At 42.3% G+C, this 50067-nt stretch carries 50 protein-coding genes and 3 pseudogenes; 27 read left to right on the top strand and 26 right to left on the bottom strand.

The genetic code is table 11. The features are described 5' to 3' along the window. Both PSI22_RS14710 and PSI22_RS14715 read right to left on the bottom strand, forming a co-directional pair. On the bottom strand, positions 1-293 hold a 293-nt coding region (locus PSI22_RS14710; RefSeq protein WP_273580404.1), incomplete at its 3' end, for a type II toxin-antitoxin system RelE/ParE family toxin. Positions 294-295: 2 nt separating this feature from the next. Further along, a complete protein-coding gene (locus tag PSI22_RS14715) occupies positions 296-565 on the bottom strand; it encodes a type II toxin-antitoxin system Phd/YefM family antitoxin (RefSeq protein WP_273580405.1) in 270 nt (89 codons plus the stop codon). A 197-nt stretch (positions 566-762) separates the two neighbouring features. Here PSI22_RS14715 and PSI22_RS14720 point away from each other — a divergent pair, with 197 nt between their 5' ends. Continuing rightward, entirely contained in the window at positions 763-993 is a 231-nt protein-coding gene (locus PSI22_RS14720; protein WP_273580406.1) for a hypothetical protein, read from the top strand. A 29-nt stretch (positions 994-1022) separates the two neighbouring features. Here PSI22_RS14720 and PSI22_RS14725 read toward each other — a convergent pair whose 3' ends face one another. From PSI22_RS14725 to PSI22_RS14745, 5 genes are all read right to left on the bottom strand, one after another. After that, entirely contained in the window at positions 1023-1487 is a 465-nt protein-coding gene (locus PSI22_RS14725) for a GNAT family N-acetyltransferase (RefSeq protein ID WP_273580407.1), read from the bottom strand. Between the two features lie 137 nt (positions 1488-1624). Then, positions 1625-1780 (bottom strand): hypothetical protein, encoded by a 156-nt coding sequence (locus PSI22_RS14730; protein WP_273580408.1) that lies wholly within the window; start codon positions 1778-1780, stop codon positions 1625-1627. Between the two features lie 140 nt (positions 1781-1920). Next, positions 1921-2541, bottom strand: a complete 621-nt coding sequence (locus PSI22_RS14735; RefSeq protein WP_273580409.1) for a LysE family translocator — start codon at positions 2539-2541, stop codon at positions 1921-1923. Between the two features lie 22 nt (positions 2542-2563). Continuing rightward, positions 2564-3109, bottom strand: a complete 546-nt coding sequence (locus PSI22_RS14740) for an RNA 2'-phosphotransferase (protein ID WP_273580410.1) — start codon at positions 3107-3109, stop codon at positions 2564-2566. Between the two features lie 7 nt (positions 3110-3116). Beyond that, positions 3117-3383, bottom strand: coding sequence for a DNA polymerase beta superfamily protein (locus PSI22_RS14745; protein ID WP_273580411.1), 267 nt, complete (start codon positions 3381-3383; stop codon positions 3117-3119). 143 nt (positions 3384-3526) lie between these two features. Between PSI22_RS14745 and PSI22_RS14750 the strand changes: the two are divergent. Both PSI22_RS14750 and PSI22_RS14755 read left to right on the top strand, forming a co-directional pair. Further along, a pseudogene (locus PSI22_RS14750) lies at positions 3527-3788 on the top strand (type II toxin-antitoxin system RelB/DinJ family antitoxin). Between the two features lie 6 nt (positions 3789-3794). Further along, positions 3795-4069 (top strand): annotated as a pseudogene (locus PSI22_RS14755) (type II toxin-antitoxin system YafQ family toxin). A gap of 157 nt (positions 4070-4226) precedes the next feature. Here PSI22_RS14755 and PSI22_RS14760 read toward each other — a convergent pair. Together PSI22_RS14760 and PSI22_RS14765 are read right to left on the bottom strand one after the other, a co-directional pair. Continuing rightward, positions 4227-5648, bottom strand: coding sequence for an MFS transporter (locus PSI22_RS14760; RefSeq protein WP_273580412.1), 1422 nt, complete (start codon positions 5646-5648; stop codon positions 4227-4229). 27 nt (positions 5649-5675) lie between these two features. Then, positions 5676-6038, bottom strand: coding sequence for a DoxX family protein (locus PSI22_RS14765; RefSeq protein WP_273580413.1), 363 nt, complete (start codon positions 6036-6038; stop codon positions 5676-5678). Between the two features lie 156 nt (positions 6039-6194). Here PSI22_RS14765 and PSI22_RS14770 point away from each other — a divergent pair, with 156 nt between their 5' ends. Continuing rightward, on the top strand, positions 6195-6794 hold the full coding sequence (locus tag PSI22_RS14770) for a TetR/AcrR family transcriptional regulator (protein ID WP_273580414.1): 600 nt from the start codon (positions 6195-6197) through the stop codon (positions 6792-6794). Between the two features lie 362 nt (positions 6795-7156). Next, a complete protein-coding gene (locus PSI22_RS21530) occupies positions 7157-7405 on the top strand; it encodes a helix-turn-helix domain-containing protein (RefSeq protein WP_370689035.1) in 249 nt (82 codons plus the stop codon). Here PSI22_RS21530 and PSI22_RS14775 read toward each other — a convergent pair. The 3 genes and pseudogenes from PSI22_RS14775 to PSI22_RS21535 form a co-directional block, all read right to left on the bottom strand. Then, positions 7376-8182 carry a nucleotidyltransferase domain-containing protein gene (locus PSI22_RS14775; protein ID WP_273580415.1) on the bottom strand — a complete coding sequence of 269 codons (807 nt, stop codon included), beginning with the start codon at positions 8180-8182 and terminating at the stop codon, positions 7376-7378. The genes PSI22_RS21530 and PSI22_RS14775 overlap by 30 nt on opposite strands. Positions 8183-8198: 16 nt before the next feature. Further along, positions 8199-9425 (bottom strand): RtcB family protein, encoded by a 1227-nt coding sequence (locus PSI22_RS14780; RefSeq protein WP_273580446.1) that lies wholly within the window; start codon positions 9423-9425, stop codon positions 8199-8201. Positions 9426-9436: 11 nt separating this feature from the next. Beyond that, positions 9437-9565: pseudogene (locus PSI22_RS21535) on the bottom strand (slipin family protein); the annotation flags it as partial. Between the two features lie 183 nt (positions 9566-9748). On the opposite strand from PSI22_RS21535, the gene rtcR reads away from it, so the two are divergent. The 18 genes from rtcR (at position 9749) to PSI22_RS14870 (ending at position 34449) form a co-directional block, all read left to right on the top strand. Beyond that, positions 9749-11326: an RNA repair transcriptional activator RtcR gene (rtcR, locus tag PSI22_RS14785; RefSeq protein ID WP_273580416.1), complete on the top strand. Its 1578-nt coding sequence runs from the start codon at positions 9749-9751 to the stop codon at positions 11324-11326. Positions 11327-11338: 12 nt separating this feature from the next. Beyond that, on the top strand, positions 11339-12256 hold the full coding sequence (rnz, locus tag PSI22_RS14790; RefSeq protein ID WP_273580417.1) for a ribonuclease Z: 918 nt from the start codon (positions 11339-11341) through the stop codon (positions 12254-12256). Positions 12257-12750: 494 nt separating this feature from the next. Then, positions 12751-13971 carry an iron-containing redox enzyme family protein gene (locus PSI22_RS14795; RefSeq protein WP_273580418.1) on the top strand — a complete coding sequence of 407 codons (1221 nt, stop codon included), beginning with the start codon at positions 12751-12753 and terminating at the stop codon, positions 13969-13971. A gap of 22 nt (positions 13972-13993) precedes the next feature. Next, on the top strand, positions 13994-15604 hold the full coding sequence (locus tag PSI22_RS14800) for an AMP-binding protein (RefSeq protein WP_273580419.1): 1611 nt from the start codon (positions 13994-13996) through the stop codon (positions 15602-15604). After that, positions 15591-17102: an anthranilate synthase component I family protein gene (locus PSI22_RS14805; protein ID WP_273580420.1), complete on the top strand. Its 1512-nt coding sequence runs from the start codon at positions 15591-15593 to the stop codon at positions 17100-17102. The genes PSI22_RS14800 and PSI22_RS14805 overlap by 14 nt, the downstream gene beginning before the upstream one ends. A 10-nt stretch (positions 17103-17112) precedes the next feature. Beyond that, positions 17113-17709 (top strand): anthranilate synthase component II, encoded by a 597-nt coding sequence (locus PSI22_RS14810; RefSeq protein ID WP_273580421.1) that lies wholly within the window; start codon positions 17113-17115, stop codon positions 17707-17709. Between the two features lie 112 nt (positions 17710-17821). Further along, positions 17822-19438, top strand: a complete 1617-nt coding sequence (locus PSI22_RS14815; protein ID WP_273580422.1) for a class I adenylate-forming enzyme family protein — start codon at positions 17822-17824, stop codon at positions 19436-19438. A gap of 1 nt (position 19439) precedes the next feature. Beyond that, entirely contained in the window at positions 19440-20171 is a 732-nt protein-coding gene (locus PSI22_RS14820; protein WP_273580423.1) for an SDR family NAD(P)-dependent oxidoreductase, read from the top strand. Between the two features lie 34 nt (positions 20172-20205). Then, entirely contained in the window at positions 20206-21567 is a 1362-nt protein-coding gene (locus PSI22_RS14825; protein ID WP_273580424.1) for an aldehyde dehydrogenase family protein, read from the top strand. Between the two features lie 45 nt (positions 21568-21612). Beyond that, positions 21613-22731 (top strand): FAD-dependent monooxygenase, encoded by a 1119-nt coding sequence (locus tag PSI22_RS14830; RefSeq protein WP_273580425.1) that lies wholly within the window; start codon positions 21613-21615, stop codon positions 22729-22731. 72 nt (positions 22732-22803) lie between these two features. Then, entirely contained in the window at positions 22804-23226 is a 423-nt protein-coding gene (locus PSI22_RS14835) for a carboxymuconolactone decarboxylase family protein (RefSeq protein WP_038184744.1), read from the top strand. A 112-nt stretch (positions 23227-23338) separates the two neighbouring features. Beyond that, positions 23339-23782: a hypothetical protein gene (locus PSI22_RS14840; RefSeq protein ID WP_038184743.1), complete on the top strand. Its 444-nt coding sequence runs from the start codon at positions 23339-23341 to the stop codon at positions 23780-23782. 377 nt (positions 23783-24159) lie between these two features. Then, the gene (locus PSI22_RS14845) at positions 24160-24897 is read left to right on the top strand and encodes an ester cyclase (RefSeq protein WP_273580426.1); all 738 of its coding nucleotides are present in this window, start codon (positions 24160-24162) and stop codon (positions 24895-24897) included. 364 nt (positions 24898-25261) lie between these two features. After that, a complete protein-coding gene (pyrB, locus tag PSI22_RS14850; RefSeq protein WP_238126489.1) occupies positions 25262-26203 on the top strand; it encodes an aspartate carbamoyltransferase in 942 nt (313 codons plus the stop codon). A 614-nt stretch (positions 26204-26817) separates the two neighbouring features. Next, positions 26818-28128 (top strand): DUF4123 domain-containing protein, encoded by a 1311-nt coding sequence (locus tag PSI22_RS14855; RefSeq protein ID WP_273580427.1) that lies wholly within the window; start codon positions 26818-26820, stop codon positions 28126-28128. 56 nt (positions 28129-28184) lie between these two features. Next, positions 28185-31577, top strand: a complete 3393-nt coding sequence (locus PSI22_RS14860; protein WP_370689036.1) for a toxin VasX — start codon at positions 28185-28187, stop codon at positions 31575-31577. After that, positions 31578-32576: a hypothetical protein gene (locus PSI22_RS14865; protein WP_273580429.1), complete on the top strand. Its 999-nt coding sequence runs from the start codon at positions 31578-31580 to the stop codon at positions 32574-32576. After that, positions 32551-34449 (top strand): hypothetical protein, encoded by a 1899-nt coding sequence (locus PSI22_RS14870; protein WP_273580430.1) that lies wholly within the window; start codon positions 32551-32553, stop codon positions 34447-34449. Before PSI22_RS14865 ends, PSI22_RS14870 begins: the two co-directional genes overlap by 26 nt. A 121-nt stretch (positions 34450-34570) precedes the next feature. Here the strand turns inward: PSI22_RS14870 and PSI22_RS14875 are convergent, their stop codons facing one another. From PSI22_RS14875 to PSI22_RS14890, 4 genes are all read right to left on the bottom strand, one after another. Continuing rightward, positions 34571-36889, bottom strand: a complete 2319-nt coding sequence (locus PSI22_RS14875; RefSeq protein ID WP_273580431.1) for an FdhF/YdeP family oxidoreductase — start codon at positions 36887-36889, stop codon at positions 34571-34573. Between the two features lie 619 nt (positions 36890-37508). Then, complete coding sequence (locus PSI22_RS14880) at positions 37509-38726, bottom strand: DUF819 family protein (protein ID WP_273580432.1); 1218 nt, start codon at positions 38724-38726, stop codon at positions 37509-37511. A gap of 73 nt (positions 38727-38799) precedes the next feature. Continuing rightward, positions 38800-39531 carry a M15 family metallopeptidase gene (locus tag PSI22_RS14885; protein ID WP_273580433.1) on the bottom strand — a complete coding sequence of 244 codons (732 nt, stop codon included), beginning with the start codon at positions 39529-39531 and terminating at the stop codon, positions 38800-38802. 279 nt (positions 39532-39810) lie between these two features. Beyond that, entirely contained in the window at positions 39811-39948 is a 138-nt protein-coding gene (locus tag PSI22_RS14890) for a hypothetical protein (protein WP_273580434.1), read from the bottom strand. An 8-nt stretch (positions 39949-39956) separates the two neighbouring features. Here PSI22_RS14890 and pyrI point away from each other — a divergent pair, with 8 nt between their 5' ends. Together pyrI and ridA are read left to right on the top strand one after the other, a co-directional pair. Further along, positions 39957-40421: an aspartate carbamoyltransferase regulatory subunit gene (pyrI, locus tag PSI22_RS14895; protein ID WP_038184721.1), complete on the top strand. Its 465-nt coding sequence runs from the start codon at positions 39957-39959 to the stop codon at positions 40419-40421. Positions 40422-40564: 143 nt separating this feature from the next. After that, positions 40565-40951 (top strand): 2-iminobutanoate/2-iminopropanoate deaminase, encoded by a 387-nt coding sequence (gene ridA, locus PSI22_RS14900; RefSeq protein WP_038191701.1) that lies wholly within the window; start codon positions 40565-40567, stop codon positions 40949-40951. 124 nt (positions 40952-41075) lie between these two features. Here ridA and PSI22_RS14905 read toward each other — a convergent pair whose 3' ends face one another. Continuing rightward, entirely contained in the window at positions 41076-41507 is a 432-nt protein-coding gene (locus PSI22_RS14905; RefSeq protein ID WP_273580435.1) for a YhbP family protein, read from the bottom strand. A 116-nt stretch (positions 41508-41623) separates the two neighbouring features. After that, positions 41624-41875, bottom strand: a complete 252-nt coding sequence (gene bhsA, locus PSI22_RS14910; RefSeq protein WP_273580436.1) for a multiple stress resistance protein BhsA — start codon at positions 41873-41875, stop codon at positions 41624-41626. Between the two features lie 276 nt (positions 41876-42151). Between bhsA and PSI22_RS14915 the strand changes: the two genes are divergently transcribed. Beyond that, positions 42152-42496, top strand: a complete 345-nt coding sequence (locus tag PSI22_RS14915) for a GIY-YIG nuclease family protein (protein WP_273580447.1) — start codon at positions 42152-42154, stop codon at positions 42494-42496. Here the strand turns inward: PSI22_RS14915 and PSI22_RS14920 are convergent. The 5 genes from PSI22_RS14920 to PSI22_RS14940 all read right to left on the bottom strand — a co-directional run bounded on the left by PSI22_RS14920 (position 42465) and on the right by PSI22_RS14940 (position 46644). Beyond that, a complete protein-coding gene (locus PSI22_RS14920; RefSeq protein ID WP_273580437.1) occupies positions 42465-42968 on the bottom strand; it encodes a GNAT family N-acetyltransferase in 504 nt (167 codons plus the stop codon). The two genes, PSI22_RS14915 and PSI22_RS14920, sit on opposite strands and share 32 nt — an antisense overlap. Then, complete coding sequence (gene ubiT, locus PSI22_RS14925; protein ID WP_273580438.1) at positions 42962-43342, bottom strand: ubiquinone anaerobic biosynthesis accessory factor UbiT; 381 nt, start codon at positions 43340-43342, stop codon at positions 42962-42964. Before ubiT ends, PSI22_RS14920 begins: the two co-directional genes overlap by 7 nt. A gap of 46 nt (positions 43343-43388) precedes the next feature. Continuing rightward, entirely contained in the window at positions 43389-44561 is a 1173-nt protein-coding gene (locus PSI22_RS14930; RefSeq protein WP_273580439.1) for an MFS transporter, read from the bottom strand. A 1-nt stretch (position 44562) separates the two neighbouring features. Next, entirely contained in the window at positions 44563-44997 is a 435-nt protein-coding gene (locus PSI22_RS14935; protein WP_273580440.1) for a hypothetical protein, read from the bottom strand. A gap of 453 nt (positions 44998-45450) precedes the next feature. After that, complete coding sequence (locus PSI22_RS14940; RefSeq protein WP_273580441.1) at positions 45451-46644, bottom strand: MFS transporter; 1194 nt, start codon at positions 46642-46644, stop codon at positions 45451-45453. A 124-nt stretch (positions 46645-46768) separates the two neighbouring features. On the opposite strand from PSI22_RS14940, the gene PSI22_RS14945 reads away from it, so the two are divergent. Further along, complete coding sequence (locus PSI22_RS14945; protein ID WP_273580442.1) at positions 46769-47677, top strand: LysR family transcriptional regulator; 909 nt, start codon at positions 46769-46771, stop codon at positions 47675-47677. Between the two features lie 47 nt (positions 47678-47724). On the opposite strand, the gene PSI22_RS14950 is transcribed toward PSI22_RS14945, so the two are convergent. Genes PSI22_RS14950 through PSI22_RS14960 form a run of 3 tightly spaced genes read right to left on the bottom strand, consistent with a single transcriptional unit; the run spans position 47725 to position 49645 of the window. After that, positions 47725-48510 (bottom strand): SDR family NAD(P)-dependent oxidoreductase, encoded by a 786-nt coding sequence (locus PSI22_RS14950; RefSeq protein ID WP_273580443.1) that lies wholly within the window; start codon positions 48508-48510, stop codon positions 47725-47727. 54 nt (positions 48511-48564) lie between these two features. Continuing rightward, positions 48565-49353, bottom strand: a complete 789-nt coding sequence (locus tag PSI22_RS14955) for an SDR family NAD(P)-dependent oxidoreductase (RefSeq protein ID WP_273580444.1) — start codon at positions 49351-49353, stop codon at positions 48565-48567. Then, complete coding sequence (locus PSI22_RS14960) at positions 49343-49645, bottom strand: FG-GAP repeat protein (RefSeq protein WP_273580445.1); 303 nt, start codon at positions 49643-49645, stop codon at positions 49343-49345. The genes PSI22_RS14955 and PSI22_RS14960 overlap by 11 nt, the downstream gene beginning before the upstream one ends. Between the last annotated feature and the right edge of the window lie 422 nt (positions 49646-50067).

Consider the following 50067-nt stretch of genomic DNA (forward strand, 5'->3'; position numbering starts at 1 on the left):
TATAGATGGTTATGTAGATCTTGCGTCTGATGCAACACCGCCAACACTTCAATACCAGTCGGGACTTCCCGGTAGTAAATAATGTGGCTCTCTACGGGGAAACTTAGCACACCAAAATAAAGATCCTCACTGCGATCACGACCGGGGGATGGGTGACGATCAAGAATTTCCGTCATAGTCACACGCAACGAAGTTGCATAAGCTTCCGCGACACTCACCCCCCATCGGCGCATAGAATAGAGCTTTACTGCACGAATATGCTCTCTGGCCTTCTTAGTAAACCGGACACTCATCCCTAAGCCTTACCCTCAAGTTCATCAACCGTCAACGTGGCAAATACATCATCAATACTATGCAATTCGCCACGATCAGCTTGTGCAATAGATTCAGCCAGAACGGCTTTTAAATTCTGTAACTTGAGCTGTACGAACTGATCATACTCTTCAGGAGAGATAACCACGGCCACACGCTTACCATGCTTACTAATTTCCACAGGCTCACGCTGAACTTTCATAAGCAGATCACCAAACTGGTTCTTAGCTAGTTGTGCGGGAATAATTTCCATACATCACCTACCGTCTAAAATGGCTTGAATAGCTATTATAGCTAAAAGTGCATAGAGCTACCAGTAATCAAAATAGCCAACCGCCAACCAACTGGTCGAGTAGCCCGAGAGGATCTCACCCACAGGCTACTCGACCAGGTATTGAGTGTCATTTTCAGAAGACGATTGCACGAAATGTCAGGAGTCGGCTGCACTCGATGGCTGGAGTTGTGGAGCAAATAGCTGACCCGATTTTGGGAGGTAGGAGTTTCAGGAGCAACGGAACAGTAAAGGCGCTCATCGAACTTGATGTGATATTACAAGGACCCAAAATCGGACGTAGTCACAGTTACCGTTTAAACCCTCAGTTCGGCTGGAAAGGTACGGTAAATAATCATAAAAAAGCGCTTACCAATGGCCTGAGTGTAATTCAGGGCGGCCGTGCTTAAAAAAGTTAAAATCGCCTACTCAGGCGGCTTTAACTTAGAGTTTTAGACATATTAAACCCAGTGATATGAAAACCACTTTTTTCGTATAGTACTTTAGCAACTGGATTATTGGGAGCGACTCTCAACCCTACCTCTGTGATGCCCATAGACATGAGATTACTTTTCATTTTATCCAGAGCCGCCTTACCTAATCCCTTACGACGCCACTCGGGTAATAAGTGAAAATCGCAAACCCACGCAGCTTGCTCTTGAAGTTCTATCCATAGATAACCAATCACTGGCCGCTCATGATCTGATTTCACAATGCACCAGAATTTGTTTATCACTTTCTCTGTTGCTTGGGATTGGGTTACATCAATCAACTGAGAGGCTTTTTTAAGTGATACGTCTGCCGGATAACCTCGTGTTGAAGCTAAGTCTAATGCATGCTCATTTATAAAAAGTAAACGGAATAATTCAAACTCAGCAGTTGTCATTTCTCTTAATTCAGTCATTTTAACTCCTTAGATAAAAATAATTTTTCCAAAATATCATTAAAAAAAGCATTTACAAGACGTTAATTTATGGGGTGTTTCATCCTTGAAAACCCAAAGTCTATTACCTGCCATTACTGAATAAGTTAGGTTAAACCCTACATACTTGGCCCATAGCCAGGGCCTGATCTCTTCCGTATTTGTGCAGGCTCTGGTCGGGCTAATGCCTCTGCCTGTAATTGGAGTTTCAGCGCCTGTTCTGCCTGTAGAGATTCCCGAACTGCTGGAGCTGCCCCGACAATTCGCTTATCCAATTATCACAATCTCCAACATACAGGCCGCCATGCTTAAAACCAATACCGTATACCTGGAATCATCATAAATAAAAGAGCGGCAACGATGAATGCCACCCATAGAAACAAAAAATATACGTCAATTGAGATTTCAGATGTTATCACCGGCTCAACACCAACTTAAACGCAAAAAACAGAAATAATCCCCCTGTCGCGCGGTTCATCCATTTAATGACATTTTCACGACGTAATAGATGGGAAAGCGGGCGGGTGGCATATATCAGCAATAATGACCATATCGTGCCGAGTAATACGTGAATGCTCACTAAGCCAAATATCCATAATACGGGTGAATGTCCTTGAGGAATAAACTGGGGCAGGAAGGAGACGTAAAATACGCCCATTTTCGGGTTGAGCACATTGCCCAGCATACCTCTGATAAACCAGTTCTGCGTTTTAACAGGGGAGGAAGCGGTTTCTCCCGCAAGGCTCTGGCTGGGACGCAAAATCATCTGAATACCCAGCCAACATAAGTAAAGCGCACCACACCATTTCAGGATATTAAATGCCAGTTCGGAGACGGCAATTAATGTGCCAAGGCCAAATGCCACCATCGCGCCCCAAATAAAACATCCTGCATTAATACCTAAAGCAGCGTGCAGGGCTTTTTTGCCGCCCTCAACGGTCGCTGTCCTTAAAACCAGAGCCGTGTCCAAACCCGGAGTTAATGTGAGTAATATAGCGGCAACGATGAATGCCAGCAGAGCATCAGTAACCAACATGGTAATCTCCGAAAATAAGAATCTAATTGAAGCTTATATATTTGACCGGCACCGATTTTGTCAACCAAACGCCATTATCTGCCTGATGGAATTTAAAGCCCTGTTCATACATTAACTGGGCGTTAATTTTAAGGATACCCGGCTTGCCATGACGCTGCCCGACTTTAATGGCTGTGGCTTCATCTGCCGATAAATGCACGTAATGGCGCGAACCTGCCACCAATCCCTGCTGGAAAATCGAATCCAGAAAACGGGTGGCTGTACCGTGATACAAAACCGCCGGCGGGACTTGCGCTTGGTAACTGATATCGACCTTTTGGCTTGAATGCCCCTGTACCGCTCTGATTCGTTTTTGATCGTCTGAAATGGCAAATCGCTTTTTATCATTGGTCTCGACGATCGTTGCGATCAGCGCATGGTTCAAGCGCTTACCGTGCTTCTCCGCACATTTAATCAGTTCGCCGATATCTGCCCACCCTTCACTATCTAGCGTTAAGCCAATAGATTCAGGTTGATGACGCAACACATAACTTAAAAATTTGCTTATTTTGGTATCGAATTGAGCCATTTTTTACCTATGAATCTGAATTCTCTTGTTTAAAGGCGTAAACTCTCGGTTTACGCAGGCCATATTTTGCCTCATTCGCTGATTGTTTGATCCGCAGTAGATCACCAATTTCCGCTTTCAATTGAGGATCATCAACTGTACCTGCCACCAGCGTTTCAAAATCAATCGGCAGGACACCCTTACTCATCTCGATCCAGCGTACAGCAAGCAATGGGCGTAATACGTAAAAGTATTTTTTTAGCTTGCAGATATCAACGGGTAAATAATTCTCCAAATATCATTATCCAAGATGATGAGGACGAGGAACCGACAAAGCAGCCAAAACCCGTAGAACGCCCACGATTCTCTGCCCCACACTTGATCATGCAGCCCAGCTTGGGCTACAGCCTGATTATTAACCAACATAGGAGGTTTAACATGACTGCAAATGCTGTTGTTTGTGCTCGTGTAAGTGGGACACTAAAAAAATGAAGCTACTAAAGTACTTGCTGGCATGGGTTTAACTATATCCGACCTGATGCGTATCACTCTGACCAAAGTCGCCAAGGAAAAAACTTTACCCTTCGATATGCATATCCCAAACGAACTGACAGCTAAAACCATCACTAACAGTGAGAAAGGCGTTGATGTTCATAAAACGAAAGATGCTGATGATCTATTTGATAAACTAGGTATCTGATAGACCATGAAACAACGGGAGATTGAATATTCAGGCCAGTTTCAGAGGAATGTGAAATTGGCTCAGAAGCGCCATAAGGATATAGGCAAGCTGAAAAAGTTGATGAAATTGTTAATTAACGATGAGCTACCTCTCCAGATGTATACAAAGATCACTCTCTACAAGGAAATTACAAGGGGTATCGGGATGCTCACATAGAACCTGACTGGATTCTTATTTACAAAATGACTAATGCTCTTCTGAGATTCGAACAAACAGGAACCCATTCTGACCTGTTCTAACCAGAGTGCATCAGTGGGACCGTGGTCCCACTTTATTTTGCAGTAATTTCACCCGCACCAGAGCATTTGGAACATTACGCAACACGATCAGCGCAGGGTTCAAGCGTTTACCGTGCTTCCTAGGGGTTACACATCACTGGCGATAGCCAAGCTGCGACTACCGTCTCGTGGCAATGCCGGCAGCGAAGATGCCGAACAGGGTCAGGAGCGTGATTCCGAGTGTGACATAGCGCGCCGAATCCGCGACGGATTCCCCGCCTGCAGTCATCAGCGTGCCAGCGAGCGCGGACGTGATCGAAAAGGCGATAAGCTGAGTGATGGTGATCGCAGCAGCCGCCTTGCCGCCCTCGGCGGGATCGCTGGTGCTGCTCATCGCGGCGACACCAAGCAGAGGCCACGCGAGACCTATCCCGACGCCCGCGAGCGCGAGGACGGCGGCCCAAATGACAACCATTGACAACGTTGCACCCTCGGCCTGTAGAAAACCATAGGCGATCAATCCTGCCGTCAGCAGAAGGGGGCCGAGACGAATGGCGCGCCGGCGACCGCTTTCGTTCTTAACCGAGACGATGAACAGTTGCGCGATGACCCAAGCCAGCGACAGCACCGCGCCGAGCAGGCCGGCAATCAACGGACTCAGGCCGGCCAGTTGCTGCCCGAAAAGCGGGATGAAATTCTCCACCATCACACCCGCGCTCAAGGCAGCGACCGTCAAATAGACCCATTTCAGCGCATTGCCGCGCCGGTAAGTGATGCGCGGCAGGATTGTGTTTTGCGACCGCCGCTCAACGATGACGAACAGCCAGAGTAGGACAAGACCGATTCCGACCGCTGCCAGCGTCGGCCAGCCGATGGGCACGATGGCGCTGAGGCTGATAGCGATCGTCGCTAGAACAAGTGGAATGAGGGAGGCGACGGGAACGGGCGAGCGATGCTCGGAGCCGACCATGCGGGAAAACGCACGGCGCGCGATGATCCCGAACAGTAGCGAGACCACAGCGAGCACCCCGTAGGACCATCTCCAGAGGCCGAGTTCGGCAAAGATCCCCCCGAGCACCGGCCCGAACAGGGTGCCAAGGCCCCACATGGCCGAGACGATGCCGGTTGCTCGCGCCCAATGGCGTTCGGGGAGTGCAGCGCGGATCACGGCATAGCCGAGACCGGCCAGCAACCCGCCACCGAGACCCTGAACCACACGGCCGACGATCAACAGTTCCATCGTCGGACTCGCGGCGTTAGCTGCCGCTCCGAGTGCGAAGACGACGAAGGCCGTCACATAGGCGAGGCCGGGGCCTTTCCATTCGAGGATACGGCTGACGAACAGGGACGCGACGATGGCTGAGATGACGAAGGCCGTCGTCACCCAGGCGTAATATTGCTGGCCGCCGATATCCCCGACGATGGAAGGCATGAGCGCAGCGGTGAAATAGAGGTTCATCGCGTAGAGCAGGACGCCACTTGCCATGACGGCAACGATGGCGAGATAGCGGCCGGACAACAGATCGGACCAGCCGTCGAGATGGGCCAAAGCCGTGTTGTCAGGATAGGCCGGGCCAGCCGACGTAGGTGTGTGGTTCATTGATAACTTCTCCGAACGGGTAGGATTTCAGATGGATGCGTGCCGCACACGGAGGGACAGACCCAGCACCACGAGGGAGACCAACAGAACGACGCTTGGGACGACTGCGTGGCCGTAGTCAGCGTTCACCAGTGTCGTGAGGGACGCAGCGGCCATCACCAGCGCGCCCAACCCTGCTCCGAACGGTCGCGATACGGCGCGTATCAGCAGGAGCGCGGTAGCCAGTTCGAGGATGGCAGTGATGTAATGGAACCAGTCGGGATAGCCCCAAGCGGCATAGGCCGCCGCGTTCTCTTCGGAGATGAACGTGTTTCCGTAAGCACCAAACAGGAAGAACGCGGCCAGAATCCAGGCCAGGATTAATGATATGACTGACAGTGATTTGTTCATGACACCTCGCACCTTCGACGAAAGCGGTTCGGCCGTGGCAGCATTTCGCTGGACCCATCGGCGATTCCGCTATAGATTGAACGATCATTCTAGTTATTATATTATGTCAAAGTCAATCTATAATAGAGTGATCATACTATTTTAAAGGAGGCCCCCATGGTTCGCAAACGCGATCCCGAACAGCACGAAGGCAAACGGCAGGAAATTCTTGCGGCGGCGCACCGCTGCTTCCTGCGAAACGGGCTGCAAGGCGCGTCAATCTCAATGATTTGCAAGGAGGCGGCCATGAGTCCTGGCCACCTCTATCACTACTTTCCGAGCAAGGACACGATCATCGAGCAGATGGCCAACGACTACCTGTCGCAGCTCCACGCCCATTTCAGCAGCCATGCGGAAGGTGAGCAAACCGCAACCGTGCTGCTATCGGAACTGTGGAGCATGAAGGGGTGGGACGATCTCTCCCATTGTCGCATTCTGTTCGAGCTACTGGCCGAAGCCGGGCGGAACGAAAGAATCCGCGCCATCCTGAAAGAAAACACCGATGGAGTGCGGGAGCTACTGTCGGCAACACTAAAGGCAGGACAGTCACGTGGAGAAGTCGATCCCGAGCTTGATCCGCAGCACACAAGCGCCGTGCTGGTGGCTATTCTCGACGCGGCACCTATGCTGCCGCTGATGACCTCCGATATCAACTTCGACGAAAGCCGGAAACTCATAACCACAATGGTCAGCCGGTTTTTGCGGCCATCACAATGAGCGTTCCCGGTCGCGAAAATCCCAAAACCCCGCGACACATCTCGTAACTAAAACCACGTTCCTGCGAAGGCTGCACTTGCCAGAAGCAGAAGCGCACTGGTCAGGATATTCGACAGGAAGAGCCAGAAATTCAGCTCCGGTCTTTCGAGGTCAACGCACCACGCCTGCCAAACCAGATGGGTCGCGATAATCGACAGAGTAGGGAATCGACATACCTAGCAGCCAGCCCACGACCGCCCACGACGCGGCGGCGAGGGCATAGAACAAGCCCAATGTAGGCTTGACCGCTTCGACCAAACAATATTGCGATCGATTTCAGGCCCAAGCGGGTATCGTCCGTCACATCGACATATGCGTAAACCGTGATCCGTCAAAGAACACAAGATGGTCGGCTTGATGCCAAAAAGCGTGGTGTTGCATTCGGTAGACCATCCAAACTCAGACCAGACCAGAAGGATCTCGTCCACGAACTTCTAAAGTATAGACAGTCCATCAGCAGCATTGCCAGAACGTTCAATGTTCACCCTACAACCATTTATCGATGCATCGAAGAAACAGAACCCTTGTTTGAAGGTGTCTCTTTATACGCGCTTCATCACCCAACGCCTTAAATAATCATCCAGCAATATATGACTGCGTTCACGCTTATCCTTGAGTTCGCAACGAGACAATATTTCATTAAGTTCTGATTCAATAAAGGCGTGAACCCTCAGCTTACGCGGGCCATATTCTGCCTCATTCGCTAATCTCTTGCTCCGCAATAGATCCTCAATTTCCGCTTTCAATTGAGGATCATTGACTGTACCTGCCACCAGCGTTTCAAAATCAATCGGTGGTACTCCTTTACCCATTTCGATCCAGCGCACAGCAAGCAATGGACACAATACGTAAAAGTATTTTTTTAGCCGAATTTTTTCACCTTGCAGATAACCCCGAAAGTTTTTCTTCGCCATCGAAAGGTAGTGATAGTGCGCTTTGATATCCGAAAAGAAATGCGGCACCATCGTTTTCAATCCACTGGTAGCGGCCGGATCTGCCTGATAAATAATCGGCGAATCCAACCATTCCATTAACGTTGGATTCGCCTGTTTCAGTAACTTTAGTGTCTTACGCAGTTCCCACCCGCAGATATCCAGCTCATCGCTGATCGGCAGTTCGATCACATCCCGCCCTGCTTCTATGGTGAGATACCAGTCCACGGGATGGACATAAATGAACCGCACATCGTAATCACTGTCGGGTGAGGCAAAGCCCCACCCACGACTGCCGGATTCACAGGCGTACAGTATCCGCACGCCATACCTTTTCTCTATGCCAGCCAATTCCTGTTTGACGCGGGTGCGCATGGCAGGGCTGACCGCGGTTGTTTTCCTCTCCATGATTTCCATTTTCCTATGACTATTTTTATCCTTTTACGCAAACCACCTGACGCAGGGTATGCACAATTTCCACCAGCGATGACTGAGCTTCCATCACAGCATCAATATCTTTGTAAGCCATTGGTATCTCATCAATCACATCACTGTCTTTACGGCATTCCACATGTGCAGTTGCACGCTTTTGATCGCTTACGGTGAAACGTTTTTTCGCCTCAGTACGGCTCATTACACGCCCCGCTCCGTGGCTGCATGAACAGAAACTTTCTTCGTTTCCAAGGCCACGGACAATATAGCTTTTCGCGCCCATTGAACCCGGAATGATCCCCATCTGGCCTTTGCGGGCAGATACCGCACCTTTACGTGTCACCAAAACCTCCTCACCGTAATGCTGTTCACGCTGAACATAGTTATGATGGCAGTTCACGGCTTCCTGCTGTGTCGTAAACGGTTTTGGGATCTCGCGTGACAAGGATTCAAGCACGCGGTGCATCATCACTTCCCTGTTCTGACGAGCGTAATCCTGTGCCCAACCAACCGCTTCCATGTAATCATCAAAATAACGGCTGCCTTCTTCGAAATAAGCCAAATCACGGTCTGGCAGGTTCACAATATGCTGCTGCATATCTTTCTGCGCCAATGTGATAAACAAGTTACCGATAGCGTTACCCACCCCACGGGAACCGCTATGCAGCATCACCCAGACACGATCTGCTTCATCAAGGCACAATTCGATGAAATGGTTACCAGTTCCCAGTGTTCCCAAATGCTGATGGTTATTGGTGTTCAGTAATTTTGGGTATTTATCGGTAATACATTTGAAACCATCCGCCAACGTCGCCCAATGCTGATCCACAATTTCCGGCGCGCGATGCCAAGAACCCTTATCACGACCACCACGATTCACAGTACGCCCATGTGGCACAGCCGCTTCAATGGCATGACGGATATTCAACAAGCTGTCCGGCAAATCTGATGCCATCAGGGAAGTACGCACGGCAATCATTCCACAACCGATATCCACGCCAACCGCGGCGGGTATGATGGCTCCGCGTGTTGGGATCACGCTACCGATAGTCGATCCTTTACCGACATGGACATCCGGCATTACCGCCAGATGTTTGAATACAAAAGGCATCTTGGCCGTGTTCTGCAATTGGGTAATGGCTTTCGGATCAACCGGGACTCCGTGAGTCCACATTTTTACTTGAGCGCCATTTTCTTGCGTCAATAAGTTATAAGCGTTGGTTTTCATTTCAGTTGTTGTCATTTTTGTTCTCCTTTAATTTGTACCAGCCCATTTAGAACTTGATCTAAACCGCCATATACCGAAATTTGATTGATTCGTTCAGCGATGCTTTCCATCACTTTCGCGGTATTCAACAGTGAACGGGTTCCCACATACGAGTTATTGCCAATTGCGTGCCAACTTTAAAAAAAGCAGAAATATTTTTTATCTATTTGAAAATTAATTATTTTTATTTAAATCCATTTTTGGCGATTGTTTTTGCAGTCAATTTTTCTTATCTTTTTATATCGTTGTTTATAAAATTAGATAATCGAATCACAGGGAAGATCATGAAACGTAGAGTTGTCATTGGGGTTTTGGGTACGAAGTTGGATAGACGGGGCAAAAAGGCCAATCGCTGGACAAAATGGCGCCCTACGATTGGTATGTGCCAGCAGGCGGAGTTGCCGATTGACAGGCTGGAACTGCTCTACCAAACCAATGACTATGGTTTAGCACAAAGAGTGAAGGAGGATATCGCAGAGACTTCGCCAAAGACGGAAGTGGTTTTGCAGGAGCTCAAAATTGAAGACCCGTGGGATTTTGAAGAAGTCTATACCGCGCAGCTTGATTTTGCCGTGCGTTATCCTTTTGATACTGAAAACGAAGAATATCTGGTACATATCACAACAGGCACACACGTCGCCCAAATTTGCTGGTTTTTGCTGACCGAAGCCCGTTATCTGCCCGCCCAGTTGCTCCAGACTTCCCCTAGAAATGGCGATCGCGAGAGCCATCCTGAAGGCGTCTACACCATTATCGATTTGGATCTCAGCCGCTATACTACCTTGACCAGCCGCTTTTTGCATGAACAGCAGGAACAGGTCGCATTTCTGAAATCGGGTATCGCCACGCGCAATGCTAATTTCAACCGCTTGATCGACCAAGTTGAACGTGTCGCCCTGCGTTCTTCCGCCCCAATTTTGCTGATGGGGCCAACGGGTGCGGGCAAGTCTTTTCTGGCTCGCCGGATCTATCAGTTGCGGCAATCTCGCCATTTGATTCAAGGCCGTTTTGTGGAAGTAAACTGCGCGACCCTGCGCGGTGATAATGCGATGTCCACGCTGTTTGGTCATGTTAAAGGGGCGTTTACGGGTGCCATTCAGCCGCGTACAGGGCTTCTGCGTGAAGCCGATAGCGGCATTTTGTTTCTTGACGAAGTGGCAGAACTGGGATTGGATGAGCAGGCTATGCTATTGAAGGCCATTGAAGAGAAAAGCTTCCTGCCTTATGGCTCTGATAAAGAAGTTCACAGTGATTTTCAGTTAATTGCCGGTACTCACCGCGATCTGCGCGATTGGGTGGTACAAGGGAAATTCCGTGAAGATCTGTACGCCCGTATCAATATGTGGACTTATCAACTCCCCGGTCTGGCGCAGCGTCGTGAAGATATTGAGCCGAACATTGAGTATGAACTTGCCCGCTATGCACAGATGCAGCAGACACAGGTTCGCTTCGATAAGGAAGCGCGACTGATTTACCTGCATTTTGCCTGTTCAGAACAGGCGCAATGGCGGGGCAACTTCCGCGAGTTAGGCGCATCTGTCGCACGTATGGCAACATTCGCCGAAAATGGACGCATCAATCAGCATTTGGTTGAAGAGGAAATTACGCGGCTCAAACAGAATTGGCAGGATAATAGGCTCTCTTCCCTGCTACCGAATCATTTGCCGGAAGTGGATCTGTTTGACCGCCAACAGTTGGAAACAGTCATTAAAGTTTGCCGTGAATCTGCCAGCTTATCCGAAGCAGGCCGCAAGCTGTTCGCTGTTTCCCGCCAACAAAAGAAGCAGCCCAATGATGCCGATAGATTACGCAAGTACCTTGCCCGATTCGGTCTGGACTGGGATAGCATTCAACATGATTAGGAGAAGAATAAAATGGAACTGAAATTTTTAGGCACCAGCGCGGGTGTTCCTACGAAAGAGCGCAATGTCACCAGCCTAGTTCTGGATTTACGGGGTATCCGCAATGCACTGTGGATGTTTGATTGTGGTGAGGGAACACAGCACCAGATCCTCAACTCCTCCATCAAGATCCCGAAACTGGAGAAGATCTTTATCACCCATCTACATGGCGATCATATCTTTGGCCTGCCCGGGTTACTGTGCAGCCGTTCGATGGGCGGCTCCACCGATCCCGTGACGCTGTACGGGCCAAAGGGAATACAGCAGTTTGTAGAAACCGCATTGCAGTTGAGCGGCTCCTTCCTCACTTATCCACTGGATATTGTCGAAGTACAATCCGGACTGCTGTTTGATGATGGCGAGTTGAAAGTCACGGCTTACGCCCTTAACCATCGCGTGGAATGCTATGGCTATCGCATTGAAGAACATGACAAACCCGGTGGTCTGGATACCCAGAAACTTAATCAGGATAATATTCCCCGTGGCCCGTGGATGCAGGCCTTAAAACAAGGCGGTACGGTGACGTTAGAAGATGGCCGTACGGTGTGTGGCAAAGATTATCTGGGTGCACCGATTTCCGGTAAGTCGCTGGCCATTTTCGGCGATACGACACCAACCCCTGAAGCACTGAAACTGGCAGCCAATGTTGATGTGATGGTGCATGAAATTACGCTGGAAGATGCACTTGCCGAAAAAGCCAATAATAACGGGCATTCCACCACAAAGCAGGCGGCAACACTGGCACGCGATGCCAAAGCAAAACACTTTATCGCAACACATATCAGCGGACGTTATGGTATAGAAGATTGCTCGCGATTATTGGCGGAATGTCGGGAAATATTCCCCAATACCGATCTGGCAGAAGACTTTGCGATATTTATAGTTCAATAAACCATCAATCTACACATTTGATACTCTTATCAATATCAAATGTGTTTACCCGACAGCGATATAAAGCCTTCCTTAGATTCAGTCTACGAATAATATTTAAAATAGTAGTTTCATATTTTAATATATCTCATTAACTCATTGTTTTATAAATACTTAATTTTAAGATATTCATAATCTATTAAATAATAAAACCATTTTTTATCATTTTATTTTTTGTCACCATTTTTAGGTGACATATTAACATTTTTTTAACCAATATAATGCGCGGCAATGACACCCCCACTTAACATGCGAGCATCAAAGCTAGCATTTAGGTAGTGTCGCCTATTGGTAGATAAGTAATAAATAAATATACTGAAGGAAATTATAAATAAAAATTAACATTAAATAAATAAATTAATTAACAACCAAAATAACGATGAGAAAAACTTGGGAAATAAATTCCAATTTCTTATTGGATCGCAATTTTTAATTAAAAAACCAGAGAGTCAATAATGAATTCAATCATAAAAACAGATATTAAAGAAAGTATGGCTAATATTTTCACAGAAAATACAGATAATATCTGGTCTGACTGGCTTGATGAAAAAGAATTAAAAAAATTGACAGATCACCCTGTACTCCAGTCATTTAATGACAGTACAGCCAGTGAAGAAATGTTAAAAACATTCCTAATTCAACACTGCTACTATTCTCGTCATTTTACACGTTATTTAATCGCGCTTATAAGTAAATTAGACGTATTTGAAGATATAAAAGATCTTCTTCACAATTTACTGGAAGAAATGGGATTAGAGGATGAAAACAAGATCACTCATGCTGAGCTTTTTCAGAGAACATTGAAGACTGTCGGTGCTGATATCAATAGTCAAAAACCTTTTGAAAATACAACCGCTATGGTTGACGCTATGTTTTCTTTCTGTCTTTCAGATGATCCGTTAGAGGGTCTGTCAGCCATGTGCCTTGGCGCTGAAGCAATCGTTCCCTTAATTTATAAGCCCGTATTAAATCGCTTAATGACATTGAATTACAATAAGGATGCAACAGAATTCTTCTCACTCCATATTGAAGAAGATGAAGATCATGCTATTAAAATGTTTGAAATCATAGATAGACTCACTAGTCAGGACGAATCATTACGCCTCAAAGCCATCAATATTGGCAGTGAAATGATAAGAAATCGCGTAAAAATGCTGGATAGTGTCTGGGAGAGTGAAGTTGTTCGTAAGAACAACGCAGAAAAGGCCGACTTAAATAATCAAAAAAATGATCTTTCCTTTCATTCTGCTGATTTTTGGCGTGTCAACTACAAACCAACACCTTCTATTCCTGAGAAACTTATTCATAAAGATGTCATCAACAGTAATAGTCATGGTGAAAATCAATTTTCAGCAGAAAGAAAACATAAAGTCAATATCGTCAATTTGCCGACTAAAACAATCAGCATGACATTAGGCCATCTTGACGCCGAACAATCGACGAATCTACATCGACATAATTATGAAACTGTCATCTATATCATTGAAGGAAATGGCGTATCAAAAATAGGAAATAATGATGTTGCTTGGTCAGCAGGAGATGCCATTTATATCCCTGCCTGGGTCGAACATAAACATAGCAATATGGGTCAGAATAAATGCCTTTATATTGCTTGCGAGAATGCTCCATTATTACAAAATATTGGTAACATCGCACTTCGTGAAGAATTAGAATAATTAATGAAGAAGGTGATTTATTATGTCATTAGTCACATTTCCTACACTTGAAGCTATTGTCGGCACAACTAAATCAGTAAATTTAGCGCAACGATTTGTCATGGAAAACTCGTCTCTTGATAAAGATTGTTTTATCGGGCCAGACGGCTCATTGAGTTATTCCCAGCTTGCATTTTTTGTCCAAAAAAGTGCTTCTGCTATGTCGTTAAAAAAAATAGAAAAAAATACAGCAGTCATCCTCTGTCTTAATGACAGCCGGGAATTAGCTATTATTTTCTTTGCCAGTTTAGCAATTGGAGCGTTACCGGTCGTTATTAACCCGAAATTACCGGCTAATACTCTTAATTACATACTGGGTGAATTTGATACCCCCTTTATTTTCCTCGATGAGGATAATGAAATATCTATCGCACCTGAAGCGAAAGAAAATACTATCCGTATTAAAAGGAGTGCTGATCTTTCGGCATTCTGTGATTGGATGCCTGAAAACACCAATGATAAATGGCATGATTTTTTGGAAAAAACCCATCTTGAGCCTGCTTTCATTCAATATACCTCAGGATCGACTGGAAAACCCAAGGGAGTTATTCACAGCGTGACATCAATTTTGTCTTCCTGTGAACATTTTGCCAAACATCAATTAGGTTTAACTACAACAGACATTATCTATTCAACACCAAAAACATTTTTTGGTTATGGTATGGGAAATACCCTATTTTTCCCGCTATTTATCGGCGCCACTGCAATTATAGATAGCCTTTGGCCTTCAATAACAAGGGTTACGAGTAATATCAAACAATTTCAGCCAACTGTTCTGTTGGCAGGGCCGATGATATTTCGTTTGTTACTTGAAGATGATGAGTTTAAACAAAATTGCCATCTTCGCCTGGTCGTTTCTTCTGGCTCAATGTTACCTGCACCTTTAAAAGAATCCTGGTTTCAGCGGCTCAATATCGTCATACATGATGCATTTGGCGCAACTGAAGCATGCCATGCTTTTGCGACAACTTATGGCCATCCATCTCGTTCGGGCAGCATTGGAAAATTTATTGCCGGGTGTACAGGAAAGATTGTTGATAAAGATGGAAAAGCCGTTCCGGCTGGGGAAACTGGCGTGCTTATGCTGAGTTCAGAATCCTTAGCCCTGGGATATTGGAATAACCATCAAGATACAAATATCAAGTTTTCCAACGGTTGGTATCGCACTGGAGATCTATTTTCGCAAGACGAAGAAGGATTCCTTTATTATCACGGCCGTGAAGATGAACAGTTCAAAGTATTGGGGCGCTGGTTGGTGCCGGTAGAAATAGAAAAACTCGTCCATTCCGCTTTCCCAGAAATTGGTGATGCATTTATGATCCCCTGGATGGATAGCACCCAAGAATGCAGACCTGTTTTATGTCTGAAAACTTCTTCCAGTGAATTTGAAGCCATCAGTCAACAGATAGCCAATTTTATCAGCCACCAAGTGGAAAGTTATAAACATCCCTATGTTTATCTCAATTTAGAACAATTTCCACTGAATGGAAACGGTAAAATTGACCGTAAGTCGATGATCGAAATCGCTCGCCAAAAAATTACTGACGAAAATATGTCTTCTCATCCTCGGAGAATTAATTATGCTCAATCTTAATGAATTTCTTGCCTATGGTGAAGAAGGATATAATTTAGTGCCAGTATGGAAAAATATCAAAAAAACACAGATATCTCCTATTAGCATTTACGAAGCCTTAGCCAACAAAAGCTATAGTTATCTTTTCGAATTATCTGAAAAACATGAGGATAAATATAGGGCAACCTATTCTATTGTTGGGCTTCCATGCCATCAGCGGATCGAAATCAAAGATTATTCAATCAAAGTATTTGACGAAAATAATGCTCCGACTTATATAACAGATATTCCCCCGCTGGATGCCCTGCGGCAAATAATGACAAGCTATCGTGTACCAAAAATTGATCAGTTACCCAATTATGCTGGTGGGTTGTTTGGTTATTTTGGCTTTGAAACCACACGGCTTATCGAGCCTAAGCTCCAAGCCAATACACGTAAAAAAACATTAATTGATTTACCGGACATATTACAAATAGTCAGTCAAGAATTGATCGTTGTAGATCATAGAAATGATCTCATCTATGTCATTGTCCATGCAAAACCCACTGAATCCCAAAATTTTACTGATGCAAATCTAAGAATAAACCAGATTATCAGTGAACTGGAAAAGATCCCCTATCAACAACAGGCTAACTTTAGTCCTTCTACTACCACCGATAGAGCGACTTGGTTCAAGGATATGGAGTCTCATTTTCCACAGCATGACTTTCAAATGGCCGTCAACAAGATCAAGGAGTACATCAAGGCAGGTGATGCCATGCAGGTTGTTTTATCCCAAGCCATGTCACGACCATTAAAAGCCAATGCCATACAGCTTTATCAAGCACTGACCAGTATGACAAACACGCCGTACTGTTATTTGATGAATGTCGAAGATAGCCATGTTGTTGGCGCATCCCCTGAAATGATGGTCTCCCTGCATCAAAACAAATTGATCAGCCATCCGATGGCAGGAACTCGGCATCGTGGCATGAACCAGCAAGAAGATGATGCACTGAAAGCCGAGCTACTTGCAGATAATAAAGAAATTGCCGAACACATTATGCTTGTCGATCTGGCACGCAATGACATTGGACGCGTAGCTAAAACAGGCAGTGTTACGGTCAGTAACCTGTTAAGTGTTGAGTATTTCTCTCACGTTATGCACATTGTGTCGGAAGTATCCGGTGAGAAAATGAATGGTGTTGATGAAATAGACGTCATCAGTAGCACTTTCCCTGCGGGAACACTCAGTGGAGCACCCAAGATCCGAGCACTGGAGATCATCCATGAATTGGAACCCTATGGCAGGGGCATTTATGGTGGTTGCTTAGGTTACATCACTTGGAACGGCGATATTAATCTCGCTATCACTATCCGGACAGGGTTACTTCATCAGGGACAACTGTATGTACAGGCTGGGGCTGGAATTATCGATGCCTCCAGAGCGGAACGTGAGTGGCAAGAAACGATCGAAAAAAATAGCATGATGATGCATGCAGCATATCAAGCAGAGCAATTGTCTTTAGAAATGGTATAGGAAATAAATCATGTATTTCATTATAGATAACTATGACTCCTTTACTTACAATATCGCCCAATATTTGGGTATGCTTGGTATAGAAGTTTTAGTCAAAAAAAATGATCGAATTACCTTAGAATATATAGAACAACATAATCCGACTGGATTAATTATTTCACCCGGACCTTGTACCCCGAATGAAGCAGGAATATCAACACTGGCCATTCAACATTTTGCTGGGAAAATTCCAATTTTAGGTATTTGCCTTGGTCATCAATGTATAGCACAAGAATTTGGTGGGCAAGTTCTCAGAGCCAATAAAGTGTATCATGGTCACACTTCAACAATCACCCATAATGATAGAAACTTATTTGCCAATTTACCCCAAGATATCAAAGTTGGCTGTTATCATTCATTGGTAGTAGATGACTTGCCGGAATGTTTAACAGTGACAGCAAGGTCATGTGATGAATACAATGACATTATGGCACTCAAACATAATGATTTTCCTATATATGGAGTACAATTCCACCCTGAATCTATTCTCTCTGATTTCGGATTGGATATGCTTAAAAATTTCATCACGATAACACAAGAATGGAAGCCGATGAATAGCATACAATAATCCCCACTGGCAATATCAGTAGCTATATATCTGTCATAAATTATATAGCTTCACAAATAATCCTAATGTAGTAAATTATTTTATATATTGATATTCAAGGAGATATTGACCAATGATTACACCAGAAGAAATAAAACAGATTATTAGTTCGGAAAATATTGGTGCCGGTAACTTTATTCACCACCTCAATAACTATTTTAGTGAACGAGGAATGAGCCCAAAAATAACATGTGATGTACCAACATATGATAATCCAGAAGAAGAAAAATCACAGTTTGAAATCAATGATCTTGTTAAGATATCAGATCAATTGTCAGGGGCTTATATTGCGCTAGGCGTCCAAAAACGTGAACCCGTGGCATTATATTTTGATGATACTATTGACTATTTAATTCATTTTATTGCACTGAACAATATAGGCTCGTTCCCTATTTTTGTGAATGGCGATCTCAGTAGTCATATTGCTATGTCGTTTATGCGTAACAGCGGAACAAAATTTATTATTTCAACGGAAGAAAGGATTAACTCACTGGATGATAAATCTACTGACATCCAGTTTATTACTCCCAAAGAACTAAATTTATTAAAAAAACCCATTTCAAGCTATTACCGGCATCATGCAGACGATATTATTCTGTTAGGGCATACTTCCGGCACAACCGGTTTGCCAAAGCCAGTTATTTTTACCCATGAATCTATGTTTCACGGTATTTTGAAAGAAGTCGGTAAGCAACGCGGAAAACAAATATTATCCATGTTCCCGCACTCTCACGGAGCCTCGATGACATTGATCATGTTGACATTGACACGAGGTGCAGCAATACATATTCAATCAAAGAAAACCGCTTTTGACATTTTAGATTCCATTGAACAAATCAAACCTGACACCGTTGCTGCTTTTCCCAAAATATTTGTTGATCTATGCAGGGAAGACCTCGATGACTGGGATCTTGATTCTATTTCCCACTGGGTTTCCACGGGTGACGCGAATCACGAACCCCATATACGAAAGCTGATTTCTTATGGTCATCATTTCGTTGATGGCAAAAAAGAGCGTGGATCTTTTTTCATCGACAATCTTGGCTCTTCAGAATTCGCATTTGCCATGTTCAGAAATATTCATCAACCAAAAACAGAAAGATATGATCGTTGTATTGGAATACCTTTTTCCTGGGTTGATGCTGCCATACTTGATGCAGACGGAAATATTCTCCCCAATAACCAAGTAGGTATGTTGGGCGTTATTTCAAAATCAGTAACCATGGGTTACTGGAATAACCATCTCCTGACCGAGAAAAACCGGGTTAATGGTTATTGGTTAACAGGTGATTTGGTTTACCGTACCAACGACGGTTTCTTTTACCACGTTGATCGTACATCAGATTGGATTAATACTCCCCAAGGGCCACTTTACAGTACCCAATGTGAAGAGTGGCTGTTGAAAAATATTGATAGTATTTTTGATATCAGCATTGTCGCTACTTCCCTGCCCAATGGAGATCAACAAACTACGGCTATCGTCGAGCTGAAAGCAGGATACGAAATTGAGCCGACCACACTGTTACAAAAAATCAACGCCTATCATCAGGAAAAACAATGGCCATTGATCGACAATATTGTTTATCAATCCGCTGACAACGATCTCGGAGTCACAGGGAAAAAACTCAAAAGAAAAATCAGAGATCGTATGCCTGAAGATAATTCAATGGTAACTGAAGAAGGAAATTAATATGAAAACTTGCTTAATTACGGGTGCCAACAGAGGCATCGGATTTGAAATTGCTAAAAAATTGGGCGAACGAGGCCATAAAGTAATACTTTCAGGCCGTGATATACCTGCGCTTGAGCACAGTGTTTTACAATTGACCCAAATGGGAATAACAGCCGATTTGCTTCATTTGGATGTCACAGATCCAGAATCCATAAAATCCGCTGCAAATTTACTGCTCAGTACCAATACAACCCTTGATGTACTGATTAATAATGCTGGCGTTTTTCTGGATTCAATCCAAAAACCCAGCGAAACCTCTCTGGAGGACATCCATAAAAGTCTGACAGTCAATTTGGTTGGCCCTTGGCTCATCACCCAAGCATTTTTACCCCTGCTCTCTCGTTCAGAAGAAGCTCGACTCATTTTCTTATCTACCGATCTTGCCGCTTTATCCCAAGCTGCTGACCCGCATTCAAAATACAACAGAATCGAGGGTCCAGCTTATCGAGCTTCTAAAGCCGCTCTGAACATGCTCGCTTTACAATGGGCGAAAGAATTTCGTGATTCGAAGATTTCTGTCAGTGTATGCAGCCCGGGTTGGTGTAGAACTGACTTAGATAGCCAAATTAGTTCAGAACAGGCACCCAATTCTGCTGCCGAAGGTGCTGATACGGTTGTTTGGCTGGCCTTAGATAAGGGCAGAGAACAACACGGCCATTTTTATTCAGCTCGCCAGACTATTGATTGGTAATGTCCTAAGATAAAAAATGTATGGAGATAACATCATGACAATAAATGAAAATATCGATATCACCGTTCAGCAAACTGAAACAGCGTCCTATATAGACAAATTGGTTGACCAGGGAAAAATCGCCCAAAAAGAATTGGAAAAACAGTCAGATGAAGATATTGATAACGTTCTTCACCATTTGGCAAAAATATTTTCCACTCACTGCCGGGAATGGGCTGAAAAAGAACTTGCTGTGACTCGTATCGGCAATGCCGACGATAAAGAACACAAATTAGCTTTGGTAGTCAACCAAGTATTTAAGGGATTATATGGCACCAAAACCTATGGTCGTCTTGGTGGAACCCAAAGGCTCATTGAATATGCCAGTCCAGTTGGATTACTCTTTGCCGTTGTCCCATTGACAAATCCGATTCCAAACTCGCTTTTCAAGATCATGCTTTCCATCAAAACTCGCAACGCCATCATTTTCAGTTATCCCGGTAAAACTGGCAAATTGGCAAATGAATTTATTGATCTGGTACAACAGGTTCTTACCGAGCACGGATTGCCCGTTTCATTGGTTCAAGTCTGCACGCCTCCAAGCCATGATAAAACCCATATGCTGATGCAGCACCCCGGCGTAGACATGATCCTTGCGACAGGAGGAAGAAATCTGGTACATGCGGCTTACAGTTCTGGTAAACCCGCATTTGGCGTGGGGCCTGGCAATGTCCCTGTCTATATCAGCCGTTCCGCTCACATTCAGAAAGCCGCCGCCAATATTGTTAATGGAAAGATATATGATAATGGCATCGTTTGCGGTTCAGAAAGCAACCTCATAGTACATCCTGCGAGCAAAAATGACCTGATCTCGGCTCTGGAAGCCAATGGAGCGGCAATCTTGACAAGCAGCGAAGTTGAGCAAACTATCCAGGCGTTATTTAACCCGGAAACCCAGTACTTAAGCCGTGAAAATATTGGTGTCTGCGCGGCATCTTTAGCTGCTAAAGCCAACATTTCACGCCCTTATCCCATTAAATTGCTTGTTATACCCGCCGAAATAGGCAGGCATGATTTTCTCAGCAATGAAAAAATGGCGCCAGTACTTACTCTCTATACTGCTGATGAAGAAAATGGGATTTCTCTTGCCTATTCGTTGATTTGTAACGAAGGCGCGGGGCATACGGCTGTAATACACAGCGAAGATCCAGATGAAATTCATCAATTCTCAACCGTTATGCCTGCCGGACGCATTTTGGTGAATACATCAGCAACACAGGGCATGCTCGGGGAAACAACTGAACTACCTGTGTCATTCATGCAAGGCAGTGGGACTTTTGGCCACAATCATTCAACCGATCCGATCATCTGGAAGCACTTAGTGAATATCAAGCGTGTCGCATACGGCCTACACTGATTTTGCTAATACTTGCGAATTTACGTAATTTGGGAAGTAGATATAATGAAGATACAGTGTATTGGTGCAGGCCCCGCAGGGTTAGTATTTTCCATTCTGGCAAAAATGCAGGATCATAACCGTGATGTCGTTGTATACGAACGTAATTTATCAAACGTTACAACGGGTTGGGGGCTTGTACTTTCTGAGCCGATGTTACAGCAATTAGCCAATATCGATCCCAGTATTGTTGAACAGCTCAGACCTCATATTTCAACATTAAACCATATTGATATTCATATTAAAGAAAAAACTTACCGTTCATCTGGATACCAATTCCTTGCGATCAGTCGGTTAGAAATGATCAATACCCTTAGGAAAAAGGCACTGGATCTGGGTATCAAGATTAATTACGACTCTTCATTGAATGCTGAAGATCTTATTAACTTTCCCGCTGATTTGACTGTTATTAGTGATGGCGCCAACAGTAAGATAAGGCATCAGTTAAAAGATGAATTCGACACTGACATTGATGAAGGAAAGAACCTATACTTATGGTTAGGAACTTCACATCTATTTAACGATACCTTTAACTTTATTTTCGAGCAGACAGAAACAGGTTGGTTTTGGGCACATTGTTACAAATTTGAGAATGATCATTCTACATTTGTTGTCGAATGTACTCATGAAACTTGGGCAAAAACAGGATTTGCACACATGGATGAGAAACAAACCATTGCATTTCTTGAAAAGGTCTTTCACCGGCATTTATGCGGCCATCCATTGCAAATCAATGATACGTGCCGTGAAAAAGCTTATTGGCGGCGCTTTGTTACACCGATCAGCAAACACTGGTCTCACGATAAAAAAGTTTTATTGGGAAATGCAGCGCATTCCGCCCACTTTTCCATTGGTTCTGGGACTAAGCTAGCAATAGGTGATGCCATTGCACTGGCAGAAAATCTGAAATCAAGCAATAAACTGGATTCAGCCTGCTTTACAGATTATCAGCACAATCGTCAAGATGAATCATCTAATTTACATATTGCAGCACAAAATTCTCAATCTTGGTTTGAAAATGTTGAATCATTAATTGAAAATGACCCATTAGAATTTTCTATATCTTTGCTCTTGAGGAGTGGTAGACTATCACGCGATGAACTCACCATAAACCTGTTAGAATAAGGTTTTCAAAGAATCAGATTTATATTTTATTCATCTTTTTATATCAATTGAAATAGTAAATGGGAGTCACCAATGAATTACGCAAAAATTTCACCTAAAATAATGAACCCTCTGTATAAATGTTATGATGAAATACAGAAATGTGAATTAGACCAATCACTTATTCTTTTGGTTGAAATGCGAACCTCACAAATTAACGGCTGTGCCTACTGTTGTAGACTCCATGCAGAAATGGGGCGTAAACTAGGTATTGAGGAAGAAAAGCTGGATAAGTTACCCGGTTGGTTCAACTCCCGTATTTACAATCAAAAAGAAGTACTGGCACTGGAATGGTGTGAAGCATTAACCATTGGTCTTAGGGACAAAGATCTTAATGATCTTAGAGAACGTCTTGAAGAATTATTTTCAGAAAAAGAACTTGTTGATCTGACCTCAGCCATATCAGTAATGAATGCCTTAAACAGAATGGCAATAAGTATCGGTGATAACAACTAATAAACTATAGTTCTTTTGATAAAGATAGTTGCTTGATTGATCTGTTGAATAATATGTTTCCTGGATTATTCCTTCCAGGAAACACTATAATCATAAAATTCAGGAGAAGCCTATGTTAAACGGAACTCAATTAAGATACGCAGCTTTAATCGCACGTTATTCACTTGCGATTGCATATTTGGTCGCAGTGGCTGACAGACTTGGTTTATGTGGTGAATATGGTGATCCACAGATTACGTGGGGTAATTTCACGGTATTCCTTGGTGTTGTTAAGCATTTGAACCCTTGGGCACCCGATTTTATGATCCCTATTTTTGGTTGGGGAGTCACTATTCTTGAAGTTGCTCTGCCCATATTCCTAATAATAGGTTTTAAAATCAAAGAAACCGCTTTAGTGAGCGCAGCCTTGTTGTTAATTTTTGCTGTTACAATGACAACGACTGGCTTACTTAAAAGCGTGTTTGACTATAGCGTTTTATCTGCATTTTCCTGTTCACTTCTACTCTACTGTTTTGAAAAATTCAGAGTGAGTGAAGATAAAAAGCAATTAAATTAATTTTTCTTAGCATACGTCAGAGCAACATCGACTTCCTATGGTATTGATTATATAAATCAGTACCATTCTACTAATGTTAATTTCACTCAAAGAAATCATTTCTATAAGTTTTAATTTCAATTAGTTATTATGATATAAATCAACACGTCAGTATTGATTTTTGAATACCCAATATAACAAAAAACATTAAATAACATTAATATTCAAAAAGATACACATCATACCATAATTAATCAAACCCTATTATTTATATTTCATGAAATTATTACATCTTGACATTACGCATATGAATTACTTTAATAAACCAAATTGGTTAATTTAATTCACAATTAAATAAATTAAAAATAAACATAACAAATAATGAAAGAGTAAAATTTATGATTTTTAATCAAAAAGAAATAAATATAATCCAAGCTAGAGATTTTATGAATGAAATTTGGGTTTCAAAAAAAACAACAAATATTTCAAGACAGATGATACAAAAAGATACAATTATCAAAAGCCCTATTGGAACTTATGTTGGAGTTGAATCTTTTATAGCACTGTTGAAAATTTGGTACAGAGCTTTTCCTAATTTGGTATATAAAGAAAATAACCTTTATACCCATAATAAAAATATTATTATTGACTGGGAAGCAGAAGGAAAACATCTTGGTGAATTTTATTCAATTTCTGCGACAGGTAAACAGGTTACTTGCCAGGGAACAACTGAAATTGTTATGAACGATGGAAAAATTATCGATTACCATACAAAAATAAATATTCAAAATATTATTACACAACTTATAGGCTTACCCTGCTCTCCAACACTTGATATAAGAAATATCGAAATATATAAATTAATTAATCAGATATTAGGATATCAGTTATCTTGCAGACAAATAGAATGCCTCTCTCTTTCTACTCTGAATACATCAATTAAAGATATAGCAAGATTATTATCTATAGAAAGTAATACTGTGAAAACGCACTTAAAAAGAGCTTTCGAAATCATCGGTATTAGCAATAAAAAAATGCTTATGGAATTCGTTATTGAATGCCAAGCGATTGAAATTCTGGTTCGACTTGGCTTATTTTTAAGAGTCCAAACAAAAAGAAATAATTATTTCGAATAATGGAACACCAGAGAGGGACTCAACCCGAATTGAAACCATTATCCATCTGTTCCGAGTGGCAATGACTAGGTTGTATCCCTCAATCACCCGCCTTCTCCATATCACGCAGAATAAAAATTTCTTCCGGCAAACCTTGCGATGAATGCTATCGTGAGTATAATGCGCGACGATTTGCTGGGAGAAAACATGACATACTGCACCACACACGATGTTACAAAGCATCAAGCTAACGAAAAACTGCCTGCTGGCAGCTTGGGCGTATTATTTTTCCCATTGCAAAACCGATCATTGAAAAAGCCCCTCAAATGAGGGGCTTTTTTTTGCCTGGACAGGTAGGGCTATGAGTAAAAAGAGGAACGTAAACATGGCTAATCCGTTATATCGCAAGCATATCATTTCAATTAATGATCTGAGCCGCACGGATCTGGAATTGGTATTGCAGACGGCAGCAGCATTGAAAGCCAATCCACAGACTGAATTACTGAAACACAAGGTGATCGCAAGCTGCTTTTTTGAAGCCTCTACACGCACCCGCCTCTCTTTTGAAACGGCCATTCAGCGACTCGGTGCTTCCGTTGTCGGCTTTGCTGACAGCAACAATACTTCCTTGGGTAAAAAAGGGGAAACACTGGCCGATACCATTTCTATCATCAGCCAGTATGCCGACGCGATTGTGATGCGCCATCCACAGGAAGGTGCCGCTCGTCTTGCTTCTGAATTTTCCGGCCATATTCCTGTCATTAACGCCGGTGATGGTGCAAACCAACACCCAACTCAAACTCTGCTCGATCTGTTCACCATCCAAGAAACCCAACACAAGCTGGATAACCTTAAAATTGCTATGGTCGGTGACTTGAAATATGGCCGGACTGTCCACTCGTTGACGCAGGCACTGGCAAAATTCAGCGGCAACCATTTCTGCTTTATTGCCCCAGATGCCTTAGCCATGCCAAGCTATATCCTGCATATGCTGGATAAGAAGCAGGTCAGTTACAGCATTCACCATAACTTTGAAGATGTCATGCCTGAACTGGATATCCTGTATATGACCCGCGTACAGAAAGAGCGTCTTGACCCTTCCGAGTACGCCAATATCAAAGCTCAGTTCGTACTGCACGCCGCTGATCTGGTTAATGTCAAAGAGAACTTGAAAGTGCTGCATCCACTGCCACGTATCGATGAAATCACCGTAGATGTGGATAAAACTCCTTATGCCTACTATTTCCAGCAGGCAGGTAACGGCATTTTCGCCCGCCAGGCATTGCTGGCGCTGGTATTGAATGAAAATGTCGAAATATCGGCATGATGAAATAATTAATTAAAAAGAATATCTGGTTATTAATATTACGATTGAGGGAAATATCCTTTGATCGTAATATTATTTATTCCTTAATCTACATATCAGCAAATAATTTAAATTATTATCCATAAATAATATCCTATTCAATAATCTATTTCGTTATTACTTATCAAGATTATTTTTATAAAAAATATAACTTATCGTTATAATTTTAAACCCAACAATAAATTTCAAATAGACGTGTATTTGAAAGGTTTTTCTTGTTTTAACCTGCCTTTAAATTGGAGTATGATCTCCTCCTTCGATAATTTTATCGATTTAACATTATATTAACAATGAATATTTATTGGAACTGCGTAGTCTTATTGAGGGAATATAATAGAAAATATTTACCGAGGACAATCATTCTATCTGCAATAATGTTGATGGATTTACAATCCGATATTTCCGTTTGTTCTCCGCCTGTTCCACTCAATAGTGATAACAATAATTGTTATGGATATTTATTAAACACTGTTTATTTATATCTTATTTATCCACATAAGAATGAATAAATAAAAATCATCTTTGAAATATCCAAACATTTTGGCTGAAAATTAACAAACTGACGATATTACATCATGTACAGGCAAAAAGACTATCATCAAAAGTATGAACATATCTGGGTTACAGATTTTTCATACAGCTATCATAGTTCAGGATCGCAGCAACCACAGTGTTACTGTGCTCAGGCATTGATTCAGGCCAACAGCCAGCATCAAGCAATAGAACAATTATCTGACTATATGCTAAATACATTGCGGGCGGATGAAGGCCAATATGAGAAAATCCTTCCTTTTCTGCACTATTTAGACAGTACAGAACGGCTTGAAAAAGACTTAATCCAGAACAGCAATAACCTCAGCGAAGTGCAGCCCATCATCATATTGAATGCACTGGATATCAGCGAATCGTTACCGATTGATACCGGAGAGCTGGCAATTATACCGTATCCCTGCACTCCCTTTACCGGTGAGAACGACTTCAACCGACATTGGATCAGCGCGGATACGTATGCTTTGTTGTATCAGCAAAGCCAAAATAACAAAAAATATGCCCACTGCTATCTCGTGATAGATGCCGGTGTTTACCATAAACACGCCGGCCACTTTATTGTGCCTTCACTAATGGTATCCGGCCTGCCTTATCGTTGTCTTTTCAAGGGAGAAACCCAGATCGCCCTTGAAGATGCAGCACCTTATCTCATTGAGCTGACAGGCCATGAGAATATCGGATTTTTGCGAGATATCTTCATCACCCATTACACGCCGGATATTGGCATTTTTATCCATAGCGATAGTACATTTGATGAGCTGTATAACCATCTGCGTAAATATCCCTACCTGAAGCAAGAACGCAGCCAAAATTGGGTGTTTTTCCGGTTCTACTACCCTCCGACACTGGATTTGACCTTAAAAGGTCTATCCCGTGGTGCGCTGGCTTCCTTTATGCGACACATCGGTGCTCTCTACGCCTTCGGTCATGAAAATAACATGATGAAAGCTGCTGTGGCGGAAAGCCTCAGAGCAACCAAACTTGAAACGGTGACAATCAACGACAGGATGAACCGCAATTATGAGCGATATATGGAGCAGAAGTTCTTCCATAAGGTTTCGGTATTTATTAAAGAGAATATCCAACAGCAAAACCAGGTTCCTGAAGAACAACTGTCGGCCTTTATTATCAAACATGCCAATTACGCTTACCTGCACGGTTTCACGCTGGAACTGACTGGGCTTTATTATATTATGGCGAAGTCTGTCACCGTCAAAAACGAAGCCCTCTGGAACCACTCGCTGAACACTGTCTTGTCTGAACCTTCCAATCAGGAAGCGCGCGCTTACAAACTTCTCAAGGAATGCTTTACCCCAACAACACGGAGCCAGCCATGACAACTTCAATGCAAGACTTGACGACAAATGCAGATCATTCGCTATCCCGGCTTGAGATGGGGAGTCCCCTTTCTCCATGCGACTCTAATATTAAGCCGCTCTACCCTGTCCGCTATGCCTATGTGAACTTTTTCGGTGAAAATCTGGTGAAACCAGAAGCTCCTCCCGATATTCACACCTTAATGTCCGCCACGTCTCTGGAAGAAAGTAAAGGTTATGCTGCCCGTTTGATGCGTCCCGGCTGGATTTACATTAAAGAAGAAGGCGATATGAAGCATCGCCCCAGTGGAACATCATATTTTCATATTTTTAAATATGATGTTCCAAAAGATTCCGGGAATAATGGCGAAAGCCCGCGAATCGAGCGTTTCAGGAAGTTTATATACCGCAACAGAAAAAATGCCCGTGATGGTGTGGAACCCGAGCCCGGCCTACGTGGAGAAGGATATCCTTTTCTGTTTGTATCGAAAGATGTTTCCAAAATCAGCATTGCCTACAGTGAACACCTTTGGCATCCCGATGTGATTGCCCGCATGGACAGCGATGAAACGCTGCGGCAAAAAACCATGCAGTTCATTAACCTGGATGACGATAAACAGACACATGCCATTGAAGCTACGGAAGCCAACTTCACTAGGCTGATTCAGGACTACAAGATTCGCAAAGAGCAGTTTGCGACGGCTAAAGCCAAAATCGATGCCAAGAACTTTGAAGAGTTGGATTTAGAATCCATCAGGATTGATGAGCTGACGACACAGTTATCCTATGAAATGGATGCGGAAAATATTGCGAAAGAGATCCGCAGTAAATTGTGCTATCAGGAAAAAGCACGGATTGTGATCCTGCATGATCCCGTTGGGCGGCAGAAAGAGATTTTGGAGGCGCATGATATTCTGGAGATATGGCAGCAACATAATGCACGTCTTAACCTCTATCCATTAACTATTGGGCTGTATGTTGATGCTCTTATCTACTCTAACAAAAATCCGATAAAACGACGTTCCATTCGGGATGCCCTTAATATGGGCGCAGTGAAAAAACACTGGCCATCGATAAAAAGAGAAAATCGAGCGTTTGAAAAACGACAGGATAATTTCATTAGTTTATTCAAAGCATTTGCCAGTGATCCCACCGTTACTGATCAAGTCGGTAGCCTTGATAACTATTTCCGACATTTCTTTTCTGTCCATGAGGATAAAGAGATGTTACAGGAAAACGATATTCAGGAAATTTATACTTTTGTTGGTCTTATCTCTGATATTTTCAATGGATTACAAATGTCCATTGCATCAGAAAAAATGCTGGAAGAGTTGATTTCACTGACGGCCGAAAAACCGGCTACACTAAAAAATCTCCTTGATACGGTGGCAGCCCTCTCTGGTGGTGTATATGACCCAAATAAACAAGTGAACTCGAAAAGAAACGCTGCAATTATTACAGCCACTGACAAAACCTCTCCTCAATACAGCACCAATGCTTGGGAAATTGCGGCAACAGGTATGGTGAAGATCATTACCCATAGTGAAAGTGAAGCTATTGCCTCCAAACTCTATCAAGATTCCAAAGACTTGATTAAGAAATCCAAACGGTGGGTGGATGATAATACTTTGAAAATAGGGATATATGTATCGGATAAATTTTTTGAGCTATTTGGCAGAATTCTCGGTAAGGCCGTCGCACTAATGGAGACGGGTGCAATCAAGCTAAAAGGCCCTTTGACCCATTTAAGTGATGAAGCTATTCGCTTAATTGCCAACAAAATTGTGCCTGCTTTATTGAAGCCATTCGGTTTTGTTATTGACTACCGCGCAGGACTCCCGATAAACAGTGACCATTTTCAATATATCCTGTACCGATTTGATAAAATGGCAAACAATAAAGCTCGGAATTCTCCCAGTGGCAAGCCACAGGGTATGCCAAAATACCATCCTGTATTCAAAAAGTTAAATCGCTCACAATCTCTTTTCGATAAAAAGCAGCAGAGTGTCGCGGCGCTTGGAAATGAAACAGAGGGATTTGAAAATGCGGTCAAAAACGCAGGGAATGCAGCAATAAAAGCAGGGCATAGGGTATCTGACCAAGTCAAAATAACGGCAAAACAAACCAATATAGGTATTAAACTTGCCGTGATACGCATTAAGGAAGGCTTTAATACCTCTCTCGATTTTCTCAAAATCGGTACTCACAACACTGCAATTTTAATGAAGAAAACAGCTCCCGGCCTTAGTCTGTTTCTCAATGTCAACACAGCCACTTCTGTCGTTATACAGTCTAAATTCAGTCAAAATAACCCGTTGGATCAACACAGCTATTCTTATGATATTGTTAAATTCACCACAGCCCTTATTTCATTGACTGCGGACTTGTTATTAATCACATCAAAAGTCACTAAGTACGCCCCCAAATATCTACCCAAGGCTTCTCCAGCGTTGCTCAATAGATTCGAAGGAGTCGCAACCACATTAAATGACGCACTGGCAAACAAAGCGGTAAAAATAAGTCTTGGTTTGGTAAATATTATAGGAGCCTATGTTTCTTTTATTGACGGTCGCAAAGCTGAATCTATCAGTAACAAAGGTGCAGCATACAGCAACTATGCGGTAGGGCTGGGCAGCGCGGCATTAGGTACTGTTAGCGTAGGTATTGCAGCTGGTATCGATGCGACAGTAATAGGATCGGTTTTGATAGCAGGGATGGCTTTTATGGGGTGGCTATTAATTATTGGCGGTATCATTGGCCTGATATGGTTCAATCGTTCTGATATGCAGAATTTGATCTGTAACTGCTTTTGGGGAAATGGGGACAAATATCCGTTTTGGGGGAAGACTAGACGTCCATCATTTGCAGAGCAATTAAAACAAGCTAGGAGAATGGATAGTGAAACACAGAATGCCTTTCATGTTGAAAATCAGGAATTTTTAAACCTATTTTTTATGCCCCAATTGACCATTGAACGCAAGCAGGTATATAACAAATCCAGAAGCATTTATACTTTTATCCTACCCGCTTTCCAGCAGGGCAGTTCAGACCTTCAATATGCGTTTTATCAACTTCTTCCTGAAAAACCCGTAAATCAATGGCTCTCAGGTAGTACCGCTCCCGGTGGACTTATTCAACAACATACAGAATTAATTAAAAAGGAACAGAAACGTTATGAGGAGTTGAAATCTCAGGCTGAATATATTGATGGGAAACTATATCTTTATAATGAAGAACTCACAGCAAAATTCCGTGAGGCTCTAAAAAGAGCCGAATCAACAGGCGAAAATGGCAATCTTAAACTCATCATCACAGTTGAAGATAGATATCCTTATCCCAATCAAGAAACGGCGAAATTATTCTGGCATTACATTCCATTCAAAGATACTGCCGTTCCATTACGTTACTTAACAAACAAAAAAATGAATGAAAAACCTATTATAGGATTTAAAGGCACGGAGTTCCGATAAATGAACAGCTCAAACAAACTCACTGAAACCCTTCATGATGTCATACCAACTCCGTTGATCGACCAGCAGGAAACCCTGCTGGCTATGCCGCTGGAGAAGAAAAGTTACGAAGCACTACAAAGCTATCTTCCCCTTAACAGCATTGATGATAAACAATGTACCCTACGTAACATACAACGGCTTGCGCGGATAATAGTATTCTTTCCCCTTCTTATTGGCATATTGTTGGCTTTTCACTACAGTATCGCTGATTTTATTGAGCAGAGAGAGAACGATGAAGCGTATATTCTACGATGGGTGAAACTCGTTCGCGAAGAATATGGAGAAGATTTTCACCTGCGCAACGATCTTCCTGATTATATGGAAAATGCCCGTTTTATTGGTAATGATAAAACAGTTTCTTTCTGGAAATACCTCTATTACCGCTATAACTATTATCATGCCAGTACCCGAATTTTAATTAAGGATTTTTTCCTTTTCGGTTTTTTACTGACCTTTTCTCTCTATCTGATACACAGATGCTTTTTATGGCGACTGCAAGCACCAATATTTATTGACCGAGAGAAACAACTGTTTTTTAGCTGGTACAAAGGCAAAGTCTATGCGGCTCGTTATTCGCAAGTGGGGGTTTCCTATCTGGCTGGCCCCGCTAAAATCGTACAGTTAATGGGACTGGCTATGTATACGCTAGATGGTGATAACGCGCTGGCTCGCCGTGCTTTCCAGATGTGTCTCTCCTATGGCTCTATATGGGGATTTAACACCAAATTCCGGCAGGATGAAGCCCATACCTTTATCGTCAAATACCTGTTGCAAGGGAAGGACGCCGTTGCTGCCACCGATTATAAACGCTTCCCCGCTCTGTTCTTGCGTAGGGATAAAAAACCCGCTGACTTTGATGAGCAACTGGAACACATTCTGGCGGCACTGGATAAGCGCGATAGCGATAATCAGGAAAAAGTCAGAAAAGTTCATGAGCAGCTCAAACAAACTCACTAAAACCCTTCATGGGGTAACACCAACTTCATTGATAGACCAGCAGGAAATCCTGCTGGCAATGCCGCTGGAGAGAAAAAGTCAGGAAGATTTGAAAGGCTATCTGCCATTAAATAGCATTGACGATAACCAATGTACCCTGCGCAACCAACAACGTCTTGCCCGTGCGATACTCGTATTTCCTATGCTGATCGGTATGCTACTTGCCCTTTACGTCAGTGTTCAAAATTTTATTGAATACAGAAAAGGCAACGAAAAATTCATTATGAATATGGTAAAAATATCCAGAGAGGAATTTGGAAATGATTTTTTTCTGCGTGAAAAATTACCGGGGTATGCAGAAAAACTCCGTGCCATAGGTTATGACAATAGTATCTCATTTAAAAAGTACCTGTATTTTCGCTATAATTACTTTGAAAATGGAGTACAAACCCTTATTAACGATATTGTCCATTTTGGCCTATTAATCAGCCTTTCCTTGCTGTTTATCTATCTCTGCTTTTTCTATCCTCTGTCCCCACCCATATTTATTGACCGCAAACGGCAATTGCTTTTCAGTTGGCATCGCGGAAAAGTATACGCCGCACGCTACCCACAGGTAGGCATTTCCCTCTTTGGTAGTACAGGAATAAAAGCTATGGGATTGGCCTTGTATACTCTGAATGGTCACAACTCACTAGCTCGCCGGGCATTCCAGCCTTGTCTTTCCGTTCTCGCTGGCATGATCACGAAAAAACAGCAGGATGAAGTTCTCGCTTTTATCATCAAATACTTGTTACAGGGAAAAGACGCCGTTGCTGCCACCAATTTTACACGTTTCCCAGTCCTATTATGGCGCAGGGATAAAAAACCCGCTGATTTTGATGCGCAATTAACACGTATATTGGCTGCACTCGACGCACATTCGGCAACCAGTGATGACGCCAACCCACTTGCGCACCAGAAACCGCCTTCCACTCTGGTTGAACAACAAGCCTCACTACTGACTCGGCCGATGGAAAGAAAAAACCTGAAGACACTGAAAGCGTTTTCTACCCTGAATAGTATTGATGATAACCAATGTATCCTGCGCAGTACGCGGCCTGGCTTGCGTATCGCTCTATTCCTGTCCTATCTGATGATCAGTTCTCTCATCTTATGGAACGGTATTGACAACTTTAACTCGGTAAAAGGCTGGGAAGAACTGACTGCACGGGGAATGTTGAGCAAAGCTCGTATTCAATATGGTCAGGAATTCCACCTACGCAATGATTTACCAGAATCACTGGAAGAAGAACGCTATCTCGCTAACTTGAATTTTGACAAAAATTATACCCTTCCCTTCTGGGACTACATTGAGTATCACAAAAAATTCAAGCTTAATAATTATTCTATGACTGATATCATCATTTCTTATTTTTTTGGATTTGGCGGTTTAGCCCTGCTGTTTATCCCTCTGCTACTTCATGTCTGTTTCTTCTGGCCTCAACACCAAATTGTGATTGTTCGACATCGGCAACTGATTTATAGCTGGCGTTGGGCGCAGATCTATGCGGCCTATTATCCACAGGTGAAAATCTCAGGTCAGGCAGAACCCTCGGGGTTGACACTCTATGGCGTGACTCCTCGAAAAGAACTGACTTCCCATGATTTTCGGCTGCATGATGCCGATATCTCTTTATGGGGCGTGAAGAACAAAGTGACACAAACTGACATACATGCCTTCATTGTCAAATACCTGATTGAGGGAAAACAAGCGGTCAGTGAAATTGATTTTAAACCTGGCCGTTCTCTGCTTTGGCGTACCAGAAGTCGGCCTTTCGATTTTGATAAACAATTGGCAAGCGTGCTGGAAGCACTGGAAAAACTCAACAGAGAAAATCAGAAAGATAACTGAAGCCCTCTATGATGCAACACCCACTCCACTGATCGACCAGCAGTAACTCACTCTGGCAGTTCTGGACGAATCTGATAACGCCTCCTGATTGGAGGCGTATTTTCCATTGAGCTACAAAGAGTTATACAAGGCGCTGAAGTTCCGCTTCACCCATCTCAGTCAGAGAGAATTTAACCGGCACAGATTTAGATGTTGGTGTGCCCGTGCCATCACCGATGCTATCCATCGGCACTAATGGATTGGTTTCTGGGTAATAGGCCGCCAAGTTGCCGCGTGGAATGGTATAAGGAACCAGCTTAAAACCATACACTTTGCGCTCAATACCATCATTCCATACCGTCTCGATATCAACCCGATCTCCCGCTTGATACCCCAATAAAGCAATATCTTCTGGATTCATAAAGAGCACTTCTCGCTGACCATAAACCCCACGATAGCGGTCGTCCAAGCCATAAATAGTGGTGTTGTATTGATCGTGAGAACGCAAGGTTTGCAGAGTAAAAGGAACGTCTGTTTCACCCAGTTGCGGGAAGAGACTTTCCGGCAGTGAAGCATCACTGAACTGCGCCTTTTTATTCGGTGTAGAAAAACGCAGCTCCGCCGCCGCATTGCCAAGGTAGAAACCGCCGGGCTGTTCACATTTTTTATTAAAATCGGCAAACCCCGGAATGGTCGCAGCAATGTGATCGCGGATTTTATTGTAATTCCCTGCTAATTCTAACCAGTTAATCGTTGCTGTATTTCCCACAACCGCATTGGCAATACCCGCAATAATCGCCGTCTCAGAACGTTGAGTCTCAAATAAAGGTTTGTTCAGCCCTTCTGAGGCATGCACCATGCTGAAAGAGTCTTCTACCGTAATAAATTGTGCTCCACTGAGCTGAATATCCTGTTCGGTACGTCCCAGCGCCGGCAAAATAAGCGCCTCTTTTTTACCGGTAACAAGATGACTCCGATTAAGTTTCGTACTGATATGAACAGTAAGATCACAGTGCCGAAGCGCCTCTTCTGTGCGCGGGCTATCTGGCGCAGCCGCCGCAAGGTTTCCTCCCAGAGCGATCAGTACTCTTACTTCATCACGCAGCATAGCACTCAATGCTTTCACAACATGATGGCCGTGGGCGCGAGGGGGTTCGAAACCAAAATGTTCACCCATGCTATCAAGGAAAGCCTTCGTGGGTTGTTCATTAATCCCCATCGTGCGATTCCCCTGCACATTACTGTGACCACGTACCGGACACAGCCCCGCACCGCTTTTACCCAACTGCCCAAACAGCAATTGAAGGTTTGCGATTTCACGGACAGTATCCAAAGAGTGCTTATGTTGAGTTATCCCCATTGCCCAAGTACAGATAACCCGATCCGCATGCTGATAAATGGTGGCCGCCTCACGTAACTGTGCCTGCGTCAGACCGGATTGGTTCTCAATAAATACCCATTCCGTTACAGCAACTTCTTGCAAATAAGCGTCCACACCTTCCGTATGAGTCGAAATAAATTCCAGATCAAAAATACCTGATTTGCCAGCCGCCAGAAATGCGTTGTGAGTTTCTAACAGTGCCTTGACCATTCCCCTGACCACAGCCATATCTCCGCCAAGTTTGGGCTGATAATAACGATGGCTGATAGCGCCTGCCATTGGGGTAATCACTTCGAGTGGCTTTTGTGGATCGGCAAAACGTTCTAAACCCCGTTCGCGTAGGGTATTAAAGGTGACGATCCGTGCGCCGCGTTCAGCCGCATGGCGTAAACTGTGTAGCATCCGTGGGTGGTTTGTACCGGGATTCTGACCGAAAACGAAGATGGCATCGGCATGATCAAAATCATCCAGCCGAATGGTTCCCTTACCCACACCTAAACTTTTCAGCAGGCCATAACCACTGGCTTCATGGCACATATTTGAGCAATCTGGAAAGTTATTCGTTCCCAACACGCGGCCAAACAACTGATAAAGCCATGACGCCTCATTACTGGCTCGGCCGGATGTATACAGCTCTAGCTGATTAGGGTTTTCCATCGCCTTAATGTGTTTGGCTATCAAGGTAAAAGCATTATCCCAGCTAATCGGTTCATAGTGATCCGTCTGATGGTTATAACGCATCGGTTCAACAACCCGCCCCTGATATTCAAGGAAGTAGTCACTCTGTTGGTAGAGTTTACTGACGCTATAAGTCGCAAAAAATGCCCGATCGACATGCCGGCGAGTCGCCTCCCAAGTCATTGCCTTAGCCCCGTTCTCACAGAAACTGAACAGGCTTTTGTTGTCATCTCCCCACGCGCATCCCGGGCAATCAAAGCCTTTGGCTTTGTTCATGCGCATCAGGTTAACCATATTTTTTAAGGCTTGTTTACTATCAAAAACAAAACGTGTTGTTGCCTCTAGTGAACCCCAACCCCCCGCAGCGGAGTGATAAGGTTCTATTTTTGATTTGAATTTCATAAAGATCTCTATTTTTTAACCTAGTGGTCAAAAAATTGGCCACATGTTGGCAGGTGAACCAATAACACCGAGTTGGCTTATTGAAGGATAACCACGGTTTTAATCATAGGAGAGAATCGAGCAGTAATATTCATGATATGGCTCTAATCTAAACAATGGTTTCCTCTTTAATAATGATCCATTGTGATACTTATTCCGTTCTTAGGCAACGGAAAAACCGATCTATTACTATTGAGAGTGCTATGTCAGCTCCTCAAATTAACCAGATTATTTCTATGGGTAACTTTATAGACAACTGTTTTATAACTGACTGCATATTTGGGATAATTTTCGTGATGTTTACGATAACGACTGAGACGTATACAAAATAGATCATATAAAAAATTAACGAAGTAGAACAATTGCTATTTTTAATTTAGGCCTCAAGGCCTTACTTAATCAATTCAAAGAAAAAATGAATTTAAACAATGGAATATTATTATAGATAGTCGATTAAAATAATAATTTCAAAAATTAAAATTAGCCTATTCCATTAGGCTCTCATTATTTAGATAAATAAATATCAATAAATATTTTAGTTAAATAAAAATGGCGGATATTTATCGCAGTACAACCTCAATTACATCCGTCCCACAATAAAATACACAAAAGTCCCCACATAGTTGCCAATCACATAACCGACTGTACCAATCACCATAATCGGGCCGACCAGATTGACCCAGCCCCGGCTAATTGCCATAGCGGCTGCCGTTGTTGGCCCACCGATATTGGCGTTACAGGCCAAAATGTTCTCTTCCAGACTGAATTTAAACACTTTCCCCGCAGCAAAGGTCAGTAACAGGTTGATCATGGCAATCACAAAGACGAAAGCAAACAGCAGTGGTGCATGGCTAATGATGGCTTCAATTGATGCCGGAATGCCAATCACGACAAAGAACATATAAATGGCATAAGTCCCCAATTCCTGTGTGCCATTCAGTTTGCTGAATGTCTCTTTAAAGATCGAGACGAGGGTAAACGTCACGGTTGTGAGGATCAGGTATTTATCGGATATCAAACTGAAAAGCAGTTCCTGATAAATACTGTTTGGTTGCCCCAGCAGGGCTTTTAGCCATGTAGATAACTGAAATGACAGCGCGACGATAAAAATCGACCATGCCAGTGATAAGGCGATGTCTTTCAGAGCGATATTTTTCGGCTTCCAATAAGCGGCTGCAAAAGTCTGGGATTTATCCAAGTCTGGATTGTTATCTATCGCGTCAGTATGAGGACTGCCCCAGAACTTCCTTGCTACTGTCCAGCCAGATAATGCTATCAGGATAATAAAGTAACCTGCCATCATCATATTATCGGCCACGATGGTGGATGCCGTCATACTTTGGGAAGGTTCCAATTTGGCTGCCATTGCCGCAAAGTTGACACCTCCCCCTGTATATGAAGCCGAAATCATACCGCTGATTTTATCCAGTTCCGGGATATGCTCCTTGAAAAGCCGGAAAGAAACTATTGTGCCAATCATGGTGGCAACGGAAGAAATCAAAAATAAGATCAGTAATCGCCAGCTTTCTTTGATAATACTGTGTAAATTGGTTTTGAATAACAGCAAAGGGATCGCTAATGGCACGATATATCCCCAAACTGCATCGTAAACGGGAGCTTCTGTTGGAATGATATTTAAGTTAGACGCTAACACCGCAATAATCAGTGCGATAACTGCACCTGGTATTTTAGATGCCCATCGGTATCGCTGCTCCACCATAATTGCCGCAGCGACCGCAATCATAATAAAGGCCCAAAGCATTAATGAATTATCAGATGTAATTAAAGTATTGTTCATTATTTTCCCTGGTGTTGTTCAAATCGATAAAATAATTTTTATTTCGTCATTTATTACAGAATTAACGATTTTGTTATCTGTTTCGCGTTCCATCCACAGCACCATAAATGGCAATATCGTTTTTATAAAATGCCCACAGAGAATTACCGTAATCATAATGCCACCATTCCGTAGGTAAGTTGGTAAAACCAACCTGAATCATGGCGTTATACAATAGCCGACGATATAAGGTGGCCGGCATATTTTTTTCAGGTTCTTTTTCTAACGCCGCCGTATAAGACAGCTCAGTCACTTCGTCAAATTCAGTTCCCAGAAACAGGGGCTTGCCAGATGCCACGTCAAATAGCGTCACATCCACGGAACCGCCCGTCAGATGGGGACTGATTGGGTGCTGTTCCGTAGGCGCAGGAGCCACAAACTGCTGCAAAAGTGCCTTCTGTTCTTCAACAGATAAATGGCGATATTGGTCAGCTATTTTTACCTGTGTTTGCTCCTGTAATGCCTGCTGAGTTTCCCGCGAACGCCAGCCATCTAATACCAAAAGCCCTAAATGAGGAGGTAGCAGTTGTGATGCCATCACTAATTTTCGGGCGACACTTTCTCTTACGGTGCAATATTCAATGGAACCTTTTATATCAGCAAAAAAATAAGCAGATTGCTGTTTTAACTTATCTGTATCAGTAATTATTTCTAAAGATTCATGACATTCATTGATAGGTACTCCATTAATCACTTCCCAATCAAAAAGTTTTTCAACAGCGATTTTATCCACGGTGTTATTTTCTATAGCAATAGATAGAAACATATTCGCCCTTATATTGTCATATTCGAATGGATAGGGTTTTTATTTGTTATTTAAAAAATACGAATTAAGTCATTAGTTTAACTTTACAATTAATAACAACACCTTTACAGATTAGCAACAAAAATACGTCCCATCAATTCTTATTTTCTGCATGAAAAAATAACTAAAATAGTCTATTAAATTAAATAGATAATAATCCTTCATGTATTTTTTACTTATATTATTGAGACAAGTAAGTGAGGCTTTTAATTAATATTTTTTCATTCCATCCGCTATCGTTCACGGCTCAAACAAGGTATCGCTGGATGCGTCAAAGACCGATTTATGCAGGGTGAAATGCCAAATCTTATGTGACAGAATAGGTACATGCCCTTGATCCCCTAATACCCTGAGGAGGAATACCTGAACGGTATTCATGACACAATATGACCCAAGACCATCAATTACAAGTAGAAGCCATTAAATGTGGCACCGTTATCGATCACATTCCGGCTCACATCGGTTTCAAATTATTGTCCCTGTTCAAACTCACAGAAACAGATCAGCGCATTACCATTGGCTTGAACCTGCCTTCCAATCAACTGGGCAGAAAAGACCTGATCAAGATTGAAAATACTTTTCTCACAGAACAGCAGGCGAACCAGCTCGCGATGTATGCTCCCCATGCCACCGTCAATAATATTGAAAATTACGAGGTCGTGAAGAAGGTACCCATCAACCTGCCAGAGCAGATAGACAGTATTCTCGTGTGTCCGAACAGTAATTGTATCAGTCACAATGAACCCGTTGAGAGCAGCTTTTATGTCATACCCACCGCCGACGATGTGATCGTTCGCTGCAAATACTGTGAGAAAGAATTTGACCGTCAGGCAGTCATTAACAACGATTAGCATTCTGCCAAGATGAGCCCTATACCCAAGGGATTTCAAGATGAAGGGTATAAGCTGTCCTGTATCAGTTGAAGCAGGACTGGAGGTCACTATAATGGTTGGCTCTCACATTTTTTCATTCAGACGTTAAACAGGAGTTTCTCATGTCACGTTCCATTCATACCGAAAATGCACCAGCAGCAATCGGCCCTTATGTTCAGGGTGTTGATCTGGGCAGTATGGTTATCACTTCCGGCCAGATCCCTGTTGATCCAAAAACCGGTGACATCCCTGAAGACATTACCGCCCAAGCTCGCCAATCTCTGGAGAACGTCAAAGCGATCATCGAACAGTCTGGTCTGAAAGTGGCTGATATCGTGAAAACGACGGTATTTGTCAAAGACTTGAATGATTTCGCCACCGTAAACGCAGCTTATGAAGCGTTTTTCAATGAACATAACGCGCCATTCCCTGCTCGTTCATGTGTTGAAGTTGCCCGTCTGCCAAAAGACGTGAAAATCGAAATCGAAGCCATTGCGGTTCGCAGCTAATTCTCTGCTCTCTCAGCCCTGATAGTTGCAGTATCAGGGCTGTTATTTCCTCGATCTTACCTGCCATCAGCGCGGCAAAATAACGTCCTCTTGCTTTGTCTTAGAACAATCTTTTACGCTGACGCTAGCGCTGCCAATGCAGTTTTTTGCCAAAACCAAGGGTGTTATCCACCATTTTGATTTCACTCAGGCTGAGTCGCCAAATAGGGGATTTTGCAGCGAGGGCGACGGGAAAACGACGGCAATAACGTGCTCTGGCAAGAGTTTCGGCTTCGCCTGTCAGCGGGGTGATTTCACCACGGAATTGAATACCTTTGATTTGGGCAATGTTACGGGTTTGCCCTGCGACAGTGCCGGCAACTACTGGGTTTTGCTGCATCATCTGGCCGTGACGGGTATCCGGTTCGGTCATAAACCAGAATGCCATACTCTCGGCATCAAACGCATAGAAGCAACTTGCACACCATAGATCTTGTGGTGAGGAAGTGCAGAGAGTGAAAACATGTTGTTTGGTGAGGTATCGGCGAATAGTTAAGATTTTTTCATTTAATTCCATATAGTTCCATACCTATTATATTTACCTATTCATATCAGAACACAACTGGATATTCAGCCAGCCACGTGTTCCGATATTTATATAATCATGCAGGGTCAGTATGGATGCACTATAAATTATTTATAGATTTCAGCAACTCCACTGAGTTTATTCTGACCATTTGCTGAAATAACACGGAAATATGATGCACCTGCTTCATCAGCTTTTTTGGATAACTCAGCGGTCAGACTATCCAGTGTCTCTGCACCAGTAACTGAAACAACCCCAACCTTCTCTCCTTTAGCAGATTGCACTTCGGTTGCAGCCATAGAGCCAAATGAAATAGCACTTAATGCCAAAATAGCAACGATATGTTTTACAGCTTTCATCTTTCGATCCTCAGTTCACTTTTAAATTAAGAGGGCTATCTCTGTGACGTGGATCATGTTATACGCTTCTTATGAAAATGATAATTAGCAATTATTGCTATACTATTTCAATTATTTTGAATAAATGATGCTGTGATTCCATGCTAGATAGAATATAATTTAAAATAATTCATTAAGTTATCATGATAAAAAATGATAATTCAGGTTATCACTAAATAATGAATAAATTTTATAGGGTAATAAAAGCATGCAAATTATTTAAAATAAATAATGAATATGAAATCAACCCACTGGTATCTCTATCTGATAAGAACCCGAAACAGCGCTCTGTATACTGGGATTACCACAGATATCGCCCGTCGATTTATGCAGCACGTGTCTGGAAAAGGCGCCAAAGCCTTAAAAGGAAAAGGGCCATTAACATTGGTCTACCACAGTTTGGTGGAAGATCGAGGCATGGCCCTGAAATTGGAATATCGCGTGAAGAAACTCAGTAAAAAGCAAAAAGAGAGGCTGGTCACTCTCCAACCTGTCTGTATAGCAACCTATTTGTCTGAGATGTTGGTGCCAAAAATAGCTCAGTCAGTCATCACTCATGATCAAAATGGTCAGAATACGTAATCAGACCGTGACAATCTTCCAGTGAGACATCCGCCAACGTGTAGATCTGGAAGTGATCCTCACAATCAGGCCATTGGCAATGCAATTGGTATTCTTTGGCAAGCCTGAAACCAAAACGGCGGTAATACGCAGGCTCCCCCAATACAACAACCGCACCATAGCCAAATTCGTTTAGACTATCCAGCCCTTCATAAACCAATTTTTCACCGATTCCCTGACGACGGTACGGTTCAGCCACCGCTAATGGTGCTAGCCCAACCCATTGATGATCCTGACCATTGACATCAACAGGCGTGAAACCGACATAGCCAATCACATGACCTTCATCGTCAGTCGCAACAACACCCAGCGTCAACAGACCATCTTCTCTCAATCGATGAACTAACTCAGCTTCTGCCGATGTCTCAAAGGATTGACGTAACAAGCGATCAATACCCATGGCATCGACCGGAATTTCGACCCTGATTAACATGACGATAATGCGCGATCGTGCTGATCAACGCCCTCTTTTTGTCCCGCTTTGATAAATTCAGCCAGACTCAATAAACCCAAGCGGAGAATGGATGGCATGGATCCCAGCTTAATGGAATCCACCAAATTTTTCACATGCAGTCCCAATTCTGTATTTCCTTCAATCCTTAAACGATGCTGAAAAAACAGTGTATCAGGATCTTCCCTGCGAGACTCCAAAAACGCCAGTTCTCCCTCAGCCAATGCCTCGTGGAACTGCCAGCCAAGCAGTTGTTCCAGCACCTGACGCGGTAAAGCAAAAGGAGTCACCTTCAATGAAAGACGCAGTAATGTTGGCCCTTGAATGACCAAATGGGAGTGGATTTTACCTAACACAGTTCAGACTCCTTTTCGTGAAAAGTAACGCGCTTACATCATAAGCCTATTTTTTATCCTTCGAAAGAAGGATAAAAAATAACACAGTCACATTCAAAAAAATCACCATAAACCATGCAACCCAAAAACCTAGAGAATCAGACAATACACCCAGCAATATACTCAGTCCAACAGAAAGAGTGATAAATATCATTTCATTGAATGATAATAATCTTCCTAGAATTTGATTACCTGCTTCATTCATAATAATTGTATTTCTTATTACCCGAATACGTGAGTGACTTAAAGCAATTAGAAAAAGACACAAATAAACAGAATAAAGGTGATTAAAAAAAACAGGTAAAAAAAGACCTATTATAGAGATAGTTCCGAATATGATATAGTTATTTTTTAGTGACAAATATGATTGCTTTGAGCCAATCAAACTACCCATTATAGCCCCTACCCCATATGGAACAACTAATAGCGCGTAATACTGTATCTGCGCATTTATAACATTAAACAAAGCAGGGTATATTGAATTTAATGATACGACACAAATATATGGAAATATTGACAACAGAACAACGTGCCTTTTTACTTCACCATTAAAGAAACCATATCCTATTTTATAAGTATTTTTAATTCCACTATTATTATCAATAACACATTCAAATTTATCTGCATTATCTTTTTTAACATAAATATTTATAAATAGAGAAATAGAAAAACAAAAAATACTTACAATACAGACATTACTTATCGATTTATCTTCTAAAATAAAGAAGGCTACACCGCCAGACAGAAATGTAATTCCCTGCCTAATTAATTCAAGATTTTTATTAGCTTTATAAATATCTTCGCTAGAGACAACTCTTTTTATGTAAGTTGCTCTTATTACCTGATCGGATGAGCGAATGAATGTAAATATACTTGTAAGTATAATAACGGTGGCTATAAGAACAATTTCATTCAAATTTATATTTGTTAAAAACAAAAAAACAACGCTATTTAAAAGACCTAGAATATAAATATTATTTAACGCTTTTTTAGCAGAGTTTGAATCAATAAAAAAACCTATTTTTGGAAGAATAAAAAAAGTCAATATATAACCTGATGACAGAACAATAGATACTAACGTTGTTGAATGAAAACTTCCCTCTACAAACCAAGAAATGGCAGTAAAAAAAACTGCCATTGATACACCAGATGTTAAAGCAGAAATCAATATTGGAATCATGTTAAACACCGAAATAGTCGACTCGTTGTCGAGGTATATAATTCCCTTGCTTTGTATAATATTCCTCTATTTCTAAGCATTGCAAGTCAATAGCATGTTTAATATCATGGATTGCATTTAGAATATATGAAACTTCATTAACATCATTAAAGTTAATTAATGACTTCGCTTTTTCCAGAAGCTGAGAATGTCCAAGTTCATAATCTATCTTAGAGTGTTCAAAAAAAGGTTCCAGCGTGCCTTGTTTAAGGTTATACGTTTCGTTAATATTATCAATAGCAATCTTTACCTCATTTTCATCATAATCATGAGATTCAATAACTTTTGCCACCAAAAATACAGATTCAGGATATTTACCAAACAAATCGTTCATCATATTAATAATATTTGAAGTCGAGACTAAAGGAATCGACGTTTCTACTTCCTCTTTTCTCATTCCCATTTTTTAATAAACATCTCAACATAAATATTACTTTTCTTGCTTACTTTTTTCATGTTCATAAGTTATCTCCTTGGTCTAGTTTGATTATCTGAACCAATCAGACAATTGTACATTACTTATACAAATTTCAAAGATCAAACCAGATTTAACATTTTGTTAAAATTTAAGATACAGATCACAAACAAGTATAATATTCATATTAAAAACAGCGTCACTATTAAATATATAATAATCAGCATTAGTGAAATCATTTAAATAAATAATAAAAACAAATAATGACTTTATTTTATAAATTTCATTAGAAAAAATTCCTGATACGAAATAAAATATTCTGCAATTCCTCACTGACGCGATGTAACGGATTTCCACCTCAATCTATTGATTGAAGCCGACCCTGTAATACAGAGGTCGGCAAATAATATGCTGAGGGAGAACTTAATGGAATAATTATCGTGATTCAGGGATTGAACGTTGCTCACGCATAGATGGAATAACCATTTGCCAGACAAGGGATACGATGGCCAGTACACCCGTCACTGCCCCTACCCATGTTAATGTTTCTAATCCCCACTCTCGTACTGTCACACCACCAATCACAGAGCCTAGAACGACCCCAGCATTAAAAGCTGCGATATTCATTCCTGACGCAATATCCATTGCATAAGGTGTGTGACGTTTCGCTAGCATGAGTATTCTTGACTGCAATGGCGGAATTGCTCCATAAGTAGCTAATCCGAGTAGAGCCGTCAAGCCAATCATCAGTAGAGAATGGGTCATACTGAAACTCATAGCGGCAAGCACAACCGCAATACCGACAAGAAGAATAAGTGATGCGAGATCCATTCCTTGTCGATCAGTCAATCGCCCACCCCAAACCGTACCAACAGCAGCGCCAATACCATAAGCAAGCAATACTCCACTGGCTGTTTCAACACTCACTCCTGTAATACTCAGTAGTATAGGGGTAATAAAGGTGTACAAAGCAAAAGAAGCGGTATAGGAGAGCATTGGAACGCTCGCCCCTGCCAGCAAACGTCGATCAAAAAGTATGGTGAGATGGCGCCAGCTAGCAGATGTCTTCACAGTCTGTTCTCCGGCATCTTTTGGCATTTTAAATCCAATACCAAGCGTTCCCAGCAACCCGCAGGCTGAGATAATTAAAAATATCACTCGCCAATCCAATATACTACCAAGCCAAGTTCCTGCCGGCACCCCTAAAGACATGGCAATAGTAACACCACCGAATACTAAAGCGAGGGCTGTTCCGGCACGTTCAGATGGAACCAGTCGAGTCGCAACACCGGAAGCCACAGCAAAAAAGACCCCGTGTGCCAAACCAGATAACAAACGTGCAGCTAAAAGAAGAGCCAAGTTTGCTGATGCGGCTGCTATCAGATTTCCAAGAGTGAATACCAACATTGCGGTGAGAAGTAAGCGTTTCCTCGACCAATTAGATGCCAGTGCCGTCAAAACAGGTGCCCCAATCACAACACCTAATGCATAGGCTGTCACCGTTAACCCGATACTGGTTACATCTGCGCCAAGATTGACTGACATCACAGATATCAGCCCAATAGTGATGAACTCCGTAAACCCTATCGCGAATGCACAAAGCGAGAATACGTATATCACGAATGGCATTAAAAACTCTCCTTATACGCTCAAAACGCGCCAACCTGAATTCAAAGTAAGTAATCAGTATCAGGCTTCCATTTAGTGCAATAAATATTCATAATGGATAAAAACTTATGATAGGACGTCACTAATGGTACTTCGTAACCTTGAAGACCTAAGTGTATTTATCAGAATCATCGACACAGGCAGTTTCACTGCTACCGCTCGAGTCTTGGGACTGTCTCCCACAACTGTCAGTAAACAGATTGCACGTCTGGAGAAAAACCTTGGCATAGTTCTCTTTGTGCGAAGTACCCGCTCATTACGCATTACACCTGAAGGCAAAGCAATCGCTGAAAAAGTGAGGGCAGCGCTGACACTGGTGGAAGAAGCGGCTGAAATTGCCAAGGATGGAAATGAATCTCTCACAGGCTTGATTAGACTTACCGCGCCAGTACCGCTTGGTCGAACTTATGTCGCGGCAGCAATTGCAGAGTTTAGAAAAAAATATCCATCAGTAGGGTTCATCTTACATTTGACAGATAAAATTGTTGATCTTTATAAGGTCGAGATGGATTTAGCTATCAGAGTCGCAAATTTAACTGATTCAGGTTTAATTGCCAGACGCTTAACAGATAACAAACGAATTTTAGTCGCATCACCTGATTACCTCAGACTACATGGCGAACTTCAGCACCCAGAAGAGCTAGCTAACCATCATTGCCTGCTTTTTTCCGCCTCTGGAAGTAAGAATACAATATGGTCACTTCACGATAGGGAAAACACTAAATCTATCTCACTCTCAAGTGATTTAATCGCTAATAATGGTGATGTCTTGCGAACTTGGTGTACAGCCGGTTTAGGTATAGCACTTCGAGAAACATGGGATGTAGTAGATTTAATTCGCGCAAAAAAACTCATCCGGGTACTGCCAGAATGGCAAGAAGAAACCTCTCCAATTAATCTAGTGAGAGCCGGGAAACGGCCTGTTCCACAACGCATCAAAAGCTTCATCGAGTTCCTCACCGAGGAATGGAAAATTCCCCCGTGGGATAAATAACTGAACAAGCCGGTAAACTGATCATCATCCGACTTGTTCCTGCCACCTTACAAAATACTTTGAATGACGCCACCATCAACACGCAGGGCAGTACCTGTTATTGCAGACGCTAGTGGTGAAGCTAAAAAGAGAACAGCATTAGCCACTTCTTCAGCAGTGGCTAACCGCCCCAGCAGCGATGCAGGGCGTGCTGTTTCAATAAAGCGTTTTCCTGCTTCTTCCATTGAAAGTGTAGGATCCGTGATAAGTTCCCTGACAAATCGCTCTACCCCTTCACTCTCAGTGGGTCCAGGTAGAACGCTGTTGACAGTGACTCCTGTTCCAGTAGCGGCTTGTGCGAACCCTCTTGCTGCTGCGATTTGAGCAGTCTTGGTTAGGCCATAATGTGGCATTTCTACCGGGATTTGTAAGGCTGACTCACTTGAGATGAATACCACACGTCCCCATCGTTTCCCAATCATTAGTGGAATGTATGAACGTGCCAAACGAATTCCACTTAGGACGTTAATATTAAAATAATTAAGCCATTCATCATCGCTAATTTCAAAAATTGGCTTAGGAGAAAAAATTCCGGCGTTATTAACCAGGATATCAATATCCGGAAAATTTTTGTTAATGAGTTCACAGCCTTCTTTGGTGCCAACATCAGCAGCTACAGTAAAAACGCGATCCAAGCAGTCAAATTTATTAACCGCCTGTATGAGCCTCTCTTCACTTCTTCCATTCAAAATGACAGAAGCACCAGCCTTATGCATACCCTGAGCAATAGCTAATCCAATCCCTGCTGTCGAACCTGTTACTAATGCAATTTTCCCTTTTAAATTTATATTCATATAACCCTCTATTCATCTTCTGTAAGCAAAATGAGTCTTAACCTATTTTTTTAATTAGATAAAAGGAGTCACTCCGCCATCGACTAAATAATTTACCCCAGTGATGAATGCAGCAGATTCTGAGGCCAAAAATAAGAGTAAAACCGCCACTTCTTCAGGTTTCCCTAGCCTACCAACAGCGATATCAACTTCTTCAATATAACGTTGCAATGCCTCTTCACGTCCAACCTTATACTTTTGTTCAAGCTGAGTTATCAATCCTTCAGGTTTATCGTAGATAGAGGTATGAATAAAAGCAGGAGAAATAACATTAGATCGAATGCCATATTTGCCAAACTCCCTTGATATCACCTTAGACAGAGTTAGAACTGAAGATTTCAAGATACTGTAATCAGGGAGAATCAAATTTGGCATTAGTGCTGCTTCAGAAGCGATATGGAGTAAAATACCCTTTTTCTGATTGCACATATAAGGTAGTACACCGCGGGCCATTCGGATGTAGCCAAGCAGATTGGTTTCGATTGTAGAATTCCAATCGTCATCGGTTACATCAAGAAAACTTTTCCTCGGTTCTACTAATGCAGCATTATTAATCAGGATATCTATCTTCCCAAATTGACTGATAGCTGTATTGATAAGGCCATCAATATCTGAGGAATCTCTGACATTAAACTGATAAGGAAATAGGTATTTCCCTCCCTGCAACTCATAAAGTTTCTCAAGGTTAATATCCCCTCCTATAACATACGCCCCCGCATTTAAAAATTCCGTGGTAGCAGCAAGCCCAATACCTGAACCTGCTCCAGTGATTATTACTGCTTTACCCGCTAAACTACGCTCCATCAGTATCTCCTACAGAAACATCTCGTTTGATCTGGTTAAGATGTACAACGATTCGTGCTTGTTTTGCGAAAAAATAATTTGGCACCGAATAGGCAATAGTTGCGAAGTCAAACTTTCCATCTTGATTGAAGTCCGCCGCAGCTACCGAAAGAGTAGAATATAACATCTCATCATGCTGCCCAGTGGATATAAGAATTGGGTCAAAGCGTTCATCTTTACGCATTTCTATAATTGTAAGAGCGCACTTAATAGCTTCAGGCCTCGTCCCTATCACAAATCCAAGTTTTAACATCATAATTATCCTTTATATTTATAAAATATAATTTTTTATTATCTGTAAAAAAATTAAGATACTTTTTCTTTGTTTTATATAGAAAAATCCTGAAAAAAACCAATCAATATCAGAAAGATTTATAATCTTATCTCTCATCAATTTACTCTGTTTTTAATCATAGCATTGACATAAAAATAAACATTCCAATCGTTATTTAGCATAATTATGATATTAACTTAAATACATAGCAATTTGCATTACAGTATAAGAACTTCTATTATGAATTTTCGTCATAAATGTACATCATAAGACCCTCTATAAAAATAAAAAATTATAAAAATATTAGTGCATTAACAAAAAAACAAAAAATAGCAACTAGTATTATAAATAAAATAATAATAAATGGTTATGAAAGAATGAGATCATAAATTTAAAATCAT

The sequence above is a fragment of the Xenorhabdus aichiensis genome (assembly GCF_028598775.1).
Taxonomy (GTDB): Bacteria; Pseudomonadota; Gammaproteobacteria; order Enterobacterales; family Enterobacteriaceae; genus Xenorhabdus; species Xenorhabdus bovienii.

Coding starts and splice junctions, on each gene's coding strand:
- PSI22_RS14735 (WP_273580409.1), bottom strand. CDS start 2,541: ATGTTGGTTACTGATGCTCTGCTGGCATTCATCGTTGCCGCTATATTA.
- PSI22_RS14820 (WP_273580423.1), top strand. CDS start 19,440: ATGAAAACTTGCTTAATTACGGGTGCCAACAGAGGCATCGGATTTGAA.
- PSI22_RS14940 (WP_273580441.1), bottom strand. CDS start 46,644: ATGCCATTCGTGATATACGTATTCTCGCTTTGTGCATTCGCGATAGGG.
- PSI22_RS14880 (WP_273580432.1), bottom strand. CDS start 38,726: ATGAACAATACTTTAATTACATCTGATAATTCATTAATGCTTTGGGCC.
- PSI22_RS14825 (WP_273580424.1), top strand. CDS start 20,206: ATGACAATAAATGAAAATATCGATATCACCGTTCAGCAAACTGAAACA.
- PSI22_RS14950 (WP_273580443.1), bottom strand. CDS start 48,510: ATGAATATAAATTTAAAAGGGAAAATTGCATTAGTAACAGGTTCGACA.
- PSI22_RS14935 (WP_273580440.1), bottom strand. CDS start 44,997: ATGAGAAAAGAGGAAGTAGAAACGTCGATTCCTTTAGTCTCGACTTCA.
- PSI22_RS14920 (WP_273580437.1), bottom strand. CDS start 42,968: ATGTTAATCAGGGTCGAAATTCCGGTCGATGCCATGGGTATTGATCGC.
- PSI22_RS14720 (WP_273580406.1), top strand. CDS start 763: ATGGCTGGAGTTGTGGAGCAAATAGCTGACCCGATTTTGGGAGGTAGG.
- PSI22_RS14885 (WP_273580433.1), bottom strand. CDS start 39,531: ATGTTTCTATCTATTGCTATAGAAAATAACACCGTGGATAAAATCGCT.
- PSI22_RS14800 (WP_273580419.1), top strand. CDS start 13,994: ATGTCATTAGTCACATTTCCTACACTTGAAGCTATTGTCGGCACAACT.
- PSI22_RS14715 (WP_273580405.1), bottom strand. CDS start 565: ATGGAAATTATTCCCGCACAACTAGCTAAGAACCAGTTTGGTGATCTG.
- PSI22_RS14945 (WP_273580442.1), top strand. CDS start 46,769: ATGGTACTTCGTAACCTTGAAGACCTAAGTGTATTTATCAGAATCATC.
- PSI22_RS14775 (WP_273580415.1), bottom strand. CDS start 8,182: ATGGAAATCATGGAGAGGAAAACAACCGCGGTCAGCCCTGCCATGCGC.
- PSI22_RS14875 (WP_273580431.1), bottom strand. CDS start 36,889: ATGAAATTCAAATCAAAAATAGAACCTTATCACTCCGCTGCGGGGGGT.
- PSI22_RS14765 (WP_273580413.1), bottom strand. CDS start 6,038: ATGAACAAATCACTGTCAGTCATATCATTAATCCTGGCCTGGATTCTG.
- PSI22_RS14760 (WP_273580412.1), bottom strand. CDS start 5,648: ATGAACCACACACCTACGTCGGCTGGCCCGGCCTATCCTGACAACACG.
- ridA (WP_038191701.1), top strand. CDS start 40,565: ATGTCACGTTCCATTCATACCGAAAATGCACCAGCAGCAATCGGCCCT.
- pyrI (WP_038184721.1), top strand. CDS start 39,957: ATGACCCAAGACCATCAATTACAAGTAGAAGCCATTAAATGTGGCACC.
- PSI22_RS14855 (WP_273580427.1), top strand. CDS start 26,818: ATGTACAGGCAAAAAGACTATCATCAAAAGTATGAACATATCTGGGTT.
- PSI22_RS14770 (WP_273580414.1), top strand. CDS start 6,195: ATGGTTCGCAAACGCGATCCCGAACAGCACGAAGGCAAACGGCAGGAA.
- PSI22_RS14960 (WP_273580445.1), bottom strand. CDS start 49,645: ATGTTAAAACTTGGATTTGTGATAGGGACGAGGCCTGAAGCTATTAAG.
- PSI22_RS14810 (WP_273580421.1), top strand. CDS start 17,113: ATGTATTTCATTATAGATAACTATGACTCCTTTACTTACAATATCGCC.
- PSI22_RS14815 (WP_273580422.1), top strand. CDS start 17,822: ATGATTACACCAGAAGAAATAAAACAGATTATTAGTTCGGAAAATATT.
- PSI22_RS14870 (WP_273580430.1), top strand. CDS start 32,551: ATGAGCAGCTCAAACAAACTCACTAAAACCCTTCATGGGGTAACACCA.
- PSI22_RS14865 (WP_273580429.1), top strand. CDS start 31,578: ATGAACAGCTCAAACAAACTCACTGAAACCCTTCATGATGTCATACCA.
- pyrB (WP_238126489.1), top strand. CDS start 25,262: ATGGCTAATCCGTTATATCGCAAGCATATCATTTCAATTAATGATCTG.
- PSI22_RS14955 (WP_273580444.1), bottom strand. CDS start 49,353: ATGGAGCGTAGTTTAGCGGGTAAAGCAGTAATAATCACTGGAGCAGGT.
- PSI22_RS14725 (WP_273580407.1), bottom strand. CDS start 1,487: ATGACTGAATTAAGAGAAATGACAACTGCTGAGTTTGAATTATTCCGT.
- PSI22_RS14840 (WP_038184743.1), top strand. CDS start 23,339: ATGTTAAACGGAACTCAATTAAGATACGCAGCTTTAATCGCACGTTAT.
- PSI22_RS14780 (WP_273580446.1), bottom strand. CDS start 9,425: ATGAAAACCAACGCTTATAACTTATTGACGCAAGAAAATGGCGCTCAA.
- PSI22_RS14835 (WP_038184744.1), top strand. CDS start 22,804: ATGAATTACGCAAAAATTTCACCTAAAATAATGAACCCTCTGTATAAA.
- PSI22_RS14845 (WP_273580426.1), top strand. CDS start 24,160: ATGATTTTTAATCAAAAAGAAATAAATATAATCCAAGCTAGAGATTTT.
- PSI22_RS14930 (WP_273580439.1), bottom strand. CDS start 44,561: ATGATTCCAATATTGATTTCTGCTTTAACATCTGGTGTATCAATGGCA.
- PSI22_RS14830 (WP_273580425.1), top strand. CDS start 21,613: ATGAAGATACAGTGTATTGGTGCAGGCCCCGCAGGGTTAGTATTTTCC.
- PSI22_RS14905 (WP_273580435.1), bottom strand. CDS start 41,507: ATGGAATTAAATGAAAAAATCTTAACTATTCGCCGATACCTCACCAAA.
- PSI22_RS14890 (WP_273580434.1), bottom strand. CDS start 39,948: ATGAATACCGTTCAGGTATTCCTCCTCAGGGTATTAGGGGATCAAGGG.
- PSI22_RS14795 (WP_273580418.1), top strand. CDS start 12,751: ATGAATTCAATCATAAAAACAGATATTAAAGAAAGTATGGCTAATATT.
- rtcR (WP_273580416.1), top strand. CDS start 9,749: ATGAAACGTAGAGTTGTCATTGGGGTTTTGGGTACGAAGTTGGATAGA.
- PSI22_RS14740 (WP_273580410.1), bottom strand. CDS start 3,109: ATGGCTCAATTCGATACCAAAATAAGCAAATTTTTAAGTTATGTGTTG.
- PSI22_RS14805 (WP_273580420.1), top strand. CDS start 15,591: ATGCTCAATCTTAATGAATTTCTTGCCTATGGTGAAGAAGGATATAAT.
- PSI22_RS14915 (WP_273580447.1), top strand. CDS start 42,152: ATGAAATCAACCCACTGGTATCTCTATCTGATAAGAACCCGAAACAGC.
- rnz (WP_273580417.1), top strand. CDS start 11,339: ATGGAACTGAAATTTTTAGGCACCAGCGCGGGTGTTCCTACGAAAGAG.
- PSI22_RS14860 (WP_370689036.1), top strand. CDS start 28,185: ATGGGGAGTCCCCTTTCTCCATGCGACTCTAATATTAAGCCGCTCTAC.
- bhsA (WP_273580436.1), bottom strand. CDS start 41,875: ATGAAAGCTGTAAAACATATCGTTGCTATTTTGGCATTAAGTGCTATT.